The organism is Jeotgalicoccus marinus DSM 19772, from assembly GCF_000425825.1.
Lineage (GTDB): Bacteria > Bacillota > Bacilli > Staphylococcales > Salinicoccaceae > Jeotgalicoccus > Jeotgalicoccus marinus.
Genome location: NZ_KE384461.1, coordinates 1602 through 43705 on the forward strand (window position 1 = coordinate 1602; position 42104 = coordinate 43705).

Below are 42104 nucleotides of genomic sequence, written 5' to 3' on the forward strand. Positions count from 1 at the left end.
GCTGCCGCTTGTTCTGCAGCTACACGCTCTGCCTCAGCTTTTTCAGCTGCCGCTTGTTCTGCAGCAACTCTTTCTGCTTCTGCTTCAGCCGCTGCTTGCTCTTCGGCTGCAACACGCTCAGCTTCTTCATCTACTGAAACTTCTTCAGTTTCTTGAACAGGTTCTACTTCTTCTACCTCTTCAACTTCTACTTCTTCAGCCGCTGCCGCTTCTTCGGCTGCGATTCTCTCTGCTTCAGCAGCTTCTACTGCTGCTTGTTCAGCTGCTACACGCTCTGCTTCTGCTTTTTCAGCTGCCGCTTGTTCTTCGGCTGCAATACGTTCAGCTTCTGCTTTTTCTGCAGCAGCTTGTTCTTCAGCTGCTTGTTGAGCTTCTGCATCTTCATTTGCTGAAGTATTTACTTCTACTTCCTCAGTTTCTTGAACAGGTTCTACTTCTTCTACCTCTTCAACTTCTACAGTTTCTGAAGCAACTTCTTCACCTGAGATTGTTAATTCTTGTCCAACAAAAATTAAATCACTAGATAAGTTATTTAACTTCATGATTTCTTTGTAATCTAGAGAGAACTGTTCACCGATTTGTGAAAGTGTATCTCCTGCTTGTACAGTATATGTATTCGGAGTTTCAACAGGTGCTGGTGCCTCTTCTTCCGCTTCGTTTACTGTTAATACGTCACCTGGGAAGATAAGGTCGCTTGTTAATTCGTTATCCGCTTTAAGATCAGCTACTGATGTTCCAACTTCATTAGCTATTCCCCATAATGTATCTCCACTAGCTATTTTGTATTCGTCTGCTGAAACCGTCGTTGCTGCGACACCTGTAATTGCTGTTAATGTTGCTACAGATACTACTGTCTTTTTCATAAAGTGAATGTCCTCCTACTAATAATCATTTTATTTTTTAATTTTTTATGTTTGGCTATTGATTGATATGTAACTCTTCCGTTATTACGACACGTAATAAACTATATCATAAGAGTCATTACAATAAAGTCTTGTAATATATTTGTAATATAAAAGAAATTTATTAGAAATCTGGACGTGTTTTCTTTACAAATGATTTATTTAACTATGCATTGTTATAGTAATTTACTCGGATAAAATAATTTACTATATTAGCTTAAGTTAACAAAAAAACCGTTAAGTTTTTTAATAAAACTTAACGGTCTTTCTCTGATTGTTTTATTGTTTTTCAGAAAGCCATTCTGCTAGTTTACTCAGTTGTTCTTGATCTTCTACTAATCCACCTGGCATTGGTCCTTTTCCTTCTTCGATAACAGTTTTGATTTCGTCTACTGATAATCTACTACCGACTTCTTGAAGATTTGGTCCTGATGCGCCTTCTAATTCTCTACCGTGACAACTAAAGCAAGATGAAGCTTCGTAAATTGCCTGACCATCATCTACCGATGCATTGTCTGAAGTCGCACTTTCTTCTTCACCTGAACCACATGCACTCAGCACGAGTACTACACCAAAGCTAAGAGACATCATTATCTTTTTCATTTTACAGCCTCCATCTACTTTTACATTACCATTCTTAGATATGCATGTATGAACGGTGATAAGTCACCATCCATTACTTTGTCAGTATTACCTGTTTCATAGTTTGTGCGATGGTCTTTAACCATTGAATACGGGTGAAAGACATAGCTTCGGATTTGACTTCCCCAGCCAATTTCTTTTTGTTCACCTTTAATATCTTCGATTTCTGCTCTCTGTTCTTCGATTTTCTTTTGATAGAGCTTAGCTCTCAACATATTCATCGCTTGTTCACGGTTCTTAATCTGTGAACGTTCATTTTGACATGTCACGACAATCCCTGTGGGTAAATGCGTGATTCTGACAGCTGAATCAGTCGTATTTACGTGCTGACCACCTGCACCACTTGAACGGTAAGTATCTATTTTAATATCATCATTGTTAATTTCTATTTCAACATCCGTATTTTTAAACTGCGGAATTACTTCGCAGGATACGAAGGATGTATGTCGTCGCCCTGAAGAATCAAATGGAGAAATTCTTACAAGACGGTGGACACCCTTCTCAGCCTTTAATAACCCATAAGCATTGGCACCTTTAATGGATAACGTCACACTCTTAACTCCAGCTTCGTCTCCAGCTTGATAGTCGACTGTTTCAACTTTAAAGCCTTCACTTTCACTGTAACGTTGATACATTCTTAGTAACATCTCAGCCCAGTCTTGTGATTCTGTACCACCTGCACCAGGATGTAGTTCCAAGGTTGCATCCAAAGCATCGTGTTCGCCTGAGAGTAATAGGTTCAATTCATATGCTTCAATATTTTCTTCTGTTTCTTTGATTGAGTCCGATAAAATGGCCTCAAGCTCACTGTCATGCTCTTCCCGTAATAATTCATATGACGTTTCAATATCATCAACTGACGCCTCAAGATTATTAAAACCATCTACAATTTTCTTCAAATGATTATTCGATGCAATGACGTCATTAGCAGCATCACTATCATTCCAAAAATTAGGATCCAGCATCTGTTCTTCATTTTCTTTAATTTGAGTCTCTTTTTCTTCTAAGTCAAAGAGACCCCCTAAAGTCTTCTAGCTTATCTCTCGAACTTTGTATGAAAGATTTTACTTCACTTAATTCCATATATTATCTCCTTATGCTTGTCCGTGACAGTTTTTATACTTCTTACCTGATCCACATGGGCAAGGGTCATTTCTACCCACTTTTACTTGCTTTTTAATGGGTTGCTTTTTAACTTTCTGTTTACCGTCACCAGCATGCATTTGTTTTTTATCCAAGACTTGCTCACGTTTCATTTCTTCATCTGTGTGAACCACTGTCTTCAGTACAAACTTAGATGTGTCATCTTCGATATTCACAAGCAAGTTTTCAAACATTTGAATCCCTTCATTTTGATACTCTCTTAACGGATTAATTTGTCCATATGAGCGCAAGTGGATTCCAGTTCTAAGCTGATCCATACTATCGATATGCTCCACCCATTTTTGGTCCATTGTACGAAGCATCATCATACGTTCAAACAAACGCATTTTTTCTTCACCTAAAGTTTCTTCTTTTTCTTTAAGTTGGTCTTTTACCTTAGCCATAATGAACGCGTATATTGATTCCGGGTCCTTACCTTTGATGTCTTCTACAGAGATTTCTTCTTCTGGTAAGTAGAGATCAACGAGTGTGTTCTTATACTGCTCGTAGTCAACGTCTTCTTCATTATCTAAATCGTAAAACTCTACAGTACGTTCTACTGAACGATCAATCATGTCATACAAAAGATCTGAAACGTCGTCTTTATCTATAATTTCATCACGCTCATTATAAATAATTTCACGTTGCTTACGTAAAACCTCATCGTATTCCAGTAACTTTTTACGTGCGTCAAAGTTGTTTCCTTCCACACGTTTTTGTGAGGACTCTACGCCTCTAGAAATCATCTTACTTGTTAGTTCTTCTTCACTCATACCCATGCGTTCCATCATGCCCTGAATTCTTTCAGAACCAAACCGTCTCATTAGATCATCTTCCAGTGATAGGTAGAAGGTACTTTCACCGACGTCACCCTGACGTCCAGAACGCCCTCTTAACTGATCATCAATCCGACGTGACTCATGACGTTCTGTACCAATTACAGCTAGACCACCGAGTTCTTTAACACCGTCACCGAGCTTGATATCTGTCCCACGACCAGCCATGTTTGTTGCTATTGTTACAGCACCTTTTTTACCTGCTTCTTTAATGATCTCTGCTTCACGGCCATGGTTTTTCGCATTTAAGACATTGTGACGGATGCCGTGTTTTTTCAGTAGATTTGAAATCAATTCACTGGTTTCAACTGCAACAGTACCGATAAGGATAGGTTGCCCTTTTTTATGACGCTCAATGACATCATTAACGACAGCTTTTAGCTTGATTTCTTCTGCCGCATAAATTCTATCTGTATTATCGATACGTTGGACAGGTTTATTTGTCGGAATTTGAGTCACTCGCATATTGTAGATATTCATGAACTCTTCTTCTTCCGTTTTCGCAGTACCTGTCATACCAGACAATTTATTGAAAAGTCTAAAGAAGTTCTGGAAGGTAATGGATGCCATCGTCCGAGATTCATTTTGTATATCCATGCCTTCTTTTGCTTCAATAGCCTGGTGAAGACCGTCTGAAAAGCGACGCCCTTTCATCGTACGTCCTGTAAACTGATCTACGATTAAAATACCTTCTTGATCGACAACATAGTCTACATCTCTTTCCATAGAGAAATTGGCTTTTAAGGCTTGGTTGATATGATGGAGTAAATTTACATGCTTAACATCGTATAGATTATCAAGCTTAAACCATTTCTCTGCTTTCTCCATACCAGACTCATTAAGCTGAATGTTTCTTGTCTTAATGTCGTATGTGTAATCCTCTTCTTCTTTTAACATTTTTACAAACTGGTTTGCTTGGACATAATACGTTTCACGGTCTTTGGCCTTACCAGATATGATGAGTGGTGTTCTTGCTTCATCAATTAAAATCGAGTCAACCTCATCGATAACTGCAAAGTTTAAGCCACGTAAGACACGGTCCTGTTTATATGTCACCATGTTGTCTCTTAAATAGTCAAAACCCAGTTCGTTGTTTGTTGTATAAGTAATATCTGCTCTGAAAGCTTCTCTTTTCTCATTACTATTTTTTTGATTTAAGTTCAAACCAACGGACATGCCAAGGAAGTTATATAGGGGTGATAATTCTTCCATCTGACTTTCTGAAAGGTACTCGTTGACTGTAATAACATGAACACCACGACCTGCGAGTGCGTTTAAGTACACTGGCATCGTTGCAGTTAATGTTTTACCTTCACCGGTTTTCATCTCTGCAATATCACCTTTATGAAGGGCAATCCCCCCCATAATTTGGACTTCGAATGGTTCCATTCCTAAAGCACGTTTCGCCGCTTCTCTAACAACAGCAAATGCTTCTGTTAATATATCATCTAATATCTTATTCTCTTTTTTTATATCTCCATCTGCAGCTGCTAATTGATTTTTAAAGCTTGCAGTTTTTTCTTTAAGTGCGTCATCGCTTAATTTTTCCATTTCAGGTGCTAATGCCAACACCTTTTGAGCTTCTTTACGTAATGTTTTGAGCTCTTTCTTGTTGCCGTCAAACATCTTATTTAAAACACCCATGGATTTACTCTCTCCCTCAAAAAAATTCCTATATACAACGTTACATTTTACCACTATTATATATAAAAATAAAATATGAACCATCAAAAAGCCCCTGGGCTATAACAGCTCACAGGGGCAAATTATTATATTCGTTTAATTTGTTTCTATTAGTCCGTATTTACCATCTTTTCTACGATAAACGATACTAGTACCATCTGTTTCTCTATCATTAAAGACAAAGAAATCATGGCCGAGCATGTTCATCTGTAAAACTGCTTCTTCAGAATCCATTGGTTTCAATGTAAATTCTTTAGAACGATAGATCGCAATCTCGTCGTCATTGTCATTATTTCCTTCTTGTTCTTGTCCATTCTCAAATGCCGCGGCATTAAAGAATTCTAATTCTGGGTTCTTCTCTCTGAACTTACGGTTGATTTTTGTTTTGTGCTTGCGGATCTGTCTTTCCAGCTTATCGATTACTAAATCTACCGCTGCATAGAGATCATCGTGTACTTCTTCTGCACGCAACGTTAAATCTTTCATAGGAATCGTAATTTCAACCTTACCACGCTTATTATTACGAACCTTGATATTTACGTGAGCATGAGTGTTTGGTACATCGTTGAAGTAACGTTCAAGTTTTGCAACTTTGTCTTCCACATGTTCGCGGATTGCATCTGTTACTTCAATGTTCTCTCCTCTAATTTCAACTCTAATCATGATGAGCCCTCCTTATATGTTACCTTTCTTCTTAATCTCATTATACCAAATGTGTTGCGCTTTTGAAAACGTTAACACATCTATTTTCTGAAAATTAAGATTTGAGATGACATCTGCCGCCTGATGTACTGTAACCCCTGTTGTATAAATATCATCTACTATGAGAACACTCATACCCGAAAAGTCATAGTCTTTAACATTTTCATTTAAGAAAAATGGATTTTCTTTATTTAAACGCGCCGCTCGACTGAGATCTGATTGACGATTTTTCTTAGAGGTTTCTAGTATAAGTTGATAATCAACCTTCATTACCTTAAGCATTTCTGTCACCTGATTATAAGTTCGCTCCTTTAAACGTGCTGATGAAATGGGTATCGGAACGACCAGATCATAATTCTTAAAATTAAAATCACTTAAATACTTCATTATCATTGCCATCGCCTGGTCCTTTAAAAACTTGTAACGATGTAACAACATCTTCACAGCGTCGTTGTAATCCGTTATTACAGTAATTTGATTTACGTGTGGATACCTATTGATAAGAAGCTGACAGTCCTCACATATATCAATTTCCACTTGTACTACCTGATGACATCGGCCACACCTCGGTCCAAAAAACTTTTCCTCTAGTGAATCCCGACAACTTTGACAGAGTGGCTCTGACTTTACGAATAAGGAAATCACAGTAGGTTCATTAGTTATTCTTTGATGACAGTATAGGCAGATCATAACTTAGCACGACCTTTATTGAAGGCTTTAATTTTCTTGATTGTTTGATGAATACTTCTCGTATTACTTTCCGATAAAAACCAGATATTTCCCAAGGGATCTTTTGGCTTTCTTCCAACTCTCCCACAAATTTGAATGAGTCCAGCACTATCAAAGCGGTGCGCATTGACTACAATCACATCTAAATTAGGAAAGGTGACTCCACGCTCTAAAATAGTGGTTGTTAAAAGTACTTTTATTTTATTGTCACGCATGAGCTGTACTTTCTCATAGCGGTAACGATCTCCACTGTAAACTGCTTGTAAGTCGGGAAACTTATCTTTCATTAACTGACCAAGCTGCTCTAACATTTTGATTTCTGGTAAAAAAATAAGTACTTTACGATCCTGTGCTATAATTTTACCAACCAATTGATCAAGCACTGGTGATGTTTTATGTTTCTCAATATAAGTGTCTACCGCATGGTAGTACACCTTCGGAATCGCGAGGTCATGACCGTGATATCTTCTAGCTATCGTTACGACATTATCCTTTCCAGTTAACTTAATCATCTCTCTAGTTGGTGTCGCAGTCATTAATATCAATGATCCGTTAGCTGATAAGGCTCTTAAAATTATCGACATTAAAAGTGGTTCATCAGCCAAGGGAAAAGCATCTACTTCATCGACAATAATCACATCATAGTGTTGAATGTAGTTCATAAGTTGGTGAACTGTGCACACTGTAAAGGCATGACTCAACACATTTTTTACCTCGCTATACATCAAATCAATACGTGTGTGTTTAAATGCATCTGTAAGCCTCAAATATACCTCTTTAACAACATCAATCCTCGGGGACACAAAGGCAACGTTCAAACCTTTACGCCTTGCTATTTTAATACCTTCGAAGGTAATTTCTGTTTTACCTGCTCCTGTGACTGCATACAAAAGTAAATTGCTATGATTATGAATGGCTGAAACGATACGAACACTCGCTTGAATTTGAATGTCATTCAACTGAAAATCTAAATGATAATCAATTTCTTCCTTAAAACGTTTAGTCTCCATACCATATAAAGGTGTCACTGAATCTGAACGACCTAGAATAATGCAGTGCATACAGTAAGTCACACTACACTGATCGTAATGTGAATAATAGGTATAGAATAAGGACTTATTTTGATTACCACAACGACAACACGTATGATTCTTAACACCTGCTTCAAACAATATTTTTTCTCCGCCATGCTTTAGTATCATTTTGCCTCCAATAAAAAAAGCAGCTTAAATAAGCTGCGTTAATAATAGATTTAATTAAAAGTCAGAAACATCGATATCGTATACAGTATAGCCTATTCCAATGGCACCTTCGCCTAAATGCGTACCAATTACAGGGCCAAATTCTTGTAGAATAAATGTAACATCTTCAAACTTTTCCCGAAGTTCTTCTATATAAGATTCAGCCAAGCTTGGTGCATTGGCATGGATTAAACATGCTGTGATTTTTTTACCTTTGTGTACTTGAAAATCTTCTGCTAACTTAGCCTCAATTTTAGACATCGCCTTTTTCTGCGTTCTAATTTTTTCAACGGCCACAATCTTACCATCAATAAATTCAAGGATTGGCTTAATTTTTAATAAACCACCAATCATTGCCTGGGCATTTGATAGTCGACCACCCTTTTGTAGATTTGTTAAATTATCTACAAGGAAGTAAGCATTTAAATTTTCTTTTTGCCTCATATCTTCTAAATCATCAAGCAAGGCTTCAAGGGGTTTCACATTCTTATTTTGAGCAGCATATAAAGCCAAGAACCCTAAGGGTGCGCATGATAGTTGAGAGTCCACAACATGAACGTTAATGTCTTCAACACTAGTTGATGCGGAAATCGCACTTTGGTAGGTTCCAGATATCTCTTTAGAAAGGTGGAAACTCAGCACATCTGTATAGCCATCTCTATATAAAGATTCAAGTAGCAAAATATAATCTCCAATAGATGGCTGACTAGTGGTTGGCAATTCATCACTCCCAGCCATTTGCTCGTAATACCAGCTATTATCTATTTCATTTTCTTTATATACTTCATCATTGATAATCACATTCAAAGGAATGGTGTATATATCATACTTTTCTAAAATATTGGTGGGTAAATAACTAGTCGAATCAACAACTACAGCCACTTTCATATGCGTCTCCTCCAATTCATCTCGATACTTATTCTACTACATATGCATGCTATGATAAACTATTTTTAAGAGGTGTTTTTCATTGGAACAAAAATACATGAATCACAAGAATTTATCAACAGAAGAAATCATAAAAAAATCACGTTTTATTAGTCATATCAAGAGAACTGAAACTGAGGATGAAGCGAAAGCTTTCATAAACGAAGTTAAACAAGAACATAAATCAGCTACACATAATTGCAGTGCCTATATCATTGGCAAAAGTGCTTTAATCCAAAGAGCTGATGATGATGGTGAGCCACAGGGTACGGCAGGTGTGCCAATGTTAGAAGTTTTGAAAAATGAAGAATTATACAACGTTACTGTCGTTGTCACACGTTATTTTGGAGGTATTAAACTCGGTAGCGGTGGATTGATTAGAGCATATTCTAGCGGGACTTCTTTAGCAGTTAAAGAGAGCGGTAAGGTCATGGAAATTCCAATGACGCCTATCAACGTCACCTTAGATTATACCTATACAGCAAAATTCGAACATTACCTAGGAAATACAGATGCGACCATAGTCTCTCAGGACTATACCGATAAGGTTCACTATTTGATTCACATAAAAGAAGAAGGTGCCGATCAGATTATCGACACCTTAAAAGAAATCACGAGTAATAACTATATCGCTAAGAAAGATGATCCAGTTATTGCTGAAGAAGTAATTTAACTATGGAATGCGGTCGAATACTTTCTTGAAGAAATTTAACATCGGCCGCTTATTCGAACCAATTAGGTTTGTAGCCTCTACGACTAAATTCGTTGTCAATAGTAGTAATATCCCGATGATAATGGCACCTGGTACAGTTGCCAAGTACATTACTACACCACCGATCGCAAATAAGAGTGCTATAAAGTAAATCAATACGACACTCTCTCTATGAGAAAAACCGAGGTGCCTCACCCTATGGTGCAGGTGGTTTTTATCTGCGCGCATGACGGATACACCTTCTCGGTATCGTCTAATCACTGCAAAGAACATATCAATAAATGGCACACCGAGAATAATAATTGGGAAAAACAGTGAAATAAAGGTTATGTTTTTAAAGCCAATTATTGATAACACACCCACGATATAACCGAGCATCATGGCACCATTGTCACCTAAAAATATTTTTGCTGGATGGAAGTTGTACGGTAAAAAACCGAGTAGAGAGCCGATTAAAATAATACAAATCATCATGACAAATATATTTGACTGGAAAATAGTAATGACTGCGATGCTCGCTAAGGCGATAATAACGACACCTGTCGCGAGACCATCTAAACCATCCACCAAATTGATCGCATTAATAATGGCCGCTAACCAAATGACTGTCACGAGAACTGAAAGCACACCGAAGTTAATTTCTATACCAAATGGTGTAATCGTATCAATAATAATCCCGTAATAAATCGGTACACTAATAGCGACCAGTTGACCAATAAACTTTACGAATGGCTTAAGATCGTATTTATCATCTACTAGACCGACGAAACAAAGTATTGTCGCGCCGATTATTATTGGTTTATATTCAATTTCTGCAGGCTGGGCAAAAAGAGTGACGATTGTAAAACTTACAAGAATTGCCACACCGCCAAGATAAGGCATCGGTACTTTATGTACTTTACGATAGTTTGGGTAATCGACAAAGCCAAACCTTTTCGCTAAATAAATAAAGACCGGCACCAGTATTAGTGATATCACAAAGGATATACACAGTAGAAATAATGTATTCATATACTCACCCGATTTTTTAATCCCATTAAATATACCATATTCGGTATATATGTATATATCATTCTTTCCATATAAACAAATTCACTTTCTTCACACATCCTAAACGAGTATAATATAAGAAAGTATAAGAGTCTAAAGGAGGTCCGACATGTTCATAGATTTTCTGTTAAATATCGCACTGATTATCAGTGGAATCTACCTCTTTTATAGAATACAATTCTTTGAAGAAAAGAAAATCGTCGAAACAGGTTTATTCCAAACCTTGCTCATGACGACTTTAGCGATATTGACCATGCTCGTACCGTTCTCGACGGCTGACGGCGAAATTGCACTCTATTTTATTCCACTCCTTTTACTCGGAGCATATAATTCGTTTATATATGGTTTAGTTTCAGCATTGATTGTGTTTTTCTTTTACTTTTATATATTCGAACTGAGCTTGGGGCCATTTATTGTATTCAGTATACTCTACTTAATATTTTTAATGGCTGCACCTTTTTTCCAAAAGATTACACATACGAAGCTAGTTATTGTGAACTTAATCTTTACATCTTTGTATGCCATTGTGATTAATCAGCTCTTTTACAATATATCATTTATGACAGGGATAATACTACTCGTAGCAACATCTGTCATTATCTTTACAGCACATATTATGTATGAAGATATCAACCAAATCTATCAGTTAAATAAGCGTATCGATGATGATGAATTTATCGACCATCTCACTCAATTAGGTAATGTGAAGTCATTAGACAGATTAGTTGATGAACATTTTGAAAACGACGAATCTCTGAGTCTACTTTTAATTGATATCGATAACTTTAAACGCTACAACGATAAGCATAGCTATGACTCCGGGGACAAGATCATCAAACAGTTAGCTTCACTACTTCAAAATTACGTCCCGACAGGCGGACAGCTCTTTAGAAACAGTGGTGAAGAATTTGCCATGGTCATACCCAACATCAACTTCGATAAAACCGTCAGACTTGGTGAAGCAATTAGAAACAGTGTTGAGTATTCTAAGTTTCACATCAATGAAATTGACACCGTCGATGTCACGGTTTCAGTCGGTGTGGGTTATAAAGAAGCTGCCCTTGCAACGAAGAGAGACCTCGTAAAAGAAGCTGAGAGCGCCCTATTTGAAGCAAAAAAACTCGGTCAAAACCGAGTGATGTTCGCACCGATAGGATAGAATACTTTTTAAACCAAACAAAATCACCCCAGCTTAGAACTTAGAAGTTCAACTACAGGGGTGATTTTTTAATCTTCTACGCTACTAAGTGTAGCCAAAGTGATTTTACCATGTGAATCATGCCACTTTACTTTTCCATCTACAAAGTAGAAGGCTTGTGGGGATTCATGTTTAATTTCAAATGTTTCAGCAATATAATTTGATAGCTCACGGTGATCTTGTACCACTAAGTAGTAACCATCCATATCTCTTTCGTAATGAAATTTCTGAAATTCATCAAATGCTGAGGAAGAAATAGGACACGTATTACTGTGTTTTAAAAAATAGAACTCATGCTTGTCATTTAATAAGTTTTGAAATGCATCTATGTTGGTGATTTTTGTTAACATATAACCACACCTTTCATTGACTTTATATAATTTATCACTTATTTAAAAATTAATCAAATTGACTATAGCAGTATGGTATAATGCAAATGTATTGGAGGCTGTATACATATGACTAGAAAATTAAAGCGATGGACTTTTCTTGACTCAATCAATGCGATTCTATTTATTGTTGTCGTGTTGTTTTTCTTAGACTTTCAAAATAATAGTACGATGTCATATATTTTACTGGCTGTATTTGCTTTTTGGTTGATTACTGTCATCTTAAGAAATGTAATGATTTCAAAAGTTGAAAAGGATCCAAATCATCCGTTACACAACATACAAACAGGTAAAAATATTGACGAAGACCAAAATAGAAAATGAGGCACCTAAGGTGCCTCATTTTTTTTATTGTTTAACGCTTCTTCAAACTGACTATCAAGTGTTGATGCTGTATCTAACTGGGATAAAAGATTTTCTAAAGAAAGCTCCTGTAGCTGCTCAACGGATACCATTACATTTTTTCTTTCTTCAAAATAAGTTCGATAATTGTAATTCATCTCAAGCGAAATCGTCCGTGCCCGAGTTGCAGTAGAAGTCGTCAAATTTAGAGCATTTATTTCTTCAATATGCTGATCTATTAAAGGTAGCAAATCTTCTTTGGCAAACTGCTCTTTTTCTTCCACACTCTCTTTACTTTGAAAGTTCGTTATTTGCTCATCTAGTGCTTCACTGTTTTTATTTAAAACATCAATCAAAGTGTTCATTTCTTCTATTTCTTCACTTGAATCCGCTGCTTCTATAAGGTTATCTCGTTCCTCTTGGTGCGTGATAAAAGATTGGCTTAATGTGACAAGTTGTTCATTTGAGTCAATCGAACTCGCATAAGCGTTTAGAAATGAAGTGATTTGAGCTGTAAAATCCCTCTTCACTTGCACATCTTCAAGCATAATATTATGAATTTCTTGAACTTCAGGGTTTTCGACTTGGATTGATTCGACTTCATGTCCAAGGCTATCGGCTAATGGGACTAGTTCTTTATCGACTCGATTGATTAAATCTTGAATAAATGCCAAATCTGTTTCTTCTTCTTCAAAATACATTCGCTCCACTCGGTCGAAATCCATATCATTGACCAAATCATTAAACTCACTATTTAATTCTATTAGGCGCTCCGCATCACTTTCATATGTTTTAATATCTTCATCTAGACTTGATCCACAGGCACTTAAAAATAATAGTGCCATGATAAGCGAACCTTTTATCAGCGTTTTCAAAGACATATACGAACCCCGCTTCAGGTAGATTTCTTTTTATAACACGATATAGTATAACATATATGTGAGTTTAATTTTTTCTAATTATACACTATAATAATTGTTAAGCATGAATGAGAGGATAATTATAGTGGATAAAGAAAAGCTTGTCTTAGCGCTTAAAAACATAGTGACATCGTCAATTGTTAAAAGCGATGAACCCTTAAATAAATACACATATACAGAAACCGGTGGCCCGGCAGATATATACATTTCGGTCGGTAATATAGAAGATACTGCAAAAGTCATCAAATTCGCAAATGAAAACCATTTACCGGTGACCTATTTAGGCAATGGATCGAATATTATTATTCGAGATGGTGGCATCCGTGGCATCGTCGTTAACCTTTTAAAGTTAAATAACATTACTGTAGAAGGCGACACTTTAACAGCAGATAGCGGTGCTGCTATTATTGATGCTTCGCATATGGCACTCCAGCATGGCTTATCTGGCTTAGAGTTTGCATGTGGTATCCCCGGTTCAGTCGGTGGTGCTGTCTATATGAATGCTGGTGCTTACGGTGGGGAAGTCAAAGACTGCCTCAGCCATATTAAAGCAATTAATGAAGCGGGTGAAATCATCACGCTGAGCCCAGATGAATTAGATCTTGGTTACCGCACAAGTCGAGTACAGACAGAACATCTAGTTGTAGTATCAGCTGTCTTTAAATTAAAGAAAGACAAGGATACTGAAAATATTAAAGCGATCATGGATGACTTAACTGAACGCCGAGAAACAAAGCAACCTTTAGAATATCCATCTTGTGGTAGTGTATTCCAAAGACCACCAGGTAATTTTGCAGGGAAGCTCATCCAAGATGCTGGCCTACAAGGCCATCGTATTGGTGGCGTTGAAGTCTCTAAAAAGCACGCAGGCTTTATGGTCAATGTCGATAATGGTACAGCTAGCGACTACGAAGCACTCATTGAATTTGTTCAAGATACTGTAAATGAGAAATACGGAGTCACTTTAAACAGAGAAGTTAGAATCATTGGCGATCATCTTGAATAAATGCTAATTGTATAATCTAAAAGCAGCCCGTTCGTTATACGAACGGGCTTTTACTACATATCACTCATCATTATTACTTTCTTCTATTGAATCCAACATACCGGATAAGTCCTCAATTTGATTCATAATGTCTAAGTAGCCTGCTGGTTCTTCGTCCCAGTTGTCTTCAGATATAACATAGACATTTTCATTGATGACTGCATTAATGTTAGTGAGCAATTCATTTGTTAAAATTTCCTCAGTCACTGTTTCAATATCTTTTTCTCCGTTTGTGTTTAGGGCTAAAATAATACCTGGGTTTAAACTAGAGATGGACGAGAAACCGAAATCAGCATTTGGTTCTACTTGACTATTCTCATTTGATACCGGTTCAAGTACGCGATTAAAACCAACTTCACTGAAAAGAAAATCATTGATGCCACTTGTTTCATCAATAGTTAAGTCCTCATCATTCACTTCAAAATAGAGTAGATTTTCCTCTAAATCAAGCACACGTTCTTTAAGCTCAGTCAGATTTGTATTTAAGTCATCGACTAAATTTTCTGCATGGTCTTCAACACCATACATCTCTCCGAGGAAGCTAGTAAATTCTATAATGTTTTCCACATAAGTCGTGCTATCTTTATCGACACTGATAATTTCAGCATTCGGTGCTGCTTCTTCCAGTTGTCTGATTACAGCTGAATAGGACTCATCTTCACCTATAACAATCACTTCTGGGTCTAATTCTTCAACTGCCCCATAATCAATTTCATCTTCAGTACCTACATTCACATGATCGTCTGATCCGAAGATATCACTCAATTCTTCGTTTAAATGTTCCCCTTCTTCCCCTTTTTGAATGCCGGTGATATTTCCTTCTAAATCAAGTGCTGCAAAAGTGGACGCTGCAGATAAGTCGAAGACAACGACTTGGTCTGAACTCTTCGGTAATTCTACATCGTTATCAATTTGAGTAAAGTCATCATCGTCTTCATCTGTACTACTTTTAATCTTGAAAAAGTTTTTGTATGCGATGTGCTCCGGAGAGCTCGCTTCTTCCTCTTGTTCTTCTTCTGATTCTGCTACTTCACTTTCTGTGTCTTCAGTTTCCGCTGCAGATTCTTCAGATGGTGCTGTTTCTTCAGCATTATCATTACAAGCTGCAAGTAATAATATAAGGCCTGATATCAATAATAAGTATAACTTTTTAAATTCCATATTAAGCTCCTCATCATAAATTCGTACTTAAATCACTATCGTTTTTAGTCTTGTTAGCAATTATACATAGCCTGACGTGTTTTTCCTAGCCAACTCATCGTAATACGAAAAATCACACTTACTCTTAAAAGATATAAGTGTGATTATTAAAATAAAGCTAATCTTAAGAGATAATGATCGTTTCTCCTGTTGGAATATCTTTATCGTGGTCGATAATTGCTTTAATTTTCTTAATTGCTTTTTGGTTGGCACGCTCTTCTTCCGTTGTCTTATAGGTTGGGCGATAGCTTAGAGCATAAACATCTACATCTTCACGACTCAGTTCAATTGCTGTTGAATGTGTCAGAGCTTCAATTGCGCCTGTAACTGTGTAGTACAGGTTTCTTTCGAAAACTTCTTCAAATGAAGGTTCAATGACATTGATGATTTTTGCGTCATTTTCAATTTTAAGTAATGGTCTCATGGTTCTAATACCGAGGTACGTTCCCCAAACATGTTCATACATGACCTCACTAAATTCATTAAAACTAACATTGTAGACTGTTTTGTCATCCGTAAAGATTGAATGAACTAGAATAATACCATTTAGCGATTCATAGCTATCCTCAATTTTTTGGACAACGTCCAGCCAATCAATTTCTTTAGACTGTTCCAATAAAACAATTTCATGTTCGCCAGTAGTATCGCTGAGTGTTGCTTTTACATCTTCTAGCTCGCTATAATCCAAGCCGGCTAGAATAATGTTTGCATTTTTTGTCGCCAATTCCAGCGCAACCTCTCTACCGAGATAAGTTGTTGCACCCGATACGATATAAGTTTTATTTGTTAGATCCATAATATCCTCCTAGAACTGACTATCTTGATACTACTATAATATCATACTACTCTACTGTTACTGTTTCTTCTGGCATGGTATGTAATTGGTAGGCATCAACGTGAGAAATGACTTTGTATTCCCCTGGTTCTTCAAACGTGTATGGTAGTACATATTCACCATTTTCACTATGTTCAACATCAATCATTTCTAATGATTCCTCGCCTTGAATGATTTCAAACATAACAGCATCCGCATCTGTAACGTCTTCCTCATTCGATGTCACATGAGCTGTAAATTCAACTTCTTCACCAGCAGTGATGCTTTCAGGTGTTTGTAAATCAACTTCAAGTGATCTCACTTCATCACTAGATGCGTGATCGTGATTCATATCTCCATGATCACCGTGTTCTGAACCTTCTCCATCTGAACATGCAGCCAGAGTTAAAGATAATAATAAGATTACTGATAAAAAGCTTCCTTTTAGTTTCATAGTTATACCTCATTTCTATTTTACATTCAAATATCATTTTACATTATCATTTTGCTCATCAATGATACTGAAATGAATATTTTATGACTAAATGAATAAACACGCTTGATGTGATAAACATCAAGCGTGTTACTATAACTAGTCTTCAAAAATAAAATCTTCATCTTTTAATGCTTCAACATTTAACGCGAGAACATAGCCGTCACCTTTAACACTGAAGAAATCGTGGTTCTTCGTTGTTGTATCTAAAGCATTTTCAATGATTGGATTGAATCCTTTTTCTTCAAAGTAAGGTTCAAATCCTAAGTTTGATAATGCTTTGTTTGCATTATATTGTAAGTAATTTAGAACATCATCAGTTAAACCGATTTTATCGTAGAGATCTTTTGTATATTCAACTTCGTTGGCATACAGCTCATCAAGTAGTTCATACATTTCCTTATCTGCACGGTCCTGTTCTTCTTGGCTCAACTCTGCTTTTAGTACTTGGGCATCTAGACCAGTGAAGACACCGTGGATGGATTCATCAAGTAGAATCTTACGAATAATTTCACCACTCGTTGTCATACGGCCATTTCCAGCTAAGTAAAGCGGATAGTAAAAGCCTGAATAGAATAAGAAAGACTCAAGGAATACTGATGAAACTCTCGCCATATACTGATCATAAAGTGACGGGTTCTTATCTAGTAACTTATGATAGTTTGTGACAATTTTGTCTGCTTTAAAAGTCAGATGCTTATTATTAACAACCCACTCGTCTAGTAAATCATCAGTTTCCGTAGTCGGTAGTAGTGTTGTAAAGATATGAGAATATGATTTCGCGTGAACTTGCTCCATCATTCCCATGAAAGAATATACTGCTTTTTTACGTAAATCTGGAGTATGAAGCATGATTAGTGGCATGCCGTCATCTGCTTGGTGCGTATCCAGCCCTGTCAGTCCAGCGAGGACTTTCTTGAATGTATCTTTCTCATCATCAGACAAGCTTGCCCATGATGCTAAGTCTTTAGATACTTTAAATTCTGTTTCTACCCACATTTGTGAGATATTTTGACGCCAGAATATATTGGTCATATCCTCTTCTCTGTTCCAGTTAACAGCTTTCATAGTTCATTCTCCTTTATACTGCACAACTTGTACATTCTTCAACACTGAGTAATTTGTTTCTCGTGTAGTAGAGTGATTTCAATCCTTTGTGGTGTGCATAAATATAGTACTTAGATAATTCTCTAGTAGAGATTTCTGAGTTCACGTAAAGAATCGTACTGATTCCTTGGTCAACGTGCTGTTGGATTGTAGCAATCATATCGATTAATTTCATTTGATCTGTGTTAAAGGCACTCTTGTAATACCACATTGTTTCCTTAGATAGGAATGGCATTGGGTAGAACGTCTCTGAGTTACCGTAAGTTCTACGTTCAATCATATCAACGATTGGCATTACAGAACTTGTAGCATTCTGTACGTAAGAAATACTTTGTGTTGGTGCAATCGCTAGGCGGTAAGCATGGTATAAGCCATTCGCTTCAACTTCTTGTTGAAGGTTTGCCCAGTCTTCCTTAGTCGGAATGTGAATGTGATCAAATAGATCTGCTACCTTATCAAACTGAGGTGTAATATCTTCAGCTGTATAGCGTTTAAAGTACTTACCGTTCGCATAGTCAGAACGATCGAAGTCTTTGAATGTTACACCGCGTTCTTTTGCGATCATCATTGATTTTTCGATTGAGTAGTAGTTCAACAGCATAAAGAAGATGTTTGCAAAGTCTCTTGCTTCTTCTGACTCATAACCAATCTTGTTCTTAGCAAGGTAGCCGTGTAAGTTCATTGCACCAAGTCCAACTGAGTGCAATTCTTCATTCGCTTTTTTAACACCTGGTGCGTTAGCGATTGAAGTATCATCACTAACGAGTGTAAGAGCTTCAATACCTTCATGTACTGTTTCTTTTACCTTACCTGAATCCATAACGTTCGCAATGTTCATAGAACCTAGGTTACATGAAATGTCGCGTTTGATTTCATCTTCAACACCGTAGTCATTAATGACAGAAGTCTCTTGAAGTTGGAAGATTTCAGTACATAGGTTAGAAATCTTAATGTCACCAATACCTCCAAGAGGGTGTACTTTGTTGGCATTGTCTTTAAACATTAGGTATGGATATCCAGACTGTAGTTGTGTTTGAGCGATTGTGTTTAACATATCACGTGCATCAAATTCGCGTTTTTTAACCTTATCATTTTTCACAAGCTCATCGTACATCTCATCCATATCCATGTCATCAAGTGAAACACCATATTCTCTTTCCACTGTGTGTGGTGCAAAAGTATTAAATGGTTTGTTATCACGTGCGAGTTCAAAGAATTTAGATGGCACGACTAGACCTGTTGAAATTGTTGCAAGGCGGATATCTTCGTCTGCGTTTACCTTTTTAGTATCAAGGAATTCAGGTAGGTCATAGTGGAAGATGTTTAAGTATACTGCACCAGCACCTGGACGTTGTCCAAGCTGGTCGGCATAAGAAAAGCCGCCTTCTAGAGATTTCGCTACTGGTAATACACCTTTAGCGACGCCTTCTATGCCCTTGATTGCCTCACCACGTGCGCGTAGTTTTGAAAGGTTAATCGCAACCCCACCACCGATTTTACTTAACTGCTTTGCAGTTGAATCGATGTAGTTAATAGAGTTTAATGAGTCATCTACTTCTAATAAGAAACATGAAACCATTTCACCACGACGTGCACGTCCTGCGTTTAAGAAAGTTGGTGTTGCAGGTTGGTAGCGCTGCTCCATCATTGAAGTAATGAATGTTTTAGCTGTTTTAATGTTTCCTTTTGCTAAGTATAAGCTGACAATCACAACGTGTTGTCTATAGTCTTCTAAATATTGTTTTTTGTCATTTGTTTTTAACGTGTAATCTTTAAAGAATTTGCTCGCTGCCATATAGCTCTTAAATTTGAAATCAATGCTATTCGCATGGTCAATAATTTCAGTTAAGCCTGCTTCATCATACTCTTTAAACAGATCATAGTAAAAGTCGTTCTCAACAAGGTAGTGCAATCTTTCAAGCTCAGAATCGAAATGTATGGTTTTACTTTCCACTTCTTCCATGAATACTTCAAGCGCTTCTAAATCTTTTTCTAGTTTGTAAAAACCAGTCTCGTCTCTTTTAGTGACTTCGTTATTTAACTCAACGTGATTGTATGTTTTCTCATCTAATACTTTCATGCAATTCCCCTGCCCTTTCTAATTCAACTAAAAATTGTTCTCTTTGTTCTGGACTACCATGCAACTCAAACTTCATTAAAAGTGGTACATTATAGTCATCACTGATATATTCGCCTGCTCGTGCATAATTTCTACCCCAGTTTCTGTTGCCACTTGAGACAACCGCAAACATTTTTTCAGCGTTCACTTTTAAGAAATTACTTACAATATCGGGTACTGCACCAAAACCGTATGTCGGTGTAACCAGGATAAAACGATCACCGATTTTCTCGCTGACATTATCAGCTGTTATTTGATATAATTCATAGGTGTCTGGAATGTCTATACCATTTAAGAAGCGACGGATATTACCTGTCATTGAATAATAAGCAATAATCACTTTGTCATCTCCATTCAATTACATCATAAAACAGAACATACGTTCTATTCAAGTGATTCGTTCATTTATTTCTAATCAATACCACATATAGTGTTTACTTAGAATTTAAACCACAAGATATATGATTTAACATGTTCTATAATCTCATATTAGAAAATTGATTGCAATGTAAAAAACTGCCTGAAATTAAAATTTCACGCCCTTTATTGAGTTATAAATCGCCCTAAGTCACGGTGGGTATGTCATGACAAATCATATTATTTTTTTAAATTATTTTTTGCGAAATTTAATGGAGTCAAGAAGTTGAAATTAACGTACAAATTTTTTTGGAGTGTTGTAAATGAATAATGTAGTTAAAGGTATTCTTGCCCTAATTATTTCATCACTCGGTTTCAGTTTGATGTCTTTATTTGTTAAATATGCAGGCGATCTACCTACTGTTCAAAAAGCTTTTTTTAGAAACTTTATATCGATGATGATTGCCTTAGTCCTTGTGATATATAATCGCGAACGACTCTTTGGTAAAAAGGAAAACCAAGGTTGGTTACTCTTACGCTCCGCTCTAGGCCTTGCTGGGGTATTACTTAACTTCTTTACCATTGATAGAATGGTGCTAAGTGATGCAGACATCTTAAATAAACTCAGTCCATTTTTTACGATTATCCTCTGTGCGATTTTCTTAAAAGAACATATAAGACGTTTCCAGATGATTTCGATTATCATCGCTTTAATTGGTGCTATATTTATCATCAAACCGTCGTTTTCAAGTGATACATATTTCGCGCTACTAGGTGTTTTAGGGGCACTCTTTGCAGCCGGTGCCTACACTGTGCTCAGATTGCTCGGAAGTAGAGAAAAGTTCTATACTGTAGTATTTTACTTTTCATTCTTTTCAACCGTTGCCCTCGTACCGTTTATGATTTTCCAGTATGAAGCAATGACAGCCAGTCAGTTTTGGTTTTTAATTCTGTCCGGTATATCTGCGGCGATTGGTCAATTTGGACTCACAATTGCTTATAGCTTCGCACCTGCTAAAGAAATCTCAATTTTCTTCTACTCGACGATTCTCTTTACAGCACTATTTAGTATCATCGTCTTTAACGAAATTCCTGATGCCTTATCTATACTCGGTTACATCATTATCTTCTCAGCAAGTTACTATATGTACATGAAGAATAGACCACCGAAACGAGAACGTTTGAAAATCGCAGGTAAGAAGTAAACTTTATATTATCTATATAAGCATATACTACGCAGTCTTTGGTGATAGAGACCAAAATACTGCGTAGTTTTTGTTTTGGGTGGATGGTGTGCTTCGTTTTCCTTTCGAAGCGGAGCCCCACCAACAACCGTCCACAACTCAAAAAGGGCTGCAATCATCCATTGCAGTCCCTTTTTGAGTTAATTTACTTCACTACACTTGCTGGCTATCGTGTTGTTGGATTTCTTCTAAGAAGTATGGGCAGTAGTGTTTGAGTTTATAGTTCCCAACGCCTTGAATGTGCATCATGTCTTGCTTAGTTTGTGGCATTTTCTTGGCGAATTCTTTAAGAATTTGATCAGTAAAAATCGCATCTTCATCTAGCTTATGTTTTTCTGCGAGTGTCTTACGTGTCGAAATGAGTCTATCGTAAAGCACTTCGTTTGGAGAGGAGTCTGTCGAAACATTGACACGCTCGTTATATTCTTTTCGGTAAGGTACGGTATAGAGTTTTACTTTATGATTTAATATGTCTAGGCTTTTATCTATTAAGTACATCTTGTGGTTGGTGTAATGAAGGTAGCCTCTCATCACTAATTCTTCAACTAAGTGATTGACTTCACTTGTTCTAAATGAATCAAGCACACCGAAATTTTCTTCCTTGTCTAGTCCACGACTGAGGATATTGTCCGCGCGTTCGCCTCGCATCACTTGAATAACGAGTTCTTTTGAAAGCTCCCCATCTAAATTCTGAATTAGACCCAAAATCAGCTTTGCTTCAGTGGTCATCGGTTCTGTTCTATTTTTAGACAGGCAACTTGAACATTGACCACAGGCTTCGACATACTCGTTTTCATTAAAATATTTAACGATAAAACTGCTCAAGCATTTATTCGTCTTATTGTACTGGATCATTAAGTCTAGTTTTTCTCTCATATGGTCCTTGTACTGTTCACTCGCCGTCGCTCTGTCGATGAAGAACTGTTGTAAGTTTACATCTCGCTGAGTCGATAGCAAGATACATTCACTGTCTAAACCATCACGACCGGCACGCCCAATTTCCTGGTAGTAACTTTCAAGGTCACCAGGTAAGTTAAAGTGAATGATGTAACGGATATCCGGCTTATCAATCCCCATACCGAAAGCGTTTGTTGCAATGACAATCTTGACTTCGTCTGAGACAAACTTCTGTTGGTTAATACTACGTTCTTTTTTACCTAGTCCACCGTGGTAAATAACATTTCCAATATCGTATTCATTTAAGTACTCAGAAAGTTTCTCTACCTCTGCACGGGTTGATACATATACAATACCTGAGGAATCAATATGATTTTGGATATACGATAGTATAAACTGCTCTCTTTGGTAGGTTGGATTCACAGACAAGATGAGATTCTCTCTTTTAACACTTGTCTTAAAGACTGCATGATTATCAATATCTAATAATTCTTGAATATTATGTTCGACTTCCTCAGTCGCTGTCGCTGTGACTGCAACGATTTGCGCGTCTGGTAAGAGTCCCTTTAATTCGGGAATAATGCTCTGATAGCTTGGTCTAAAGTCATGTCCCCACTTAGATATACAGTGGGCTTCATCAAAAGCAACAAAAGGTATTTTTGTGTTTACAACTGCCGCTCTAAACGCTTCATTATTAAAGCGTTCTGGGGCAACATATAAGAACTGAAGGTCACCGTTCATCATACGATCCATCACTCGATTTAAATCCACTTTAGACATGGTAGAGTTGATACACTCTGCACTAATTCCGCGTTTTTTTAAGGCATCGACTTGGTCTTGCATCAGGGAAATCAAGGGAGAAATCACAAGTGTCGTACCGCCGAACATCAAGCCTGGTACTTGATAGCATAAAGACTTACCAGAACCAGTTGGTAAGATACCTAAGGCGTTGTCTCCGGCTAACACGTTTTCTATTATTTCTTTTTGGCCATACCTAAATGAGTCATAGCCGAAGTATTCTTTTAAAATAGCTTCCATACATTATCAGTCCTACATTTATATATGTACTTACAGTCAAAATATTTATCTGCTATATTATACATTAAATCCGAGTATCTTTGTTAAACTTTGGCTCAAAGATTCCAAGAAAAAATCTCTTTTTAAGCCCGATAATTCACTCGGTCCACTTAAAAAGAGATCACTCCTACATCTTTTCTTTCACTAATTCTTTTGAAATTTTGTAATCAATTGCTTTAAATAAACTGTTTACCCAAAGGTGATGTCCATACATTTCTGCATGTGCATCATCAATGTCGACTGTTTTAAATTTAATCTTAGACCCCGGACGTTTTTGACCTAGCTTATGCATGTGATAGCTCGGAATCGTTCCAATATGAGTTAAATCCGTCTGGCTGTTAAAATCGTTAAGGGCGATGATTGGAGTCTCGTCTTTAATATAGACCCCACCGAGCACACCTGGCTGTTCGCCTGTTTGATCAAAGTCTTCTAGCCCTTGTCCTTTTAACACAAGGTTGACACGATTATCTTCATGAATCACTTCATACTCTTTTTCTTCGAGCATTTCATACACAGAATCCGGTACATCAGGTCTCTTAACGATGTGATAAGTATCTGAAAGATATACTTCTACTAATGAGTACACCGCAATGCCCCAGCCCACTTTACGCTTGTTAGACATCATATGGAAAATTTCATCATGAAGCGTACTATAATCACGACGCATAATCACTTCGTCACCCGATTTTAATACATTGGAGGCTTCTGCAGCCAATCCGCCAGCGACCGCTAAGTATATACGGCAACCTCTTGATGACTCATGAAACGATAACACATCGCCACGGTCAACATGGTAAATACGATTGGGATGAATATCTTCATCGTTAATTGAGCCCTCGAACTCTCCGCCCGAATATGCAAAAATTGTTGGTTCAGTAAATTGAATCACACCAGGTTGACCTGACATTTCAATCGTCGGCTCATCGATATCGTTGCCGACTAATTTATTAGCAAGCATGGGTGATAGTCGATCAACCGCACCGTTGTATTCGTTATTCTCTTTGTTGATTTCGGTCTTTTTAACAGTTTGAAGAATCGTTAACAGGCCGCTTTTCTTTATAATTAGACTCATCTTACCTTACCTCACTCTCACGGTTCAACACAGATTTCACAATCGTTGTTACGAAGGTTGAGGGTTCTATTGTGTTTTCATTTTCCATCACTTCAATTGGTTCGTAATGGAATGTCACCGTATTATTTGTAAACTGAACCGCTGTAATATAAGGGCTATCTGTTAGCTTACCGTCTTTTTTATATGTAGCTAAGAGACGCTCTACTTCAGTAGGTTCAATCTGGCATGTAATTGCCGTATCTCCATTTGCAAAAATCATTTATTTTCCCACTCCTTATCGGTAAAAGAATTCTAATTCACCAGCAACGTACTCCGTAAAGTTGCCCATAGCCATACCGAAGACAACAATCGCAATAATTACGCCGACAAATCCGAGGGTTACACCGACAATAATAATTTTATTTTTTAATAAATACGTGACAATAAAGTGCGTCACGACAACAATCGCGATGACTAAAATCGCTAAAATTAGTGTAAACATAAGCCACCTCTATCCTTCTAGTGTTACAGCCACCCATTCTCTAACACTATTAATCATATATAGTTTAACTTCATTATTTTGATATTTCTTTTTCAAAGTCTCAACAGAATAATCTCGCTCTGTGAGTATGCCTTCTGTCAATAAAGACTGTCTCATGACACCATTTAATAACTCAGGTCTTAAAACAGGTGTCGTCAACACACCGTTTTCTTCAACGACAAGATTACCTATATTAAATTCTGTGACATTTAGACTATCATTATAATACAAAACGAGATCACAATCATTTGATTCACTATAATATTGATGTCTGACCGTCGTTTTGTGACTAGTGAAGTCCTCTGGTGCATACATAATTTTAGTCGATAAACACGCTGTCATGCTATGAACAGGTTCAACTTCTTGGTGGCTAATATTCATCACACCAGTGTGATCTAAAGTTAGGCGTAGCTTGTATACACCAGTGTGGATATCTTTAACTTCTATATAATTTTGAAGTTCACTTTGAGCATCGTCAAGTGGGTAGTTAAAGTAATCCGCACTTGTCTTCAAGCGATTGAGGTGTAGTGCTAAACGTTTGATATTACCTCTTTCTAGTCGCATCGACTCTATCAAAGCATACTGGCCTTGTTTTAGAAATGAAGTCTTATGGAGAATTTCTTCAAACTCTCCGCTCGGGTCTGAGTCATAGGTAATGCCGCCCCCTGCACCATATGTGTAGTTACCGTCTTCGATTACCATAGTACGAATAGGTACGTTGAAGATTATGGATTGGTCCGGGTAGAGTATACCGAGTGCACCACAATAATAGCCTCGTGGCGTTTTTTCGAGTTTGGAAATAATATCCATAGTCTTTATTTTAGGTGCACCGGTTATCGAGCCACAAGGAAAGAGCGCGTCAAAAGTATCACTTAGCTGAACGTCATCTCTTACTTTTGCTTCTACAACCGATATCATCTGGTAGACCGTTCGGTACTTTTCAATGGTAAACAGTTCAGTTGCCTCTACTGTGTTCTTTTTGGCAATTCTTGAGATGTCATTTCTTAAAAGATCAACAATCATTACATTTTCAGCCTGGTCTTTCTTTGAATGCCTTAAAAACTGATAGCTTTCATTGTCTTTCTCTTGGTCTTCAAATGTCGGTGCCGTCCCCTTCATCGGTTTTGTTCTTATCGTTCGGTTAGGATCAATTTCGAAGAATAATTCAGGGGATACACTAAGGATTTCTTTGTCATCTAAATCCACATACATTGCGTAATCTCCGTTGTTGCCGCTTGTAAGTTTTAAGAATAGCTGGTGGCTATCACCACTGAAATCTCCATACAATCTCGTCGTATAGTTCACTTGGTAGGTATGGCCATCCAGTATATAATTCCTTACTGCTTCAATGTTACTTTCTATTTCTTCTCTACTTTCACTGAGACTTGGTTCAGTCATGGTAAAGCGTCCTGTTTTTTCTCCTTGTAAAAAGGACTCATAAGATACAGGCGCATCAAAGATTCCAACAAAGTATTCGTCTTTTTCGTATGTGACGCCGACGACTGCGTAGTAACCTTTTTCCTGCATTGCTTTGGCATGGTTAACAGCTGTATCAAAAGATGTCGGTGCTTGAATCACTTCAATTGGTGAAGTGAAAAAATGTTCCTCGACCACACCATCTTTTTTGAATTTTGTATGTGCTCTCATCCTTGATTTTCCTCCACTGCAATTCTAATAAAGTTATTGACCTGGGCTCTGCCGTGCTCTGACAAAATTGCCTCTGGATGATATTGCACGCCAAAAACGGGGTAGGTTTTATGACGGATTGCCATATTGATGCCGTCTTCGGTCTGTCCAACAATATTGTAGTCATTAACTTGTCCATAACAACTTAAAGAATGGTACCTGCAGCCAATCACAGGTGTCGGGATATTAGCGTAAATATCTTTTTCGTTGTGATAGACCGGGTGCGCATGTCCGTGTATGGGACGTTTTCCATGAGAAACTTCTCCACCCGCTAAGTGCCAGAGCATTTGATGACCGAGACAAATACCAAATATCGGTTGGGTCGTAAAATATTTTTTAATAAAATCCAATACTTCCGGACGGTCTGTTGGATGTGATGGACCCGGCGATATAACAACACCAATAATATTATTATCCGCCATATTATATGAAGAAAGTTCATCTGGTCGGACCACTTTTACACCAACACCATAGGGGTTACTTTCCATATAGTGTACCAGATTATATGTAAAGGAATCATAGTTATCAATCATTAATAAATTCACTGGTCATTCTCCCTGAAAATCTGTTATTTTCTAATAATATCATATCAGACATCATTTAAATATTAGAATCAGTAACTAGTCGGATGTAATCATTCATCCATTAGTGTAAACTATGTAGTTAATAAGAATTTTAACTTTAAATTAGAATAGAAGGTTTAATATGACAAATGATAAGCCAAGAATTTGGACTCGTGATTTTATCATCATTGTATTTGCAAACTTTTTTATATTTACATCTTTTCAAATGACCTTACCTACGTTGCCACTTTACGTTCAAGAGATTAGTAATTCAAATACGTGGGTTGGCTTAATTGTAGGTATCTTCACTTTTTCTGCGCTAATAATTAGGCCCTTTGGTGGTAACTTATTGGATACAAGTGGACGTGCGCCAGTCTTTCTAGGCGGACTGTTGATTCTCGTTATTTCTTTGTATTCGCTCGCAATCAGCACTACGATTCTACTTTTAGTCATTGTGAGGGTTGTTCAAGGTGTGGGATGGGGATTATCCAATACTGCATCTGGTACTATCGCGTCTGACCTTGTACCTAAAGAACGTCGGGGTGAAGGCTTAGGTTACTTCGGCTTAAGTGGTAACCTTGCACTAGCAATCGGACCTGCATTCGGTCTATTTTTAGTCAATCATATTGAGTTCTCTACCCTATTTATGATCTGTGGTTCCTTAACACTGCTTGCCTTAATTTTGGCATTGAATATCAAGTACAAAAAAGCTGCACCAGTAACAAAAACAGATTACGAGGGAAAAACTCTACCAAAAGAACGCATGAAGTTCTTTGAAAAACGTGCCTTACCCGCTTCATCCCTACTGTTTTTTATTACATTTACGTTCGGTGGAATCGCAACATTTTTACCAGCCTATTCATTCCAACAAGGTCTGCCTTCATATGCCATACAGCTATATTTTGTCATCTATGCAATTTCCTTAGTCGCGACACGATTATTCGCTGGACGTATCTATGACCGCCGTGGGTTGGCAATTGTCTTTATACCAGGTTCAGTAATGATTATTATCGGCTTAATCTTCTTAGCTATTTTACAAAACGAAATGTTCCTTTATATAGGCGCTATATTTTATGGATTAGGATTTGGAACGATTCAACCCGCCTTACAAGCGTCAGCAATCAATACAACCCCACCAGAAAAAAGAGGTATGGCTAACGCGACCTTCTTCTCTGCTTTTGATTTAGGCGTTGGGCTCGGTGCAATGACATTTGGACTCGTTGCAGAGTTCATTGGGTACAGTTCAATATATTGGATTAGTGCAACAAGTGCGGCACTCGCTCTAGGACTATACTTTATTTTACGACTTAACAATAAATTCACTTCATAATTCAAAGAAATGTTTACAAGTCTTTGTTATTGGAAATATATGACTAGAAACAGTTTTTACTTTTTTAATAGGAGGAATTTAGTTATGGGTTGGTTATGGACATTAATAGTTGGCGGTATTCTCGGTTGGTTAGCTGGACTAATCATAAGTAAAGACGTACCGTTCGGTATTATCGGTAACATTATTGCAGGACTTATCGGTGCATCTATCGGTAATGCAATTGGTTTAGACTTCGGACCCACTCTAGGCGGAATGAGCATCATTGGTACATTAGCTGGTGCGATTATTCTAATTCTAGTGGTTTCATTTATCTTTAACTTGTTAAAAGGTAACAAGAAGGCTTAATGAAAGACTCACACCATGATTTGATTTATAAGTAGGTCTCGGGCAATCTGTCTAACCTGTTAAAAATATGTATTGAAAAACCATGGGGAGAATATTCTCCCCATGGTTTTTCTTTTATCCCATCTGCATTTCATACATTTTGCTATAGGTGCCTTGTTGCTGAATGAGTGCGCTATGATTACCTCGCTCTTTGATTACCCCGTTATCCAGTAAAATGATCTGATCTGCGTGTTGAATCGTTGATAGTCTATGCGCAATGATAAAGGTTGTTCTGTTGTGACTCACAACCTTCATGGCATATTGAATCATCTGTTCGGTTTCTGAGTCTATATTACTCGTTGCTTCATCTAAAACAAGTACTTGTGGATTAAACGCTAACGCACGTGCAAAAGATATAAGCTGCCTTTCTCCGAGCGATAGTGTTGCGCCGCGTTCTGTTAGTTCAGAGTGAATACCATTATCTAATTTACTTAAAAGATTCTCTCCTCCGACATCAATTAATGCTTTCTTAGCACTTTCTTCACTAATGTCCTTATTATTCAAACGAATGTTATACAAAAGCGATCCACTATAAATAAATGGATCTTGTAGAACGATGGACATAAACTTACGGAGTGATTTTTTATCGATATCGATAGTATTTCTATCATCAAAGTAAATACCACCTGAAGTCGGGTCATAAAATCGCATCAATAGATTGATAATGGAGCTTTTCCCGGATCCAGTGTGACCGACTAAGGCGACTGTTTCTCCTTGGCTCACATCGATGTTAATGTTTTTTAGGACATCTCTTTTGCCATCGTAGGAGAAGTTCACATTTCTAAAGTGAATGTTCCCCTTAAATTCCTCTAAGTCGTCGCCTGTATTTTCTTCTACTTCAGCATCCAATAATTCAAATACTTTGTTAGCCGCTACTCGAGCTTGTTCATAAACACTTAGTTGATTAACGATATTGAATAAGGGGTTAAAGAACCGCGTAATATAATCAACTAAGAGATACATCGTCCCCACTGTTAAAACTGTTGATTCGCTTAAATAGACTGATGCGAATATATAGACGAGTATGGCGAAAACGATAGAGCGAATGTTATTTGCTAAGTTATCTCCAGTTAAACTTTCGAGTTGTATTAGACCCTTTGTACTCTTGTAATAGTCATCATTAATCGCTTCAAATTCATCAGCGATTTGTTCTTGACGATTGAAAACTTGAATAATCGGCATGCCAATGATGGACTCATTAATCATAGCATTCATTTCACTGTTCTTCTCTCGTCTGATGTGGTTGTTATCATTAGAATATTTTTTATAAAGCATACCCCAAACAATAATAATCGGCATAAATATGAGCATCACTATACCTGTCCAAGTGTTGATGAAGAATACAACTGTCACTATACTACCGATCGTTAGGATACTTGCCATAAACATCGGAATCACCGATGTGAACAGTTCTAAAATCGATTCGGTATCGTTCGTAATGCGTGCAACCACCTTACCTGCTGGTAGGTTATCAAAATATTTAATGGGTAGGCGTTGGACGTGACCGAAGACTTCCTTCCTCATCTTTTGAATGGCTTTAGAACCGGCTGTCGCTAGTAAAATCTGTGCAAAAAATGTAGTGATTGCATGGATAATCTTCAAGCCCATAAATAGTGCAATTAAATATAAAATCGGCTCTAAAATGATATTGCCTTCTCCTAATTTTATATGTTCGTCAATAATTCTCGCTGCAATCAATGGACCGACTAATTCAAAAGCTGTCATCAGAATCATCAATATGACTCCAGAAAAAAAGATACCTTTAAAGCTTAGAATATATGGAAACAATCGTTTTAGTTCAGTCATCCCTCAGACACCTCCCTTGATGTAGTAGTGGTTTTGTTCTTTATACCAGCCTTCTCTTTTAGACAATTCTTCATGCGTACCTTCTTGTGCTAAACGTCCATTTTCAAGGACGATAATTTTATCCGCATGGTGGACAGCTGACAATCGATGCGTCACGATAATGGTTGTTTTTCCTTGACGTTTCTCTCGAATGTGATTGATAATTCTTTGCTCAGTTCTTGCATCCACTGCACTTAAGGCGTCGTCCAAAATTAAGATATCTGGATTCTTAATCAAACTTCTCGCAATTGAAATTCTCTGTTTTTGTCCTCCACTTAAGGAGACCCCTTTCTCCCCAACAAGCGTATCTAGACCATCTGGCATGCGTTTAAGATCTTCATCAAAAGCACTTAACTCAATCGCCTGTTGTAATTCCTCATAAGTGGCATCTGGTTTACCAAAGAGAATATTTTCCTTTACAGTTCTTGAAAACAGTATGTTTTCCTGGGAAACGTAACCGAGCTTATCTCTTAACTTATCTCTGTCGAGTTCTGAGACATTTAAACCATCAATAATTAGATCCCCACTACCTTCAGGGTAAATTCTTAGTAATTGTTTAATAAAAGTCGACTTCCCACTGCCAGTCTTACCAACAACACCAAGTGTTTCTCCCTTGTTAAGCTCGACTGTTATATCTTCTAAATTGTTATGCTTTGATAGCGGATATTTAAAAGTAACATTATTAAAACTAAACTCTGGCGTTTCAACCACTTTCATTCCTTCGTAGTCGAGTACATCTTTTTCATCTAAAACTTGTTGGATACGGTCGTAAGAAGCATTTCCTCGCTCCATTACATTAAACAACATACCAAGTGCATACATTGGCCAAATTAGCATATTTAAATAGACGTTAAAGGTAATGAGCTGGCCAACAGAAATGGATCCATTATTAACCAAGACTGCACCGTAACCAAATGAAATCGCTATGCTGAGTGAGACTACTAAAATCGTTAACGGCTGAAAGAAAGCATCTAGTTTTTCCACTTTCATATACTTCTTTAAATAATTTTCCGTCAACTGATGAAAACGTCCCGCTTCTTGTGTCTCTTGAACGTAACTTCGTGTTAAGCGGACACCTTCCACTACTTCTAAGACTGCATCATTCATAACGCCAAAGGATTCTTGTGCGGTCTTATGATTCTTATTTATTTTCTTTCCAAGACGTTGTTCTAAAATCGCTAATAATGGTAAAGGCAAGAGCGCAAAAAATGTCAGTGGCCAACTGATGCTAAAGCCCATCACTAAGACGATCGTTAGTAAGAAAGTCGTAGCATCGAGTAAAGTAATGACACCAAAGCCTGTCGACATGTATATCGTCTTCAAGTCATTAGTTGATTTCGCCATCAAATCTCCGGTCTTATTCTTCTCATAAAAACTTGGAGAAAATGCGAGGAATTTCTTCATTAAACGACTTCTTAAAATATTTTCAATTTTTATGGCACCTTCAAATAAGAGAAAGCCCCAGAAATAAGTACCAGCATAAGATAAAATAATGACTAATAAGAAAACAATGATAATTTGCCACATTAATGTTTGTGTCATTGTGTCGTTGTTAATAAGATCAATTGTTCGGCCGATCAATTGCGGGGGAATGATGTCGAGTAAATTTGACATCATTAGTAATACAAAAATAACAATGTATCGTTTTTTGTTCTCCCGAATGTACCAGCCAATTTTCTTGATGTAACTAAACATAATTTGTACCCCCAAATATCCCTCTGTTTAAATCACTTACACCCTCTCTTGACAAAAAAAGCGCGCACTATTATTGTGCACGCTAAAAAACTGCATAAAAATAGAGAGGGGTCTCCTCTCTATTTCATATATTTATAGTTCTAGAAATTACCTTTATAAAATGTAAAATACAGAGGTTTGCATATGTTTTTGTGAAATTAATAATGGTTCATTCGTTCTTAATTTCATAATGCCTTACCTCCTTTTAGAATTTGTCACAATTTCATCATAATTTAAATATTTACACATTTCAAGGGAATTTTCTAAAAATTATATAAGATATTACTTATTCGGTTTTACAGTGACGCCACCAGGTTCATTTGACAATACCCAGTTTGCAGAAAGTACATTTTCTAAGTCTGCCACTTGGTCTTTACTTAGTTCCAGACCAGAAATAGTGAACTCATCGACTTGGTAATCTTCATCTGCAAATTTACCAAACTTCATTTTGATTAGATTTTTTAATCCGTTGAATGTTAAGAATTTAACCTTGTAACCGTCGTTGACGATAGAATCAAAATCAGCATTCTTACTCAATTCAACCAAAGCATCAAAGTCCATATTCTCTTTGATGGCTTTAAATTCTTCTATTTCTCCAGCTTTAATATTGTTAATAATTGTTTCATTATCAACGCCATTCCCTTTCAAGGTTTCAATAGCGTATGCTTCCATCAAAGTAATAGATTCCATAGTGTGATGTGCCTCCTAGAAATGTTTACCCCATTATAGCATTTTTAGTGTGAAATTAAGACGTAGGTGGCTCAGGTAAATTGAACAGGAATAGATTTTTTAAACCAAGTAGTCTCCTTATTTTATTACTTATGTCCCGATGTCCTTCAAATACTGGTCCAGATAACTCAACTCTAGCAAGATCATCAAAATTAATATCCATGACCCAGACAGGTACATCAGTCACTTCAACACTACAACTATTTGTGGATAAGAACTCTTGCTCTATCAATGTCATTATACTTTCTGCAGTTGCCTTCGATACTTTATAATATTCTTGAGCTAAGCAAGGATTTTTTTCAGAATAACTTGCTAGTCCGTAATATCTGAGCCAAACTCTACCGTTATTTGAAATGGTAATTTTCTGGATATGAAGTTCTTCTGAATCTGGTAATACACCCCAACCAAAGTCACTAGATTCTATTCTAATTGTTTTAATTTTATTCATAGTAACTTTGTACGATGTCTGCAAGTTTTGATTGTTCAAGTAGAGTCACTGGAACAAGGAAGGTCACTGTCACCACACCTGGGTTTCTACCGATATCAATTGCTCCAGTAATGGTTGCTCTATTCATAACTTCTGGAACATCAATTTCAAGTAATTTGGCAGCTCTCTCTAAGCCATTAGACGTTGCATCATTAAGCGTTGCACCACTACCAACAAATGACAATGGATAAGATTTTTCTAAGTTATCAATTCCCCATTGTAGGGCTAGTTTATCCGCTTTAAGTAGCTCCTCATCAGAAAATGGCTTAGCGACAGGTGGTAGATCCTCTACCAAAGGTAATAAAATCGGGCCATCAATGTTTATATCCTTTAATACCTTAACTTTAAGATCAACAATACCCGCGACATCAGTAGTGTGGCCAGCAATTTCACCGTTTCCTTGCATAGCATGCATATCACCTAAATACACACCACCACCTTCAACTTTTACAGGACAAATAATAATTGCCCCTTCTCTCACCCTATTTATATCCATATGACCATCCGTACGGTCTTCAAGTTCCTCAACGGTTTTGGAATATTCATGAGGTGCATCGATTAAAAACTGTCCAAAATCACCAGCATTATGTGAATCTGGAAATGGAGATGCCGGTACAGTACCGAGTTGACCTAAAAATGGAATCACACGTGCAAGCGCGCCGACAATATCATGTGGTGCAAAGGTAACTACAGGATTTTGAATAGAATTCTCAGGTGTATTCATATAACTTTTAGATTCTTCAGCAACTTTCTCAGCAGCATCTTTATTTAAGGTGATTCCTAACGTTTTATCGTCATCAAAAGCCATAGTATAAGCATTCGAAAATGTAAACGGAGTGACATCCTCACCACATTCCGCACACTTAATAGCGCCCTGACCGATACCATCTATCACAGTTTTTGGATTCTTCGAACCACAATTTGGACATATACCAGCAACAAACGGATCACCGTTGAAGCGGCCTTCCATTGGTTTATCATTACCAGAAGCAGTGACGGTTGATGTCACACGAATTGAGTTAATTTTTATGGCAATCGCATCACCAACTTCAGCACCTTCAACAAAAACAGGTTTTGTTACTTCGTGGCCACCCTTTAGTTCTGGAGTAATCATTGGTCCCCAACAACCCGGTGCGGTATTTGCAACAATCGTTCCCTTATCCTTAACAAAGTACGACATTTCTTGAGTCGGATCTAAAACACCATCGGTAAACTTATCCACGTAAACAGTCTGCTTAAAATTACGGTTTGTCATTTAATCAGCTCCTTATTCACTATTATACTGATTTGAATTATATTATCTAACTTTTCAGTTATTTTTAGAGGATAAAAATATCTGTGGTAGCAATAGATTATTTTTTAAGTTTGAGGGTCAACGGCGAAGTAGTGTTAGACTCTGGAACGATCTGAAGGTCAACACCGAAATGACATTAGACCCCAAAACGCTCTGAAGGTCAACGGCAATTCACCGTTGACCTCTCTATCATAATCCCTATTTAAACTAAGCCTTCTACATCTGCTTTCTTATGACTTTTTGTAAGAATCATAGTAAATATGAGTGCGATCAATGCGATGACAAATATAATCGTCATCACCATAGACACACCGTAAATATCTGCAACTTTCCCAAGTACTGGTGCGAACACGCCACCTGCACTGACTGATAGTCCTAAAGTGACTCCGGAGGCTAGCCCGACTCTGTTTGGTAAATATTGTTGGCCCAGCACAACCAATGAACTATACGGCATAAAGATTAAGAAGCCTGTAATCATAATCATCATGGCCGACAGTATAAATGATTCTGTAACTGATAAAATAAACAGCACTGGTACAATCAACACAAAGCTGTATTGAATCACTTTCAGATAGCCGACTCGATCTGCGATTCTACCGCTTCTTTTCCTATTTCTTTTGTCTAACTAGATGCTCTAGGGTTTTTTCATACTCCTGACGCTGACACATGGTCAAATCCCTATCCTCTAATCTCTCTTTTGCCACTTGGATATTACGGTCTAACTTTTCTTGATCCACTTCTTCACTGTAAGCACCATTTTTCTTTTGCTTACGCTTGTCCATCAAATCTCTCAACAATCTTAGTGAAGTCATGCCTGGTAATGATTTTTTCATAATGATCCCTCCATGTATAAGACGGTTCAACTAGGGTATAAGTATATTAATTCAGTGCATTTAGGAGGTTCTACCTTATGCAAATTGTTCTTGCCCTAATTTTTATATTGTGTGCCTATCCAATTATAAGACTTTTAATTTATATGCCGTTTAAAAACTATTTTAAAGGTAATACAAACAAACCTATAATCTATACTTTACTCACTTGTATCATAATCGCAATTGTTCTACTTAGTATTGCTTATTTAAATACAGGTTTTCCTATTGAACATGGTAGTTTAAACCGCTTAAGTCAAAATTACATCTATATATTTCCAGTGCTCATTGTGCTTGCAATTATTAGTTCGATTTTTCTACTTGTCCAAAATCGTTCAAAATCTACTGAAGTTAGTCAGCAGGAACTACCTATGGAAACTAAAGACGAATCTTCTACACCCACATCATCAAAAGATGAACCTAGTCTTGAAAATATGTTTCTAATTATACTCTTAATCGGGATTGGTATTTTCATCCTATTTGTCGGCTATTTCGTTTGGGCCATATACAACACTTAAATATATTCATTTAACACTTCTATAAAATTTTGAGCTGCTTTTGAAAGCCGATGATCTTTTAACCAGATTAAGCCGATGTCTCCAGTGAGCTCGGCTTCTTCTTGTATTTTGTGGACATGTACTGGGTACTCTTTATATAAATAAATCAGTGATTCTGGAACGATGGCAACTCCAAAATTACTTGATACAAGCTGCATCATCAATTTCAAATCTGAAAACTCAGCAATAACATTGGGTTCAATCTTAGCCTTTGAAAAGGCTTCATGTATGGAATAGTAAACACCTAACCCTTTGATACTCGGCAACACCAGTGGATATTGACTGATTTCTTCTAAGGTGACTTCCTCATCAAACAACCGTTCATCTGTTGAAGTAACAACATAAAATGATTCACTGTGTAAGTGATGTAAGGTAAAATCATCAATCTCTAATGGCAACCGAACCAAAGCCATTTCAACTTCTCTTTGCTTTAATAGATAACAGAGTAGAGATGATTCATTTTGATGTATTTTATATGTGATTTTAGGATACTTTTTCTTATATTCATGAAAGACAGTATCTAAATTTGCTAAAGAAAATGTGTTGATACCAATAGAAAGTTTACCATCGACACCACTGCCAACATCTCTCACTTCAATTTTTGCTTCTTCTAGCATTTGAGTAATCTCAAGTGCGTACTTGTATAAGGTCTTTCCTTCCTCAGTTAATTCTAGAAATTTTCCGCTTCTTTCAAATAATATTTCTCCGACTGATGTTTCTAAATTTTTCAATTGCTGACTCAAAGGCGGCTGTGACATATAAAGCTTTTTGGCCGCTGCAGAGATCTGTTTTTCATCTGCAATGACAAGGAAATAACGTAATTGTCTAATGTCCATTAATACACCTCATGTATATGAAAAAAGTTGGTAAAACTAATTTTATTAATATTTTATGTATATTAATCTTAATGGTATCATATTAGTTATTGTAATTTATACCAAATATGGCTGGGGGAAAAATGATTGAAAAACTTGTACAATCGAAATACTTTAATATTATTGTTTGTCATTGCAGCTGTTTCCATTAACCTACGTTTAGGTATAACATCTATCGGGCCATTAATGGATACGCTAAAAGAGTCCTTAAATTTATCTAGTACACAGGCGAGTCTTTTAACGACAGTACCTGTGTTATGTATGGGTATTTTTGCCTTACTTGCAACAGTACTCAACAAGACGCTCGGGTCAAAAATCACTTTATTATTAATGCTTTCCATCCTACTTATTTCTACATTAATCCGTGGTTTTTACACAGGATTTATAACTTTACTTATTTCTGCATTTTTTGTTGGTCTAGCAATTGCTGTCTTAGCGCCAACGCTATCATCTGTTATTAAAAAATACTTTCCAGGACATGCTGCCGTTGCGATCGGTATCTCTTCCTTCTTTATGAGCGCAGGTTCAGCAACCACAGCAGCTCTAACAGGGGCCTTTTATACAAGTATGGATTCATACCCATTCGCCTTAGCAATCTGGTCAGTATTCTCATTTTTAGCGATTATTGTCGTCTTATTTATTTACAAACCTGGTGCCCAAAACAACACACCATCCCAAGCTGTGCCTGAATTTAAATATAATTTCCCGTCACCTTGGGTACAAAAAATGCCTTGGTTATTCATGTTATTCTATGCCTTACAAGCTGCCTTATATTTTTCTACATTAACATGGCTTGTACCTATGTCCGTAGATAATGGTATGTCAATGATTCAAGGTGGGATGTTACTCGCTGCAGTTATGGCTATGCAAGTCGTATTTAACCTACTATTCCCGATCTTGATGGAAAAATATCCTGCAAGAAGAAATTGGATATTCTTAATAAGCGGTATCGGTGCCATTGCAACAGGATTATTCTGGACTGGAGATCATACATTAATGTGGATTGCTGCCTTTATGATGGGGATTCCATTAGGTGGACTCTATTCCGCAGCCATGATGTTACCATTAGATGAAACAGTTACCTCACAAGGTGCGAACTCATGGACTGCTATGATGCAAACCGGCGGATGTATCTTAGGCGGACTCTTCCCATTCGTAATCGGATGGATATTCGATATTACACATAACCATAATTACACAATGTCGATACTTTTAGGCTTATATGTGGTTGGTTTCTTGTTAATTACTGCAATTGGTAATAAAACTGAGAAGAATTATGATGATTATATTGTAAGAGACCCTGAGAATATCGCAGGTTAAGAGGATTGAATGAGCACGCCAACTTCTCATGTCCATCCTAGACAAATAGCCTTAAAACATAGATCACACAAACTAAAAGGACTGGGCCAATAATGGTCCAGTCCTTTACTATTATAGTATTATCCCCAAACTTCCTCAGCGATTTCTTTAACCAACTGAAGTTTAGCCCATTGTTCTTCTTCAGTCAGGTTATTTCCTTCTTCAGTCGATGCAAATCCACATTGTGGACTTAAGCATAATCTATCCTTACTAATGTATTTCGCAGCTTCTTCGATTCTTCCTTTAATTTCTTCTTTGTCCTCTAACTCAGGAATTTTTGAAGAGATTAATCCAAGGACGACTTGTTTGTCTCCACTTACTTTGGCTAATGATTCAAATCCACCTGCACGTTCTGTATCAAATTCCAAATAGTAACCTGCTACATTTTCTTTCCCGAATAATTCATCAGATACTTTGTCATATGCACCGGATGATGCCCAAGTTGAACGGTAATTACCACGGCAAACATGTGTAGTAATTGTAAGATTTTCAGGCTTCCCTTCAATGGCAGCATTGTTTAGATTCACATTTTTTTGGCTGAGTGATTCAACTGTGAAGTCGTCATTCATGTTCTTCCAGAAATTCTCATCGACGATCATGCCCCATGTGCAGTCATCAATTTGTAGGTTCGTACATCCAGCTGCTGATAATTCTTGTATAAATGTCTGATATGCACTCGCAATATCCTTCAAAAGGTCTTCTTCATTCGGGTAAAATTCTTCAGTCGCAGCCTTGTTTTCCGGACGGACAAGTTCTGCTAAAAACTGTGCTGGAGCTGGAATCGTCAGACGTGCAATGACATCGTCGTCAGCAAACTGCTGAACAAATTTAAAATGTTCGATAAATGGATGATTCTCTCCACTAATCTTTCCTGTTAAACGTGCTGTCTCTGCTCTTGTTTCAACATCTGCGAACTTGTAACCTTGCTCAGCTTCGACTTTCTCTACACCGTTTAGCCCCCAAAAGAAATCTAAGTGCCACCAAGAACGACGAAACTCACCATCTGTGATTGCTTTTAGTCCAGCTGCTTTTTGTTTTTGTATTAAGTTTTCAATGACTTCATTTTCTACTTGTGTTAATTCATCTTGAGAAATTTCACCATTTTTGAAATCTTCGCGTGCGGCTTTTAATTTAACGGGACGTAAGAAACTCCCTACATTATCGAATTTAAATGGTGCTGTTTTAGTAGATGTTACTGTCATGACTAACCACTCCTTCATCTTTTCTATGAATTTATGGTAGCACAGCTTCATAGTAATAGCGTAACTGTTAAATTTCATGATTGGTTATAACTTTTAGCTATACCATATATAAATTAATTAAAAAAGATTCTAAAGATGAGACGTGGAATATAAAGTATGAATTCGAAGAAGGTATTAAATAATATATCAAAAATATTTACTTCCTTACGGTCCTTATGATGTGTGGGCTTAGTATGGTCATCTCCATATTTATATTGAGTCATTACGTCACCCTTCCTAATATTGTTATTTATTTTCTATTCCCTTTTATGGTGAACAACTAACTACTTATATTCAAATTGGGTATAGGTTAAGAAAGAGTAGCTAACGGCATTACCTTTAACAACTGCTTAAGATCTTTAAGATAAAAGTGTTTGGAGGTGTATGAAGTGAGTAAAGAGGAGGAAAATAGTAAGGGGAATAGTGGTGGCGCTGTAGGAATTGGGCTAGGTATTGGTGTGGTGCTTGGTGCAGTTATTGGACTTGTGATGGATAATTTAGCGACTGGTATAGCGCTTGGAGTCGCTTTTGGTGCAGCCGTTGGTAGCATGGGATATTTGGGTAAAAAGTAGATAAAATAAGAACGCCATATCGTTTGGGCGTTCTTTCTGATATTTGTTGAAACCTATATTTCTCTCGATAGCCTCACCATATCCATACATTGGATTCCATTTTCAAATATCGCTTCATCATAATGTTTAAGAAAATAACCTTGATCTACTCCTCTAATTCTAAAACCACATTTTTGGTAAAAAGCAAGTTGGTCGATACTAGAGTTCCCTGTACCTACTTCTAACTTTCTATAGCCCATATCTTTGGCTCTTTGAATTGCATCTTCTATAAGGAGCTTTCCTATTCCCTGATTTTGATGAGTTTCGTCGATGGCGATATTGATTAACTCAAGCGAGGATGCATCATTAGGATAGAGTACATAAACACCAACACTTTGACCATTATTCGTTTTAGCAATATAACAATGACCATTCTGTAAATAGTTCTTAATTTTTTCTTCAGAAGGATCGGCTAACAACAATAAATCCATCGGTGCCGCTTCATTTTGTGATAATAAATTAATTTTCATTATTAACTCCTATACATTTTAATAATGTCAAAGTAATAGTAGCCGGACCCTATCACTCATCACTATAACTAGAATCCCTTTTTTTATCTTTATATTTTGGTTTCATGTAAATTCCACAGAAGATACCAGCACTGACACCATATAAAATGGACCTAAGTATAATTTCCGACATATCTTTACTTTGCGGCAATATATCATTTAAAAAATAGAATAATAGACAATATACTATAAATAGCTTTAAAAACTCTGACATATTATACAACTTATACAACTTTTCATGAAGTCTTTTCATTTCCAAATCTCCTCAAAAAAATTTAGGAAAGTTAAATCGATAATAATATTCCCATTTTGAAAATATGGTAGACTTGGTTCTGTTGCAAAGTTGAATTTATAGTATAATTTTAACAAAAAGGAGTCTTCTGTATGAACTATTTCAGATATAAACAATTTAACAAGGATGTTATCACTGTAGCCGTTGGCTACTATCTAAGATATGCATTGAGTTATCGTGATATATCTGAAATATTAAGGGAACGTGGTGTAAACGTTCATCATTCAACGGTCTACCGTTGGGTTCAAGAATATGCCCCAATTTTGTATCAAATTTGGAAGAAAAAGCATAAAAAAGCTTATTACAAATGGCGTATTGATGAGACGTACATCAAAATAAAAGGAAAATGGAGCTATTTATATCGTGCCATTGATGCAG

The 42104-nt window shown here is 36.9% G+C and carries 44 protein-coding genes and 1 pseudogene; 11 read left to right on the forward strand and 34 right to left on the reverse strand.

Features of this window, described 5'->3' with window-relative positions:
* The 8 genes from H624_RS12295 to H624_RS0111150 form a co-directional block, all read right to left on the reverse strand.
* Positions 1–863 (reverse strand): LysM peptidoglycan-binding domain-containing protein (locus H624_RS12295; protein ID WP_051220593.1); only part of this gene is annotated, 863 nt, incomplete at its 3' end.
* Positions 864–1181: 318 nt separating this feature from the next.
* Positions 1182–1505, reverse strand: coding sequence for a c-type cytochrome (locus H624_RS0111120; protein ID WP_026867671.1), 324 nt, complete (start codon positions 1503–1505; stop codon positions 1182–1184).
* A gap of 20 nt (positions 1506–1525) precedes the next feature.
* Positions 1526–2627, reverse strand: a protein-coding gene (gene prfB, locus H624_RS0111125; RefSeq protein WP_156889196.1) for a peptide chain release factor 2 whose coding sequence is annotated in 2 segments (ribosomal slippage) — positions 1526–2563 and positions 2565–2627 — 1101 coding nt in all. Because the reading frame shifts where the segments join, the coding sequence is not laid out codon by codon here.
* An 11-nt stretch (positions 2628–2638) separates the two neighbouring features.
* On the reverse strand, positions 2639–5167 hold the full coding sequence (gene secA / locus H624_RS0111130; protein WP_026867673.1) for a preprotein translocase subunit SecA: 2529 nt from the start codon (positions 5165–5167) through the stop codon (positions 2639–2641).
* A 135-nt stretch (positions 5168–5302) separates the two neighbouring features.
* A complete protein-coding gene (gene hpf / locus H624_RS0111135) occupies positions 5303–5869 on the reverse strand; it encodes a ribosome hibernation-promoting factor, HPF/YfiA family (protein WP_026867674.1) in 567 nt (188 codons plus the stop codon).
* Positions 5870–5881: 12 nt separating this feature from the next.
* On the reverse strand, positions 5882–6445 hold the full coding sequence (locus H624_RS12145; RefSeq protein ID WP_169515941.1) for a ComF family protein: 564 nt from the start codon (positions 6443–6445) through the stop codon (positions 5882–5884).
* Between the two features lie 149 nt (positions 6446–6594).
* A complete protein-coding gene (locus H624_RS0111145) occupies positions 6595–7839 on the reverse strand; it encodes a DEAD/DEAH box helicase family protein (protein ID WP_026867675.1) in 1245 nt (414 codons plus the stop codon).
* A gap of 54 nt (positions 7840–7893) precedes the next feature.
* On the reverse strand, positions 7894–8766 hold the full coding sequence (locus H624_RS0111150; RefSeq protein WP_026867676.1) for a DegV family protein: 873 nt from the start codon (positions 8764–8766) through the stop codon (positions 7894–7896).
* Positions 8767–8863: 97 nt separating this feature from the next.
* On the opposite strand from H624_RS0111150, the gene H624_RS0111155 reads away from it, so the two are divergent.
* Complete coding sequence (locus tag H624_RS0111155) at positions 8864–9478, forward strand: YigZ family protein (protein WP_051220597.1); 615 nt, start codon at positions 8864–8866, stop codon at positions 9476–9478.
* On the opposite strand, the gene H624_RS0111160 is transcribed toward H624_RS0111155, so the two are convergent.
* Positions 9479–10528, reverse strand: coding sequence for a glycosyltransferase family 4 protein (locus tag H624_RS0111160; protein ID WP_026867678.1), 1050 nt, complete (start codon positions 10526–10528; stop codon positions 9479–9481). It lies immediately after the preceding gene.
* Positions 10529–10676: 148 nt separating this feature from the next.
* Here H624_RS0111160 and H624_RS0111165 point away from each other — a divergent pair, with 148 nt between their 5' ends.
* On the forward strand, positions 10677–11726 hold the full coding sequence (locus H624_RS0111165; protein ID WP_026867679.1) for a GGDEF domain-containing protein: 1050 nt from the start codon (positions 10677–10679) through the stop codon (positions 11724–11726).
* A 68-nt stretch (positions 11727–11794) separates the two neighbouring features.
* On the opposite strand, the gene ytxJ is transcribed toward H624_RS0111165, so the two are convergent.
* Entirely contained in the window at positions 11795–12115 is a 321-nt protein-coding gene (gene ytxJ / locus H624_RS0111170) for a bacillithiol system redox-active protein YtxJ (protein WP_026867680.1), read from the reverse strand.
* 108 nt (positions 12116–12223) lie between these two features.
* Between ytxJ and H624_RS12150 the strand changes: the two genes are divergently transcribed.
* A complete protein-coding gene (locus H624_RS12150; RefSeq protein ID WP_035857355.1) occupies positions 12224–12478 on the forward strand; it encodes a hypothetical protein in 255 nt (84 codons plus the stop codon).
* Between the two features lie 5 nt (positions 12479–12483).
* On the opposite strand, the gene H624_RS0111180 is transcribed toward H624_RS12150, so the two are convergent.
* Positions 12484–13377, reverse strand: coding sequence for an EMYY motif lipoprotein (locus H624_RS0111180; RefSeq protein WP_026867681.1), 894 nt, complete (start codon positions 13375–13377; stop codon positions 12484–12486).
* 121 nt (positions 13378–13498) lie between these two features.
* Here H624_RS0111180 and murB point away from each other — a divergent pair, with 121 nt between their 5' ends.
* On the forward strand, positions 13499–14422 hold the full coding sequence (gene murB / locus H624_RS0111185) for a UDP-N-acetylmuramate dehydrogenase (protein WP_026867682.1): 924 nt from the start codon (positions 13499–13501) through the stop codon (positions 14420–14422).
* A 60-nt stretch (positions 14423–14482) separates the two neighbouring features.
* On the opposite strand, the gene H624_RS0111190 is transcribed toward murB, so the two are convergent.
* From H624_RS0111190 to nrdI, 6 genes are all read right to left on the reverse strand, one after another.
* Positions 14483–15622 (reverse strand): ABC transporter substrate-binding protein, encoded by a 1140-nt coding sequence (locus H624_RS0111190; protein ID WP_026867683.1) that lies wholly within the window; start codon positions 15620–15622, stop codon positions 14483–14485.
* A 163-nt stretch (positions 15623–15785) separates the two neighbouring features.
* Positions 15786–16457, reverse strand: a complete 672-nt coding sequence (locus H624_RS0111195) for an SDR family oxidoreductase (RefSeq protein ID WP_026867684.1) — start codon at positions 16455–16457, stop codon at positions 15786–15788.
* Positions 16458–16503: 46 nt separating this feature from the next.
* Positions 16504–16929 carry a FixH family protein gene (locus tag H624_RS0111200; RefSeq protein ID WP_026867685.1) on the reverse strand — a complete coding sequence of 142 codons (426 nt, stop codon included), beginning with the start codon at positions 16927–16929 and terminating at the stop codon, positions 16504–16506.
* 138 nt (positions 16930–17067) lie between these two features.
* Positions 17068–18036 carry a class 1b ribonucleoside-diphosphate reductase subunit beta gene (gene nrdF, locus H624_RS0111205; protein WP_026867686.1) on the reverse strand — a complete coding sequence of 323 codons (969 nt, stop codon included), beginning with the start codon at positions 18034–18036 and terminating at the stop codon, positions 17068–17070.
* 13 nt (positions 18037–18049) lie between these two features.
* Positions 18050–20155 carry a class 1b ribonucleoside-diphosphate reductase subunit alpha gene (gene nrdE, locus H624_RS0111210; protein ID WP_026867687.1) on the reverse strand — a complete coding sequence of 702 codons (2106 nt, stop codon included), beginning with the start codon at positions 20153–20155 and terminating at the stop codon, positions 18050–18052.
* On the reverse strand, positions 20139–20534 hold the full coding sequence (gene nrdI, locus H624_RS0111215) for a class Ib ribonucleoside-diphosphate reductase assembly flavoprotein NrdI (RefSeq protein WP_026867688.1): 396 nt from the start codon (positions 20532–20534) through the stop codon (positions 20139–20141). Before nrdI ends, nrdE begins: the two co-directional genes overlap by 17 nt.
* A gap of 340 nt (positions 20535–20874) precedes the next feature.
* On the opposite strand from nrdI, the gene H624_RS0111220 reads away from it, so the two are divergent.
* A complete protein-coding gene (locus tag H624_RS0111220; RefSeq protein ID WP_026867689.1) occupies positions 20875–21756 on the forward strand; it encodes a DMT family transporter in 882 nt (293 codons plus the stop codon).
* 192 nt (positions 21757–21948) lie between these two features.
* Here H624_RS0111220 and recQ read toward each other — a convergent pair whose 3' ends face one another.
* From recQ to H624_RS0111250, 6 genes are all read right to left on the reverse strand, one after another.
* Positions 21949–23730 (reverse strand): DNA helicase RecQ, encoded by a 1782-nt coding sequence (gene recQ, locus H624_RS0111225; protein WP_026867690.1) that lies wholly within the window; start codon positions 23728–23730, stop codon positions 21949–21951.
* Positions 23731–23896: 166 nt separating this feature from the next.
* Complete coding sequence (locus tag H624_RS0111230) at positions 23897–24841, reverse strand: 5-oxoprolinase subunit C family protein (RefSeq protein WP_026867691.1); 945 nt, start codon at positions 24839–24841, stop codon at positions 23897–23899.
* A 1-nt stretch (position 24842) separates the two neighbouring features.
* On the reverse strand, positions 24843–25100 hold the full coding sequence (locus H624_RS0111235) for a hypothetical protein (protein WP_026867692.1): 258 nt from the start codon (positions 25098–25100) through the stop codon (positions 24843–24845).
* Positions 25101–25115: 15 nt separating this feature from the next.
* Complete coding sequence (locus tag H624_RS0111240; protein ID WP_026867693.1) at positions 25116–25322, reverse strand: hypothetical protein; 207 nt, start codon at positions 25320–25322, stop codon at positions 25116–25118.
* Positions 25323–25331: 9 nt separating this feature from the next.
* Positions 25332–27008, reverse strand: a complete 1677-nt coding sequence (gene pabB / locus H624_RS0111245) for an aminodeoxychorismate synthase component I (protein ID WP_026867694.1) — start codon at positions 27006–27008, stop codon at positions 25332–25334.
* Positions 27005–27580, reverse strand: a complete 576-nt coding sequence (locus H624_RS0111250) for an anthranilate synthase component II (RefSeq protein WP_035857372.1) — start codon at positions 27578–27580, stop codon at positions 27005–27007. The genes pabB and H624_RS0111250 overlap by 4 nt, the downstream gene beginning before the upstream one ends.
* Before the next feature lie 172 nt (positions 27581–27752).
* On the opposite strand from H624_RS0111250, the gene H624_RS0111255 reads away from it, so the two are divergent.
* Together H624_RS0111255 and H624_RS0111260 are read left to right on the forward strand one after the other, a co-directional pair.
* The gene (locus tag H624_RS0111255) at positions 27753–28940 is read left to right on the forward strand and encodes an MFS transporter (RefSeq protein ID WP_026867696.1); all 1188 of its coding nucleotides are present in this window, start codon (positions 27753–27755) and stop codon (positions 28938–28940) included.
* An 84-nt stretch (positions 28941–29024) separates the two neighbouring features.
* A complete protein-coding gene (locus tag H624_RS0111260) occupies positions 29025–29285 on the forward strand; it encodes a GlsB/YeaQ/YmgE family stress response membrane protein (RefSeq protein ID WP_026867697.1) in 261 nt (86 codons plus the stop codon).
* Positions 29286–29399: 114 nt separating this feature from the next.
* On the opposite strand, the gene H624_RS0111265 is transcribed toward H624_RS0111260, so the two are convergent.
* From H624_RS0111265 to H624_RS0111295, 7 genes are all read right to left on the reverse strand, one after another.
* Positions 29400–31130: an ABC transporter ATP-binding protein gene (locus H624_RS0111265; protein ID WP_026867698.1), complete on the reverse strand. Its 1731-nt coding sequence runs from the start codon at positions 31128–31130 to the stop codon at positions 29400–29402.
* Positions 31131–31133: 3 nt separating this feature from the next.
* Positions 31134–32864: an ABC transporter ATP-binding protein gene (locus tag H624_RS0111270; RefSeq protein ID WP_026867699.1), complete on the reverse strand. Its 1731-nt coding sequence runs from the start codon at positions 32862–32864 to the stop codon at positions 31134–31136.
* A gap of 321 nt (positions 32865–33185) precedes the next feature.
* Positions 33186–33593 carry a hypothetical protein gene (locus H624_RS0111275; RefSeq protein ID WP_026867700.1) on the reverse strand — a complete coding sequence of 136 codons (408 nt, stop codon included), beginning with the start codon at positions 33591–33593 and terminating at the stop codon, positions 33186–33188.
* 55 nt (positions 33594–33648) lie between these two features.
* Positions 33649–34080 (reverse strand): hypothetical protein, encoded by a 432-nt coding sequence (locus H624_RS0111280; protein ID WP_026867701.1) that lies wholly within the window; start codon positions 34078–34080, stop codon positions 33649–33651.
* A complete protein-coding gene (locus tag H624_RS0111285) occupies positions 34073–35374 on the reverse strand; it encodes an acetamidase/formamidase family protein (RefSeq protein WP_026867702.1) in 1302 nt (433 codons plus the stop codon). The genes H624_RS0111280 and H624_RS0111285 overlap by 8 nt, the downstream gene beginning before the upstream one ends.
* Positions 35375–35615: 241 nt before the next feature.
* Positions 35616–35978 (reverse strand): MFS transporter, encoded by a 363-nt coding sequence (locus tag H624_RS0111290; protein WP_051220595.1) that lies wholly within the window; start codon positions 35976–35978, stop codon positions 35616–35618.
* A gap of 43 nt (positions 35979–36021) precedes the next feature.
* A complete protein-coding gene (locus H624_RS0111295) occupies positions 36022–36246 on the reverse strand; it encodes a hypothetical protein (protein WP_026867704.1) in 225 nt (74 codons plus the stop codon).
* A 77-nt stretch (positions 36247–36323) separates the two neighbouring features.
* Between H624_RS0111295 and H624_RS0111300 the strand changes: the two genes are divergently transcribed.
* Positions 36324–36800 carry a hypothetical protein gene (locus tag H624_RS0111300; protein WP_026867705.1) on the forward strand — a complete coding sequence of 159 codons (477 nt, stop codon included), beginning with the start codon at positions 36324–36326 and terminating at the stop codon, positions 36798–36800.
* Here H624_RS0111300 and H624_RS0111305 read toward each other — a convergent pair.
* Complete coding sequence (locus tag H624_RS0111305) at positions 36797–37675, reverse strand: LysR family transcriptional regulator (protein WP_026867706.1); 879 nt, start codon at positions 37673–37675, stop codon at positions 36797–36799. The genes H624_RS0111300 and H624_RS0111305 overlap by 4 nt on opposite strands.
* A 126-nt stretch (positions 37676–37801) precedes the next feature.
* Here H624_RS0111305 and H624_RS12155 point away from each other — a divergent pair, with 126 nt between their 5' ends.
* Complete coding sequence (locus H624_RS12155) at positions 37802–39034, forward strand: MFS transporter (RefSeq protein ID WP_051220596.1); 1233 nt, start codon at positions 37802–37804, stop codon at positions 39032–39034.
* A 119-nt stretch (positions 39035–39153) separates the two neighbouring features.
* On the opposite strand, the gene H624_RS0111315 is transcribed toward H624_RS12155, so the two are convergent.
* Together H624_RS0111315 and H624_RS12650 are read right to left on the reverse strand one after the other, a co-directional pair.
* Positions 39154–40275 (reverse strand): 5-methyltetrahydropteroyltriglutamate--homocysteine S-methyltransferase, encoded by a 1122-nt coding sequence (locus H624_RS0111315; RefSeq protein ID WP_026867707.1) that lies wholly within the window; start codon positions 40273–40275, stop codon positions 39154–39156.
* A gap of 113 nt (positions 40276–40388) precedes the next feature.
* Positions 40389–40538, reverse strand: coding sequence for a hypothetical protein (locus H624_RS12650; protein ID WP_156889197.1), 150 nt, complete (start codon positions 40536–40538; stop codon positions 40389–40391).
* A gap of 165 nt (positions 40539–40703) precedes the next feature.
* On the opposite strand from H624_RS12650, the gene H624_RS0111320 reads away from it, so the two are divergent.
* Entirely contained in the window at positions 40704–40886 is a 183-nt protein-coding gene (locus H624_RS0111320) for a glycine zipper domain-containing protein (protein WP_026867708.1), read from the forward strand.
* A 53-nt stretch (positions 40887–40939) separates the two neighbouring features.
* Here the strand turns inward: H624_RS0111320 and H624_RS0111325 are convergent, their stop codons facing one another.
* Positions 40940–41395 (reverse strand): GNAT family N-acetyltransferase, encoded by a 456-nt coding sequence (locus H624_RS0111325; protein ID WP_026867709.1) that lies wholly within the window; start codon positions 41393–41395, stop codon positions 40940–40942.
* Between the two features lie 423 nt (positions 41396–41818).
* Between H624_RS0111325 and H624_RS0111340 the strand changes: the two are divergent.
* Positions 41819–42104, forward strand: a pseudogene (locus H624_RS0111340) (IS6-like element IS257 family transposase); the annotation flags it as partial.

Bases quoted from the DNA above. Each gene is read 5' to 3' on its own strand.
- H624_RS0111120 (WP_026867671.1), bottom strand. From the start codon at position 1,505: ATGAAAAAGATAATGATGTCTCTTAGCTTTGGTGTAGTACTCGTGCTG.
- secA (WP_026867673.1), bottom strand. From the start codon at position 5,167: ATGGGTGTTTTAAATAAGATGTTTGACGGCAACAAGAAAGAGCTCAAA.
- hpf (WP_026867674.1), bottom strand. From the start codon at position 5,869: ATGATTAGAGTTGAAATTAGAGGAGAGAACATTGAAGTAACAGATGCA.
- H624_RS0111145 (WP_026867675.1), bottom strand. From the start codon at position 7,839: ATGATACTAAAGCATGGCGGAGAAAAAATATTGTTTGAAGCAGGTGTT.
- H624_RS0111150 (WP_026867676.1), bottom strand. From the start codon at position 8,766: ATGAAAGTGGCTGTAGTTGTTGATTCGACTAGTTATTTACCCACCAAT.
- H624_RS0111155 (WP_051220597.1), top strand. From the start codon at position 8,864: ATGAATCACAAGAATTTATCAACAGAAGAAATCATAAAAAAATCACGT.
- H624_RS0111160 (WP_026867678.1), bottom strand. From the start codon at position 10,528: ATGAATACATTATTTCTACTGTGTATATCCTTTGTGATATCACTAATA.
- H624_RS0111165 (WP_026867679.1), top strand. From the start codon at position 10,677: ATGTTCATAGATTTTCTGTTAAATATCGCACTGATTATCAGTGGAATC.
- ytxJ (WP_026867680.1), bottom strand. From the start codon at position 12,115: ATGTTAACAAAAATCACCAACATAGATGCATTTCAAAACTTATTAAAT.
- H624_RS12150 (WP_035857355.1), top strand. From the start codon at position 12,224: ATGACTAGAAAATTAAAGCGATGGACTTTTCTTGACTCAATCAATGCG.
- H624_RS0111180 (WP_026867681.1), bottom strand. From the start codon at position 13,377: ATGTCTTTGAAAACGCTGATAAAAGGTTCGCTTATCATGGCACTATTA.
- H624_RS0111190 (WP_026867683.1), bottom strand. From the start codon at position 15,622: ATGGAATTTAAAAAGTTATACTTATTATTGATATCAGGCCTTATATTA.
- H624_RS0111195 (WP_026867684.1), bottom strand. From the start codon at position 16,457: ATGGATCTAACAAATAAAACTTATATCGTATCGGGTGCAACAACTTAT.
- H624_RS0111200 (WP_026867685.1), bottom strand. From the start codon at position 16,929: ATGAAACTAAAAGGAAGCTTTTTATCAGTAATCTTATTATTATCTTTA.
- nrdF (WP_026867686.1), bottom strand. From the start codon at position 18,036: ATGAAAGCTGTTAACTGGAACAGAGAAGAGGATATGACCAATATATTC.
- nrdE (WP_026867687.1), bottom strand. From the start codon at position 20,155: ATGAAAGTATTAGATGAGAAAACATACAATCACGTTGAGTTAAATAAC.
- H624_RS0111220 (WP_026867689.1), top strand. From the start codon at position 20,875: ATGAATAATGTAGTTAAAGGTATTCTTGCCCTAATTATTTCATCACTC.
- recQ (WP_026867690.1), bottom strand. From the start codon at position 23,730: ATGGAAGCTATTTTAAAAGAATACTTCGGCTATGACTCATTTAGGTAT.
- H624_RS0111230 (WP_026867691.1), bottom strand. From the start codon at position 24,841: ATGAGTCTAATTATAAAGAAAAGCGGCCTGTTAACGATTCTTCAAACT.
- H624_RS0111235 (WP_026867692.1), bottom strand. From the start codon at position 25,100: ATGATTTTTGCAAATGGAGATACGGCAATTACATGCCAGATTGAACCT.
- H624_RS0111240 (WP_026867693.1), bottom strand. From the start codon at position 25,322: ATGTTTACACTAATTTTAGCGATTTTAGTCATCGCGATTGTTGTCGTG.
- pabB (WP_026867694.1), bottom strand. From the start codon at position 27,008: ATGAGAGCACATACAAAATTCAAAAAAGATGGTGTGGTCGAGGAACAT.
- H624_RS0111250 (WP_035857372.1), bottom strand. From the start codon at position 27,580: ATGATTGATAACTATGATTCCTTTACATATAATCTGGTACACTATATG.
- H624_RS0111255 (WP_026867696.1), top strand. From the start codon at position 27,753: ATGACAAATGATAAGCCAAGAATTTGGACTCGTGATTTTATCATCATT.
- H624_RS0111260 (WP_026867697.1), top strand. From the start codon at position 29,025: ATGGGTTGGTTATGGACATTAATAGTTGGCGGTATTCTCGGTTGGTTA.
- H624_RS0111265 (WP_026867698.1), bottom strand. From the start codon at position 31,130: ATGACTGAACTAAAACGATTGTTTCCATATATTCTAAGCTTTAAAGGT.
- H624_RS0111270 (WP_026867699.1), bottom strand. From the start codon at position 32,864: ATGTTTAGTTACATCAAGAAAATTGGCTGGTACATTCGGGAGAACAAA.
- H624_RS0111275 (WP_026867700.1), bottom strand. From the start codon at position 33,593: ATGGAATCTATTACTTTGATGGAAGCATACGCTATTGAAACCTTGAAA.
- H624_RS0111280 (WP_026867701.1), bottom strand. From the start codon at position 34,080: ATGAATAAAATTAAAACAATTAGAATAGAATCTAGTGACTTTGGTTGG.
- H624_RS0111285 (WP_026867702.1), bottom strand. From the start codon at position 35,374: ATGACAAACCGTAATTTTAAGCAGACTGTTTACGTGGATAAGTTTACC.
- H624_RS0111295 (WP_026867704.1), bottom strand. From the start codon at position 36,246: ATGAAAAAATCATTACCAGGCATGACTTCACTAAGATTGTTGAGAGAT.
- H624_RS0111300 (WP_026867705.1), top strand. From the start codon at position 36,324: ATGCAAATTGTTCTTGCCCTAATTTTTATATTGTGTGCCTATCCAATT.
- H624_RS0111305 (WP_026867706.1), bottom strand. From the start codon at position 37,675: ATGGACATTAGACAATTACGTTATTTCCTTGTCATTGCAGATGAAAAA.
- H624_RS0111315 (WP_026867707.1), bottom strand. From the start codon at position 40,275: ATGACAGTAACATCTACTAAAACAGCACCATTTAAATTCGATAATGTA.
- H624_RS12650 (WP_156889197.1), bottom strand. From the start codon at position 40,538: ATGACTCAATATAAATATGGAGATGACCATACTAAGCCCACACATCAT.
- H624_RS0111325 (WP_026867709.1), bottom strand. From the start codon at position 41,395: ATGAAAATTAATTTATTATCACAAAATGAAGCGGCACCGATGGATTTA.